Origin of the sequence: Nocardia sp. NPDC057663, from assembly GCF_042799895.1 — a bacterium.
Taxonomy (GTDB): Bacteria; Actinomycetota; Actinomycetes; order Mycobacteriales; family Mycobacteriaceae; genus Nocardia.
Genome location: NZ_JBHVHX010000024.1, coordinates 1 through 54263, shown reverse-complemented (window position 1 = coordinate 54263; position 54263 = coordinate 1). Strand labels below are relative to the sequence as shown.

The window sequence follows — 54263 nt, the reverse complement described above, 5'->3', positions numbered from 1 at the left end:
AGCGACGTCGTGAGCAGTCCGAGAGTCGCGGCGGTGAAGATCACCCCGGTCTCGACGGCGTTGTAGCCGCGCACGACCTGAAGATACGCCGCCACCACGAAGGAGGTGCCCATCAGCAGCAGCCATTGCGTGAGTTGGGTGACCAGGCCGAGATCGGCGACGCGATTGGTGAACATGCTCGTCGCGATCAGCGGCTCACGCCCGGCGCGTTCCTTGGCTCGGATGCTCAGCACGAAGCAGGCGAGCACCACCGCGCCCAGGGCCACCGAGGCGACCATCAGGCGAATATTGTTGTCGGCGGACTGGATTCCGAGCACGATCAGGGTCAGCCCGACCGCCGACAGTACCGCGCCGGTGATGTCGAAGGGCTTGCCCGGGTCCGGCGGGAGCGGGTCGTCGATGCGGCGGCCGAGCACCGCGATGAGCAGGACGACAGCGGCTTGGAACAGAAACGCCGCACGCCAGCTCAGTGCGGTGGTGATGAGTCCACCGATCAGCGGTCCCGCCGCCGCGCCGATGCCGCCCATCGCCATGATCACGCCGAATGCCTTTGCCCGCATAGCGGTTTCGGTGAACAACAGGGTGGTCAGGATATAGACGGGCGGTATCAGCAGCGCGGTGCCGACGCCTTCGAGAAGGGAGTTGCCCAGAATCAGCACACCGAGCCCCGGCGCCACCGCGCTGAGCAGTGCGCCGATGCCGTAAATCAGGAGTCCGGCCAGAAAGCAGCGTTTACGCCCGTATCGCTCGGTGAGTTTGCCACCGGGAATCATCAACGCGGCCATCACCAGCAGGAAGATCGTGATCGCCACCTGCACGCCCTGCACCGTGGTGTCCAGGTCGACGCTGATGTCGTTGATCATCACATTCATGTTCGAGCCCGCGAAGCTACAGATGAACTGCGCCAACGCCAGTGGTATCAGCACCCCGCGCGGGGCGCTCGGGACATCGGGGCCGCTCGTCCGCGACACCGGATCACTCAGCTTTCGGTCTGGTTTCGGCCACGGCGCGATCGAGTTCGCCGTCCAGGGCGATGGCGGCGGCTATCAGAGCCAAATGGGTGAACGCTTGTGGGAAGTTGCCCAATTGCTCACCGGAAGGGCCGATCTCCTCCGCGAACAGACCGACGTGGTTGGCGTAGGTGAGCATCTTGTCGAAGGCGTAGCGAGCCTGATGTAGGCGTCCGGAGCGGGCGAGGGCTTCGACGTACAGGAAACTGCACAGGTTGAAGGTGCCCTCCGCGCCGCGCAGGCCGTCCGGCGATGCCTCGGGGTCGTATCGGTAGACCAGGCTGTCGCTGACCAGTTCGGAGTCCATCGCGTCGAGGGTGCTCAGCCACATCGGATCCGTCGGGGACAGGAAGCCCATGCGCGGCATGAGCAGTAGCGAGGCGTCGAGTACGTCGGTGGCATAGTGCTGGACGAAGGACTGGCGCTTCTCGCTCCAGCCCCGGGCGATGATCTGTTCGAACACCGCGTCGCGTTCCTTCGTCCAGCGGGTCACGTCGGCGGGCCTGGAATGGTCGATCGCCATGCGAATACCGCGTTCGAACGCCACCCAGGTCATCAGCCGGCTGTAGGTGAATTCCTGGCGACCCCCGCGCGTTTCCCAGATCCCCTCGTCGGGCCTGTCCCAGTTGTCGGCGAGCCAGTCGAGCAGCGCGCAGAACGTCCGCCAGCCCGCGATCTCGGCGATCTGGCCGATCTCGGAAGCCTGGGAGAGGGCGTCGGCCGCCTCGCCATAGATATCGAGCTGGATCTGGTCGGCCGCTCCGTTACCGACCCGCACCGGTGCCGAACCTTCGTAACCTTCGAGATGGGTGAGGACCTCTTCGGTCAGATGCGGGTCGCCGTCGACGCGGTACATGATCTGGAGTGGCTCACCCGAGGCCGTCACTCCGGCCTCCAGCCGGGCACGGAGCCAGCGACGGAAGGCGTGGGCTTCCTCGGTGAAACCGAGGTCTGTCAGCGCGCGCACCGACAGGGAAGCGTCCCGGATCCAGGTGTAGCGATAGTCCCAATTACGTTCGCCGCCGACCTGTTCCGGCAGTCCCATGGTCGCCGCGGCGATCGGTGCCCCAGTCGGCGCGTAGGTGAGCAGTTTGAGTGTGATCGCGGAACGATTGACGATGTCCCGCCAGCGTCCGCGGTAGGTGGAGGTGTGCAGCCAGTTCTGCCAGAAGGACCGGCACTGTTCGAATTCGACGGTGGTGCTCTCCCAGGTCGGCGGCTCCGGAGCGGGTCCACCGTCGGCCGTCGTCGTCAGCACGATCATCGCTCGTTCGCCCGCTGCCAGCGTGAACCGCGCGGTGATGTCGTCGTCGGTGTTGCGCAGGATGACCGGGTCGGTGGCTTGGAGATGGAGGTCGGCCGTGGGGGATCGGAAGACCGCCGTACGCTCGCCCCTCTGCTCGAGGGTGTGGGTGGCGCGGCCGTAGTCGAAGCGGGGGCGGCAATCGAGGGTGAAGGTCAGACTGCCGCGCACGACCCGGATGACTCGTACCAACCGGTGTCGATCGGTGGCCTCGGTACCGGGGATCGGGGCCATGAAGTCGGCGACCTCGCCCACGCCGTCGGGCCCCGTGAACCGGGTGAGAAGAATCGCTGTATCCGGCAGATAGAGCTGGCGTACGACCAGGTTGTCAGCGGTCGGTTCGACGGCGACCCGGCAATAGCCGCCCCGTTCGCTGTCCAGCAGGGAAGCGAAGACACTCGGTGAATCGAATCGCGGCGCGCACCACCAGTCGATCGTTCCGTTCGAGGACACCAATGCCGCGGTCTGGAGATCGCCGACGATTCCGTGCTCAGCGATCGGTGGGTACGCGCTCACGAACACTCCTCATCTGTGTATGCCACGGAGATCAGAGGCCAAGCGAACCACCCGCAGACTGGTCGCGACATCACCCGGAACGGGTGAACCGTTCTCGGGCGGTCCGTCGGGGGTTGACGCTCCAGAAAGAGTGAGTGTACAGTCACTCACATGAGCAAGAGCGGAGTCACCCTCTCCCGATCGGATCTGCGGCGCGATGCCGTCGTCGATGCCGCGATCATCGAGTTCGCCCGGACCGGTTATCACGGCACGCCGATCAGCACGGTGGCGGCGACGGCTCAGATCTCGCCCGCGTACGTGTTCAAGCTGTTTCCCGGCAAGGTCGCGCTGTTCGTCGCGGCGCTCGAGCGGTGCTTCGACCGGATCGAGGCGGCGATGTCGGCGGGCGCGGCGCGGTCGAACGCCGAGAGTCCCGAGCAGATCCTGTACGACATGGGCGGGGCATATGCCGAACTCATCGGCGACAAGAGCCTGCTGATGCTGCAGGTCCACGCGCAATCCGTGGCGGACGTGCCGGAAATCGGCGCGGCGATGCGGGACGGGCTGGCCAGGGTGACCGACCTCGCCAAACAGCGCTCGGGCGCCGCGGACGAGTACGTCCAGCGGTTCATCGCCTTCGGGCAGCTCTGCCACCTGATCACCACCCTCGGCCTGGATGGCAACGACAGCCCCTGGGCGCAGATCGTCACCGCGGGCATCCGCCACCCCCACGCTCACTGACCCCTGACCGCCCCCTCGCGGGGCATTTTTTCGACCCATCGAGTGATTGACCAGTCACACACTAGGAGTTGTCATGCTCACCACCGCCACCGAAATCGTCCTGCCCGGCCGCGTCGAACCCGATGGCCTGCTGGTCACCCGGCGCGATCTGCCCGCGCCCGAGGCCGGGCAAGCCCTCGTCCGGGTCGAGGCGAGCGGTGTCTCCTTCGCCGAGCAGCAGATGCGGCGCGGCAAGTACTACGACCAGCCCGCCTTCCCCTTCGTGCCCGGCTACGACCTGGTCGGCACCGTCACCGCGGTCGGGGCCGACGTCGACCCGGCCCTGATCGGCACCCGGGTCGCCGCGCTGACCAAGATCGGCGGCTGGGCCAGCCATGCCGTGCTCGACGCGGCCGACCTGGTCACGGTGCCCGCGTCGCTCGATGCCGCCGAGGCGGAAACCTTCGTGGTCAACGGGATCACCGCCTGGCAGATGCTCTTCCGGACCGCGAAGGTGCGGGCGGGGCAGACCGTGCTGGTGCACGGCGCCAACGGCGGGGTCGGCTCGACGCTCGTCCAGCTGGCCCGCGCCAACGGAATTCACGTCATCGGGACCGCGTCGGCGCGCCATGCCGACGCCGTGCGCGCACTCGGCGCGACCTGGGTCGACTACCGCGGCGATGTGCCGCACCAGGTCCGGGCACTCGCCCCCGAGGGCGTGGACGCTGTCTTCGATCATATCGGCGGCCCCGGCATCGACGACTCGTTCGCGCTGCTCGCGCCGCACGGCACCCTGGTCTCCTACGGCACCGCGGCCACCAAGAACGACGTGGGCAACTCGCGACTGCCGGTGCTGAAGCTGCTCGCCCAGATTCTGCTGTGGAATGCGTTGCCCAACAAGCGCAGTGCGCACTTCTTCAATCTGTGGGCGGGCAAGCGCAACCGCAACCGCTTTCGTGCCCGCATCACCGAGGACCTGGGCAAGGTCTTCGATCTCGCCGCGCGCGGCGACCTGCGCGCTCAGGTCGCCGCCCGCGTCCCGCTGGCCGAAGCGGCCCGCGCCATGGAACTCGCCGAGTCGAGCACCGTCGTCGGCAAAGTCGTCATCGTCGCCTGATCCACTCCCCCACCGCACAGGAGAACCGTGATGTCCCAGCATGTTTCCACCACCGATGCCCGCCCGGCCGCGCTGCGCGTCCTGCTCGACAACCGTCCGTCCTACCTGAGTTTCGGGATGGCGTGGCTGCTCGGCCACGGTGCGTATGCCCTGTCCCACGGCGACGATCCCCTCGTACGGCTGCCGTCCGCGGTGCCGAGCGTGCTGCTGATCGCCGGGCTGCTGATCGCGATGATCATCACCAGCATCGTGACGATGCGGGCCCAGCGCGGGGTCACCGGTAAGGACGCGGTGGTCGGCAATCTGCTCGCCGTGTCCTGGCTGATCGGCTTCGGCGCGCTGTTCTTCGTCATCACCGCGCTGAGTTCGGCACTGGCACAGGACGATCTGAAGATGCTGCTGTGGCCGACCGGCTCCGGTCTCATCGTCGGACTGCTCTACCTCGCCGGCGGCGCCGCCTACCGTGACGTGCTGCAATACGCCCTCGGGGCCTGGCTGGCCCTCACCTCCTCGGCCGCCCTGTTCCTCGACGGCGCGAGCCCCTACTGGGTCCTCGCCATCGCGGGTGGCGGCAGCTACCTGGTCGCCGCGGCACTCGAACCCCGCCGCCGCGCCCTCGCCGCCTGAACAAGACCGACGCCCCGCCCGGTATCGCCGGGCGGGGCGTCGGTGTGGTCAGTCGGTGGTGGGCGGGTGGTGGCCGACCCGGCCTGCGGCGTGCAGGAGCTGGGCGTCGGCGACGTCGGGTGGAGTGTCCGCGGCGATCACCAGCAGGGTGAGGTGGACGCCGTTCACGCCGACGAGGTGCATGGTGTCAGGGAGTTGGTCGACGTCGGGGACCTGCGGGTCGACATCGTCGGGGTGGTTGAGGCGCTGGTTGCGGCTGGTCGCGTTCCAGTCGAAGCTGATTCGCGCGGTCCGGCCGAGGCGGGGCGTGAGGTCGCTGATCAGGTCGTGGAGTTCGGCGGTGAGATTCGCCGTCCGGGGCCACCAGGCGCCGTCGAACAGTTCGGCGTGACTTTCGTGGGCGCGCAACAGTAGTCGCGGGGGGCGGGTAGGAATGGCGAACGGCTGCCGGTCCTGGTCGGGCGCGCCCATGGCCTGATGGTTGGTGATATGACGCGGACTCTCCGGCGCTTCCGGGGCCGCTTCGGGTTCGGCGGAATCGGATTCGGCGGCGGCCATCAAGGATTCGTGGGCGAGGCTCTCGTCGGTGTCGGCGGGGATCACCTGCAGTACGAGCATGCCGGCGTCGCGGCCGAACACGTACATCGTGTTCCACAGTTCGAAGTGGTAGGAGTCGAGCCGGACCGTCTCCCCCGCGACCGCGATCCGTGCCGGCGCCTGCGCCCAGCACGTCGGGTCGTAGACGACGCGCCAGATCGGACCGAGCCGCACACTCAACACCGCGAGCAGATCGGGCAGTTCGGCGGCCAGGTCGTCCGATCGTGGCCACCACGCGCCGTCGATGTATCGGTCCGCCGAGGAGCGTGACCGCATCCGCAGCCGCGGCGTGTACAGCGGCGGGACCTGATGGCGGGCAGGCGCCGCGGCGGGGCCGGGTCGGTGGTCTTCGCGGATGCGCATGTCGATCGGTCCTTTCGTCCGGGATCCGAGGAATCGGTATCAGCTCCGGGGACCTGTACCACTCAAGTAGACGCCGGCATCCCACCCTTGTCAACGTTGTAGGTCTACACTGACGACCACAACCAACAGACGGAGGTGCCGCCATGGCCGAGGACTCGACAGATGGCACCCGCCGTCCCACCAGCGCGGTGACCAGGGAGTCCGTCCTGTCCGCCGCGCTGATGATCGTCGATCGCGACGGTATCGACGGGCTGTCGATGCGCAGGCTGGCCGAGGCCGTCGGGCGGGATCCGATGGTGATCTACCGGCATCTGCCGAACAAGGCCGCCGTACTCGACGGCGTGGCCGAGCTGGTGTTCGAACAGCTGGTGGTCGACGCGGAGGACCCCGACTGGGCGGCACAGCTGCGCGCGGTCGCCCGCTCGTTCCGCGCGGTGGCGCTCGCACACCCGAATGTCGTTCCCCTGCTGGTGACCCGGCCGTTGTCGACCCCGCTCGGCATGCGGCCGATCGCGGTGGTCCGCCCGCTCGAACACATCCTGCAGCTGCTCACCCGCGCCGGTTTCAGCGGCGCCGACGCACTGCACGTCTACCGCGCCCTGTTCGGTTTCCTCTACGGGCACGTGCTCAACGAACTCCAGGAAGTGGTGGAGCGGCCGGAGGAATCCGACGAGGTGCTGCGCCTCGGCCTGCACCGCTTGCCGATCACCGAGTTTCCGCTGGTACGCGAACTCGCCCCGACCCTGGCGGCCTACGACGGCGCCGCCGAGCTCGAACGCGGTCTCGACATCCTGCTCACCGGCCTGACCGCGACACTGCCCCACCTCGCGCGGTGATCAGGCGGCCACGCTCGCCTCTACACAGTCCGTCTACGTCGTAGACGGCCGCTGTAGAAGTCCGTAGAATCGGGGCTACGACCAGGCGAGGACCCCTATGGCCATTACCGAAGTCGCGGTCTACGCGCACCTGAGCAGAGCCGATGTCGAGGCGCTCGGCGAGGAACTCGATGCGATCCGTCGCGATATCGAGGATCGGCGCGGCACCCCCGACGCCGACTACATCCGGCGCACGATCGCGTTCCAGCGAATCCTCGATGCGAGCGCGCGACTGCTCCTGGCCTGCACCGGTTCGCGGCCGGGCTGGCTCGCAGGCACCTCGGCGCTGGCCACGGCCAAGAGCATCGAGAACATGGAGATCGGGCACAATGTGTCGCACGGCCAATGGGATTGGATGAACGATCCCGAAATCCATTCCCGCACTTGGGAATGGGATATGGCCGGGGTTTCCTCGCAATGGCGGTACTCGCACAACTACCGCCATCACATGTTCACGAACGTGGTCGGCATGGACGACGACGTCGGATTCGGCGTCCTGCGCGTCACCAGGGATCAGCAGTGGCGGCCGCGCCTGCTCCTGCAACCGCTGCAGAACCTGTTCCTGGCAGCCACTTTCGAGTGGGGCATCGCCCTGCACGGCCTGTACTCCGAGCGCGATCGTGCGGCGACGGACGCAGAGAAGGCCGCGCACACCAGGGCTCTGGTCCGCAAGATCGGCAGGCAGGCGGCCAAGGACTACCTGTTCTTCCCGATCCTCAGCAGACGGCACTGGCGACGCACCCTCGCCGCCGACATCATCGCCAACGCGCTGCGCAACCTCTGGGCCTACGTCGTGATCTTCTGCGGCCACTTCCCGGACGGCGCCGAGAAATTCAACCCCGCCGCGATCGAGCACGAGACCCACGGCGAGTGGTATCTGCGCCAGATGCTGGGCACGGCCAACTTCGACGCGGGGCCGGTGCTGGCCTTCCTCAGCGGCCATCTCTCGCATCAGATCGAGCATCACCTGTTCCCCGACCTGCCCAGCAACCGCTACGCCGAGATCGCGGTGCGGGTGCGCGCGCTGTGCGACAAATACGACCTGCCCTACACCACCGGCCCGCTGCCCCGGCAGTACCTGCTGAGCCTGCGCACCATCAACAAACTCGCCTTGCCCGACTCCTTTCTTCTCGCGACCAGCGACGACGCACCCGAAACCGCCTCCGAACGCAAATTCGCGCCCACGGCGCCCACCGAATCGGGGCCGATCCGGCGCGGACTTCGCACCGCGCTGCGTCGAGGCTGACAAGCGCGAGTGTCTGCTGTTCGCCGGTTGCTGGAATACGCCCGGGTGACGGAATACAATTCCGCTCTATGGCGACCAGCGCGTCAGGGAAGATCGCAGTGGTGACCGGAGGTGCTTCCGGCATCGGAGCCGCGCTTGCCACCGCGCTCGTAGACGCGGGCGCCGAAGTGTGGCTGGCCGATCGCCAAGGGGAGGTCGCCGAGGCGCTGGCGCACCGTCTGCGCAGCCGCGGCGGAAAGGCGCACGCGCTCGAGGTCGACGTGCGCAGCTACCCGTCGGTCCAACGAGCCGTCGACGACATCGTGCAACAGTCGGGTCGGATCGACTACCTGTTCAACAATGCGGGCATCGCGGTCGGCGGTGAGATCGACTCCTACTCACTCGATGATTGGAACGACGTCATCGACGTCAACCTGCGCGGCGTCGCCTACGGTATCCAGGCTGTCTACCCGGTCATGATCAGACAGCGCTCAGGACACATCGTGAATACCGCCTCGATCGCCGGGCTCGTCACAACCGCAGGCTCAGGCAGTTATGGCGCCACCAAGCATGCTGTCGTTGCCCTCTCGATGACGTTGCGTGCCGAAGCGCAACGGCACGGCGTGCAGGTCTCGGTGCTCTGCCCCGGTGTGATCCGGACTCCGATTCTGACCGGCGGCAAGTACGGCCGGCTCAACATGGGCGGCGTCAGCGAGGAGAAGGTCCTCAGCTATTGGGAGCGGTTTCGGCCGCTGGCACCGGAGAAATTCGCCGAACGCGCACTGCACAGGGTGTTTCGCGGAGATGCGATCATCGTGGTGCCCAAGTCGGCGAAGATGCCCTGGTACGTGGAGCGGATCTCACCGGCCCTCGCCAGGAAATTCGCGAAAGGCATGATTACGCGCATCAGGCGCGATTTAGGGCCCGACGCCTCCTGACCACTCGGTCGGCGATCAACGAACGCGACTCAGCGTCAACGCCGTGGGCGGCGACTGAAAAGGAGACCAACTCCAAATTGCGCGATCTCGCCGAGGCGCTGATGCCTGCGGTGACCGGACTCGGCGGCGCCGACGCGCCCACCCGCGCCCGCTTCGATCATCTGCTGCTCACCGTCCACGAGCAGGACGGAACAGCCGCGGGCCATCGGCCGTAGCGACCGATGGCCCGCTCGAGTCGGCTGGTCAGTCGCGGAAGGCGTCCTTGACCTTCTCCCCCGCGTCCTTCAGGTTCCCCTTCACCTGGTCGCCGCGTCCTTCGTTCTCCAGATCACGGTCGTCGGTGGCCTTGCCTGTGGCTTCCTTGGCCTTGCCGGCCAGCTCCTCGGCCTTGTTCTTCGCCTTGTCCGCGATACCCATGGCATTCCTTTCAGACAGATCTCTCAGCCACCTCCGGTGGCCGGTGGGCCGTCTTGGGGACCCAAAAGCCGCCTACCCGGGTCTGCGGGACGCAAACAGGTCAGCTCCCGGCGACGACCCGAATCGCTTGCAAGCGAGGATCGCTCGCGTCGGGCACATTCATGCCCGCGGCGACACCGGTGCGCAGGTAGTCCACGACTGCCGCGCCGATGCATTCGCCCGGCACGACGGCGGGAATACCGGGCGGATACGGGGTGAGTTGTTCGGCGGCGATCCGGCCTGCCGCCTCCGCGGCGGGCACCAGCTCCGTCGGGCGAAGAACGCGTCGCGGGGCAGCATCACCGTCTCCAGTTGCAGGTCTTCGGGTGCGGGCAGCGCGATCTCGTGCGGCGGTGGGTGCGCAGCGAGTCCGCGGCGTCGTACCCGGTCGCGCCGGTGCCGGAGATGTCGCCGAGGACCTGCAGCAGATCCAGATCGTGGGATGCTTCGACGCCGAGCAGGTCGTGGCCGAACTGGCGATGCCCGGGCGGGGTGAATCCGTACCGGCCCGAGCCGCGGTAGTCGGCGACCGCGGCGACGAGTGGAGCTGTGCTGTGGTCCATGTAGCGGTAGTAGCCGTTCGGTAGTGCTTCAATCGGGTGCCTGACCTGGCCCTGCCCGTTTCGGGACAACGCCTCGGGGCATGCCCTGAATAGGGCGAAAGGAACCGGCGATGAGCACGGCACGCGACGACGCGGAATGGGACAGGCGGGTTCGCGACGAGACCGAGATCCAGCGGTTGGATCGGAACTGGGCCGATCTGCTCCAGGAACTGCGCGTCGTGCAGACCGGCGTGCAGCTGCTCACGGGTTTCCTGCTGACCCTGCCGTTCCAGGCCCGGTTCCCCATCCTGGACACGTCGATGCAGGTGGTCTACCTGGTGACCGTCGTCGCGTCGGTAGCGGCGACGGTGCTGCTGGTCGCCCCGGTCGCCACGCACCGGCTGCTGTTCCGCAGGCATCAGCTGGCCGACCTCGTCGCGGCGGGCCACCGTTACGCGTTCGCCGGGATGATCCTGCTCGGCGTCGCGCTGACCGGGGTCACCGTGCTGATCTTCGACACCGTGGCGGGCCTGGGCGCCGCGATCGCCGCGGGGATCTGTTTCGCCGTGTTCTTCACCGGCGTCTGGCTGCTCGGCCCCCTGCTTCAACGGCGGCGCGATCCGGACAGCACGACTTGAGCCGGGTGGATACCGCCTCTGTCGGACGCCGGGCAACAGCGGTTGGAGATCGGCAGGTGGGGTATGCGCCGCCTATGGAAATTTTCGTGATCGCGGCACTGATCGCCGTCGTCGCGGTGGCCCTGGCCTACCGGAAGCGCCCCGGGAAGCCGCCGGACCAGCCCGAGTCGACCGGCAACGACCCGAAATGAGGCAACAGTAGGGGCCGGGAATCGGTCGGCGGACGCGCGAATCGCGCGGCGCGGCCCGCGTACCCTCCGACCAGTTGGTGGCGGTGGACCAGGGAGGTGGCGTGCGGGCAGACGATCGCGACACCGCGCCCCGGTCGAAGACCGTCGGGTTCCGGGTTCCGGCCGAACTGGACCAGCTGACCATGGTGCACTCGCTGGCCGAGACCGTCCTGCTGGTGCGTGGCTTCGCGCTCGACGAGGTCACCGACCTGATCCTGGCCCTGGACGAGGTGGCCACCGCGCTGATGCTGGTGGCGGCGGCGGACACCCAGCTCGAGTGTGTGTTCACCACCGGCGACGGCACCCTCGCCGCCCGCATCACGACGGTGATCCGCACGCCGTCCGCGCTCGACGAGGAGTCCTTCGGCTGGCATGTCGTCGCGACGCTGACCGACGCGTTGCAGATCGAATACGGCGACTTCGATCCGGTCGGCGACGGCTACCCGGCGACCGTCGAGTTCGGCTGGATTCGGCGGGTGCACGGACCCGCCGCGACCTGAGCCGCGAGAGACTTCGGGCCGGACGACACATAGCGGTGGCACCGATGGGTACCCCATGGACATCCGCAACCGTCCGGAAGCGAGGCATCGGCGATGACATCGGAAACAATGACAGCCGACAACACGACCACCCGGCGATCCCACTCGCGCGGCGACAGCTACGACAACATCGAGCCCTGGTTCGAGCAGCTGCGCGCCCTGCCACCAGGAGACGAGGACTACGACGCCGTCCGTGAGGAGGTGATCCGGCTCTGCCTGCCGCTGGCCGACCACATCGCGCGCAAGTTCGCGGGCCGCGGGGAGCAGTTCGACGATCTCGACCAGACAGCCAGGGTGGGGCTCGTCCTCGCCGTCGACCGCTATGACGTGAGCCGGGGATCCTCGTTCCTGTCCTTCGCGATCCCGACGATCATGGGTGAGGTGCGCAGGCACTTCCGTGACCACATGTGGGCCGTGCGCGTCCCGCGCCGGCTCAAGGAGATCCAGCTCCGGGTCGGGCCCGCCACCGAGGAACTGTCCCAGCAGCTCGGCAGGCTCCCCAATGCCCGCGAGCTCGCCGACGCGCTCGAGGTGGACCTGGTCGAGATCACCCGGGCCCTGGTCGCCGCCAACGGCTACCAGACCAACTCGATCGACGAATTCACCCACGACGACCGGGACAACGCCAGTCAGGCGATCACCGACACCCTCGGCGTGGAGGAACCCTGCTACCAGCTCACCGAGGACGCGATGACGGTGCGCCCCCTGATCGCCGCACTGCCCGGCGAGGAGCGGCGGGTGCTGATCATGCGGTTCTACGAGTCCAAGACCCAGAGCCAGATCGCCGAGCAGCTCGGCGTCTCCCAGATGCAGGTCTCGCGGATCCTGTCCCGGACCCTGGGCCTTCTACGGGAGCAAGCGCTCGCCGAGCAGCCGGTGCAGTGACACCGGCGGCGGCGCGTGCCAGAATTGTCCTAGGTTGAGACCTCCAGCCGGCCCCGTCGCACAGGAGGTTCTATGGCTGTCGTCCTGGATCGCCGGTTGTCGAGCCGGCTGCGCTGGTATCGCGGGCCATCGGCACCCGCCGCAGCTGAGCTGCGTCTGCGCGACCCCGGACGACCCGGCTGCTGGGTACTGCACGCCGGAACCGAGCTCGACGCGGCGCGGATGCCGCCGTTCTGCACACTGCTCGACCGCGCGGTGCATTCCAGCGCGGGCGTCATCGTGGTTGATCTGCGCGAGACCGAGTTCCTGAGCATCCGGATCGCCGCCATGCTCGGCGCCGTCAAGCGGGACGCCTGGGCAGCCGGTGTCGATATCCGCCTGCTCACCGACAGCCACGAAGTGGAGCGGGCGCTCGATCTGGTCGGCGTCCGGCCGCTGTTCCGGTACTACGAATCCCTCGACGAGGCATCGGGCCCCGAGCCCGGCGAGCACTGAGGCCGATCCGGTCCACGCGGTGTTTCGGTCCGGCAAATCCTGGGTAGGCGCAGGGTGAACCGCTCCGGTGCCAGCAGCTCGGGAGGAGGTCACCGTGGATTCGAGCGACCGGATCATCGCGCAGTCGAGACACGCGACGTCGATCCACATCACGATCGACGCCGATCTCGAGCAGCTCGTCATGCTGCGGGCAGTGGCCGAAACCGTCGCCCTGATCACCGGTTTCGGCATCGACGAGGTCGACGACATCCGGGTCGCGCTCGACGAAGCGGCGACCTGCCTGATCCTGGGTGCCGTTGCCTCGTCCCAGATCCACTGCGATGTCATCGCCGACGAGTTCCGGATCCGGGTCTCGGTGGACGCCGTCTGTGGCGACACCGACCCGATCGACGAGACGGGATTCGGCTGGCATGTGCTGCGTTCGATCACCGATCACCTGGTCGTCGACCACGATCCGTATGACGAGGCCAGGGACGGCTACCCGGTCGCCATCACCTTCTCCCGGGTCCGGCGGCTGTTCGCGGATCGGTGAGCGCGATCTCCTGCCGCAGCGAACTGCGGTCCGCGCGCCAGCATTCGAGGACGTGCTCGGTGAAACGGTCTTCGAGCAGGGTCGTCGCCTGGATGCCGAAGACGAGCCCCGCCGCCGTTTCCGGTTCGGCATGAAGCAGTTCGGCGATCACCTCGCGGCGCATGACCTGTTCGTGGACGGCGTCGGCGACGACATGTTCGGTATAGAAGTGCACACACGCGGGATGCGGCAGCAGGGTACGCGCGATGTCGGCGAGACGCCGTGCGGCCGGGGACGAGGTGATCTCGGTGGCGGCGAAATGCCCGACCAGAGCGGCGCGCAGGCCACGATGCAGACCGAACAGCGACATCATGTCCACCAGGGCGAGCATCGGCGCGGGCACCGCGTCGAGGTAGTGCAGGTAGTCCGGTCGCAGCCCGGCGCCCGACAGCAGGTCGGCGAACAACCGGGCGTGCACGCGATCGCCGCGGCCACCGCCGAACTCGTCGAATTCCACCGCGACCAGCGCGGCCTTGGCCTGCCCACGCAGGCGCGGGATCACCCAGGCGTACGGGTCGGCCTCGATGTGGTGGTAGATCGAGCGGTGCACGAAGTATTCGCGCAGCTGGTCAGCGGTGCCACGTTCGGCGAGGAAGCCGGCGATGCCGTCGGTGTCGGAGGTGGGTTCGAGGAGACGGTCGACTTCGGCGTCGACGTCGTCGCCGCCGGGGACGTCCGCAGACAGCGCGGCGAGCAGCTGCCGTTCCAGGTCGCGACGCAGGCGCAGCAGGTCGGGGTCCCATTCCCAGTTCTCGTCGACTTCGGCGAAGCCCTGGTAGTGCAGTTCGTAGCAGGTGTGCAGGGTCAGCAGGGGATCCTCACTGTAGGGATCGGCGCCGGAGACCGTCGGCACCGCGGAACCCGCTGGGCGCCTGAGCACTTCGACGACTGCGGCGGACAGCGCGCCGCGCGGGGCGGGCAGCGCGCGACGCGGGACGACGGTCGGATTCATCGGTCGGTGCCTTCCTGGTCGCGGCGTCGCCTGCGCCGGTGGCTGGTGTCGCACAGCGGGTAGGTGCTCGACCGGCGGCACAGGCACAGCGCCACCACGAAACGGTCGCAGTGCAGCACCGTGCCGTCGGCGGTGACGAGATCGACGGGGCCGTCGACGAGTGCGGGGCCGTCGTCGGTGAGCACGATCCGCCGGGGCTCAGGCGGGGTCGCCGACGACGCGCGACGATGTTCGGTCGACACGGATCACCACCAATTCCTCGTAGCGCTGGCCGGGCGTGATGAAGCCGTGCGCAGCCAGCCATCCGGCGCGGGCCCGCAGAACCGGCCCGAACGGCACGATCCCCGCCGTGACCACCCGCGCGTCCGCACCGCGGTCGCGCAACTGGCGCACGCTGCGTTCCGGGTCGCTGAGCGCCGAATGCACGATCAACCCGACGCCGCGTTCGGTGAGCAGATCCGGCAGTGCGTCGCACAGCCGGTCGAGCACGCTGCGGCCGTCGGGTCCCGCGTCCCACGCGAGTGCGCCGCCACGGCCGGTGCCGCGCTCGGCGGGCACGTAGGGCGGGTTGGCCAGCACCACATCGAACCGCGGCAACCGCAGCGCCGAGGCGAAATCACCGTGCAGCAGTTCCACCGCGACACCGTGCAGCCGGCAGTTCAGCCACGTCGACGCCAGCGCGGGCCAGGACACGTCGACCGCGGTGACGCTGCGCGCCCCCGCCTGCGCCGCGGCCAGCGCGAGCACGCCGGTCCCCGCGCACACGTCCAGTACCCGGCCGCCACACAGCACCGGCAGTCCACGCAGTGCGCGAGCCAACAGCCAGGTGTCGGCCTGCGGCCGGTAGACACGCGGCGCGCGGATCACCATCACGTCGAGGTACCCCTTCTCACGGTGTCGACAAGGCCTTGTCCTCGGCATGCCCGCAATCCGGCGAACCAATCCACTCAGAGCTGGACCGGGCGCGTGATCAGGGACTTTGTGCCTCGGCAGAGATGCGGAAAGTCCGTGGCGACCGGGCGGGCGGGCCACCAGACTGGTCTGTATGAACGATCAGCGAGTTCATGCGGTGCCCGACCATCCCACGGTTCGCGCGGCGATCCGGCTCGGTTGCCGGGCGCCGTCGCTGCACAACACCCAGCCGTGGCGGTGGGTGTTCGACGGCACCGCGCTCGAGCTGTCGCTGGATCCGGATCGGCAGCTGGCGGCCGCGGACCCGACCGGGCGGCAGGCGGTGATCAGCTGTGGCGCGGCGTTGCACCATGCGCGGACCGCCTTCGCCGCCGCCCGCTGGCACACCGCGGTCACCCGGCTGCCCGATCCGGACCGCCCGGATCTGCTGGCGCGGATCGAGTTCGAGCCGTGGCCCGAGCCGCCGGTCGGGGAACTGCGCCGCGCCGAGGCCATCGATCGCCGCTACACCGACCGGCTGCCGATGGACGCGCCGATCGGCTTGACCTCGGTCGTGTCCACGCTGGACAAGCTCGTCGCGCCGCACGATCTCGCCGTCGACGTCCTCGCCGACGAGGTGCGCCCCCGGCTGGCGCTGGTGTCCGAGCAGTCCGGCGCGCTGCGCCGCTACGACATGGAATACCAGGCCGAACTCCGCTGGTGGGCCGGACATTCCGAGCGGTCCGAGGGGGTGCCGCGGTCGGCGCTGATCTCGGAGTCCGAACGCGCCAGAGTCGGCGTCGCCCGGTCGTTCCCCACACCGGAACGCTCGGCCCGCCGCGGCGATCTCGACGATCACGCTCGCCTCGTGGTGCTGAGCACCGGCGACGAGTCACCCCTGGCCTGGCTGCGGACCGGTGAGGCGCTCTCGGCGGTCCTGCTCGATTGCACCGCGTCGGGACTGTCGACCTGCGCGCTGACCCACATCACCGAACTCACCGCGGGCAGGCGCCTGCTCGCCGGTCTGATCGGCCATCCCGGCGTGCCGCAGGTCGTGGTCAGGATCGGCACCGCCCCCGAAGACGAACAGCGGCCACCCACCCCACGTCGACCGCTCACCGAGGTGCTGACCGAGCGATGACCGATACGGTCAATGGCAGACGAGGGTCTGTTGTCTGGCGAGAGAGGGTCAGCGATGATCACGGTGTTCCTGGTCGACGACCACGAGATCGTCCGGCGCGGCGTCTCCGACCTGATCGCGCTCGAGCCGGATCTCGGGGTGGTCGGGGAAGCCGGTACCTGCGCGGAGGCGCTGGCGCGCATTCCCGCGCTGCGCCCCGATGTCGTCGTGCTCGACGTGCGGCTGCCCGACGGCAACGGCATCGAACTGTGCCGTGAACTGCTCTCGGCCGAACCCGCGCCGCGCTGCCTGATCCTCACCTCGTTCACCGACGAGCAGGCCATGCTCGACGCGATCCTGGCCGGCGCCAGCGGCTACGTCGTCAAGGACATCAGGGGCCTCGAGCTGATCAACGCCGTGCGCGAGGTCGGCAACGGCAAGTCGCTGCTGGACAACCGGGCCGCCGCGGCGCTGATGGCCAAGCTGCGCTCGGAGGCGGCGGAGCAGACCGGGCCGCTGGCCACGCTGACCGAGCAGGAACGCACTCTGCTGTCGCTGCTGGGCGAGGGCATGACCAACCGGCAGATCGCGGCGCACATGTTCCTGGCCGAGAAGACCGTCAAGAACTACGTGTCCCGGCTGCTGACCAAACTCGGGGTCCAACGCCGCACCCAGGCCGCCGTCATGGCCGCCGACCTGAACCGGCCAACGCGCCGATGACATCGCCCGATACCCGTGGCACCGTGCAAGAATGCCCGGCATGGACGACGATTCGGCAGCCGGCGGCCGGCCTCCGGTGACCGAGACCCTGTCTCAGCTGCGTCTGCGTGAACTGCTGACCGAGGTCCAGGACCGGATCACCCAGATCGTCGACGTCCGCGACCGGATGGACCGGCTGATGGAGGCCATGCTCGTCGTGACGGCGGGCCTGGACCTGGACAACACCCTGCGCACCATCGTGCACACCGCCATCGAACTCGTCGACGCCGGCTACGGCGCGCTCGGCGTGCGCGAGACCGACAAGACCAGCAATCAGCTCGCCGAATTCGTCTACGAAGGCATCGACGACCGCACCCGGGTGCTGATCGGCGATCTCCCGCGCGGGCACGGCGTGCTCGGCGTGCTCATCGCCGAGCCGAAACCCATTCGGCTGACGAATCTTTCGGATCACCCGTCCTCGGTCGGCTTCCCGCCCAACCACCCGCCGATGCGGACCTTCCTCGGCGTCCCGGTGCAGGTGCGCGGCGAGGTGTTCGGCAATCTCTATCTCACCGAGAAGGCAGGCGGACAGGAGTTCACCGAGGACGACGAGGTGGTCGTGCAGGCGCTCGCCGCCGCCGCGGGCATCGCGATCGAGAACGCGCGCCTCTACGCGCAGTCGCGGGTGCGCCAGCTCTGGCTGGAGGCGATCCGGGATGTGGCCACCGAACTGCTGGCGGGCAGCCCGTCCGAGGACGTGCTCGAGCTGATCGCCGAACGTGGCCGCTCCCTGACGAATTCGGTGTGCACGTTCCTGGCGCTGCCCGAGGACCCCGACGTGCCGCACGAGGAGATCACCGAGCTGGTGGTGGTCGCGGCGGCAGGCACCGACGCGGGCGTGCTGGTCGGCCGGGCCATCCCGCTGACGGATTCGCCGGTGGCCGAGGCGTTCCGGTCGGGCAGTCCGGTCACCTCCGACGCCCCCACCCACGATCCGATCTTCGCCTCGATCGCCGATTTCGGCCCGGTCCTCACCCTGCCGCTGCGGGCGAACGGACTGGTCACCGGCGTGCTGACCACCGTGCTCCCCGCCGGAGTCACCCCACCGAGCCCGGAGGATCAGGCGCTGATGGGCACCTACGCCGACCAGGCCGCGGTGGCGCTGCAACTGGCAGGCACCCAGCGCCGAATGCGCGAGCTCGACGTGTACGCCGATCGCGACCGGATCGCCCGCGGGCTGCACGATCACGTGATCCAGCGGTTGTTCGCGGTCGGCTTGTCGCTGCAGGGCACGATGCAGCGGGCCAGGACATCCGAGGTGCGCACCCGTCTCGACGAGACGATCGACGACATCCAGGCGATCGTGCAGGACATCCGCTACTCGATCTTCGACCTGCAGTCCAACACCACCACCGACTCCTCGCAGTACCGGAAACGCCTGCACCACATCATCACCGAGATGACCGCCGACACCGGATTGCGCACCACGGTCCGACTCGCGGGCCCGGTCACCGTGCTCGAGCCACCGCTGTCCGATCACGTCGAAGCGGTGTTGCGGGAGGCGGTGAGCAATGTCGTCCGGCATGCGAAGGCGAGCACCGTCGCGGTGGAACTGGTGGTGCGTGACGAGGTGAGCATCGAGGTCGCCGACGACGGTGCGGGGATAGCGCCCGAGATCACCCGGCGCAGCGGGCTCGCCAATCTCGCGGCCAGGGCCGAGGCAGCGGGCGGCAGTTTCGCCGTGACCGACCGTGAGTCGGGCGGCACGGTGCTGCGCTGGTCGGCGCCACTGTCCTGAGCGGGGGACCAAAGGCCCCGCGGAGCAGGTCCTGCGGCCCTGGCCTGCCGCACCGCTCTTCAGAACCTGACCGGCCGGTGCGTCACAACCACTTGATGCGGCGGAAGAGGACGACCAGGCACGAGCAGAGGACCACCATGGTGATCAGTACGGCCGGATAGCCCCAGCGCTGGTGCAGTTCCGGCATGTGGTCGAAGTTCATGCCGTAGATGCCGGCGATCATCGTCGGGACGGCCAGGATCGCGACCATGGCGGAGATCCGGCGCATGTCGGAGTTCTGCTGGATCGCGATCTTGGCCACGGCGGCGCCGACCAGCGCGGTCAGCGACTCGTCGAGATCGTTGATGCGGTCGGAGACGCCGGCGTGGTGGTCGGCCACATCGCGCAGATACCGCCGGATCTCCTTGGACAGTGGGGATTCCGGCCTGGTCAGCGCCTGCAGCGGCAGGGCCAGTGGGCTCACCGCGCGCCGCAGTTCGACGATTTCGCGCTTGAGCTGGTAGATCGACTCGATCGGCAGGGTGCTGCGCGGGGTGAACAGCTCCTCCTCGACCGATTCCACGTCGTACTCCACCGACTGGGCGACCACGATGTAGGAATCGACGATGCGGTCGGTGATGGCGTGCAGCACGGCGCCGGGTCCCAGCGCCATCCGCGCGGGATCCGCTTCGAGCCGGTGTCGCACATCGGCCAGCGCCGAGTGCGCGCCGTGGCGGACCGCGACCACGAAATCGGGTCCGGTGAACACCATGATGTCGCCGGTCTCGACGATCTCGCTGACCGAGTGCATGTCGTGCTCGACATAGGCGACGGTGCGCATCACGGTCACCAGGGTGTCGTCGTAGTGCTCGAGTTTGGGCCGCTGACGTCCATGGACTGCGTCCTCGACGGCCAGCGGATGCAGGCCGAACGTCTCGGCGATCTCCCCCATCTGGTGCGCGTCGGGCTCGAACACGCCGATCCAGACGAAACCTTCTCCCCTGCCGCGGACTTCGGCGAGCGCGGCGGCCGGGGTGAACCGGCCGGGCAATCGTCGCCCGTCCACATAGACACCGCAGTCGACGATCGCCCGCGCCGTGGGGACGGCAGGCCGGTGGACGGGTGGCTCGGCGACGAGGCGGACACGGCGGAAGCGGAACTGTGGAACGGACGACACCGGCCGATCCTATGTGCAGGCGCGACAGCCGAGCCCGGCATCGGGTCGGCGCCGGTGGCGTACCGCGGGGCGAGGACGGTGCCCCGGCGAATTCGCTTGCCCTGCAGGCTGCTCCGCGAGTCCGTAGCCTGGGAACGTGATTACGCTGAAGAAGGAAGACGGCGCGGCCGACCTCGCCGGCATCACCAAGATGAGCGTGGGGGTGAGCTGGGACCCGTCGGCCGGCTCCAGCGGGGGCCTGCTCGGGATGGCGCGGCGCAAGCGCGGTGTCGACCTGGACCTGATCGCCGTGCTCCTGCAGGGCGGCGAGCCCGTCCGTTTCGCCGGCCTGGATTCGCTGAACCCGCTCGGCAACGGCGCGGTGGTGCACACCGGTGACGAACAGACCGGCGCGGCTTCGGGCGACGACGAGACCGTGCACGTGGTCTTCGCCGACGTCCCGTCGAGCATCGACGCCATCGTGTTCGTCGCCGCCGCGTTCAAGAAGGGCTCCTCGTTCGAGAAGGCCAACAACGTCTCGTTCAAGATCTACGACGCGACCGGCGCCGACAGTCAGCCGGTCGCCGACATCTGGCCGTCACTGCTCGGCCAGGAGAACGCCAACGCGATCGCGCGGGCCTTCCGTAACGGCCCGGTCTGGCAGCTCGAGGTGCTCGACCGCAAGGGCAAGATCAAGCAGGGCGACCGGCAGGCGCTGCTGCGATTCGCCATCCAGTAGCCATCGACGCGGCGCCGATCAGAGAACCTGGACGCGGTCGGTGTCGTTGCCGGACAAGAACATCGCCATGCGCTGACCCTCGTCGGTGACCGCGCGGCGCTCCGTGCGGGTGAGGTCGCGCAGCGGGGCCACGGCGACGATGTCGTCCGCGACAGTCCAGGTCGCGGCGACGCGGCCGTCCACCAGGACCACGCGGGCGCCCGCGACGGACAGGCCGCGGTCCGCGTCGTCGATGATCCGGCTCCGGTCGTGATAGCCGAGGATGGCGTTGTCGAAGGCGGGCAGGAATCGGGGCGGGGCAGGGGTTTCCGGGTCGGGGCGCGGGGCGTCGGGCAGGTCGAGCAGTTCCCTGCCCCGTTCGTCGCGGAAGGTGATCAGTTCGTCGCGGACCGCGGCCACCGCGGCGGGCAGACCGGTCAGGCCGCACCATGCGCGCAGATCGGCCGAGGCGGCGGGTCCGAACGCGGCCAGGTAGCGCCGGACCAGATCCGCGCCGACGGGGTCGGAACCCGGCGGGGCGAGCGGGTCGACCTCGCGACCGAGCCACTGGCCGACCGGGGCATTGCGCACACCGGCTTTCACCTTCCACAGTCCGCGCGGTGGCAACTGCACCGTCGGCACGAGCGCCGCGATCACCAGCTCCCCCAGCGCCCGGGTGCCAGGTGTGGGCCAGCGGTCGGCGAGCGCCCGCGCGATCTCCCCCATCGAGCGCGGTTCGCCGTCGGCCAGCACGGCACGCGCGGCTGCGGCGAGCTCGTCGAGGTCGACACCGGCGAGCTCGTGCTTGTAAGTGGTGAGCACCCGCTGCCGCAGCATCGCGTCGTGTCTGCCCCGCCAGGCGAGCGCGTCGGCGGCGGTGACCAGGTGCACGGTCCGGCGCATGAGATGGGCGCGGACCACCTGGCGCCCGGTCAGCAGGTGGTCGAGGTCGGCCGGATCGAACCCGGCGACCCGCGACCAGAGCCCGAGGAACGGCTCCTGCGGTTCCTGCGCCTGCACCCCGCACAGGTGCGCGACGGCGTCGAGCACCGGGATGTCGGCGCGGTCGAGCAGGAATTGCCGGGCGAGGGTGGCGCGATTGAGCGCCCTGGCATCGAGAACTGTGCGCAGACTCATGATGCCGACCATTCTTCCGTGTCCGCGCGCGAAAGGCCCGTGTCAACGAGGGTTTCCAAGAGGGTCGATTCGGCGCGATTTCCGTGTTCCCTGAATGGTTGCTGCGATAGCGTTTCCCGCATGGACGACATCGAGTTGGATTTGCCGAGCGTCGCTTCTTCCCACACCGCCGGCCGGATTCTGGAAATCGGCGCGGTCGGTCTGCGCAACCCACTCCCGGTGAACGGTGAGCGGACGCAGGCCTATGTGTCCTGCGTGGACGGCACCACCTTGCGACTACCGGATTCCTTGCAGGGCTGGGCGATGCAGACCCTCGCGGCGAACTTCGATCTGCGAGCGACAGGACTACCCTCGCTGTTTCCCTGCCGGTTCGAATTCGGTATCCGCGACGGTGCCGCGTATGCCGTGCCGGTCAGCGACCACCGGGCGCTGCACACCAGGGCGGCAGCCGGGCAACCCGCTGCGTGAGTTTCCGGCAGGCGGCGCCGGACCCGTCGGCGCTCTATCGTCGTCGTCATGCAGGCCTTGACCTACGGACCGGCGGGCGCGACCAGTCCCGCCGACGAGATCTGGATCGCGCGCCCGCCCGGGTTCCGGCGGTTCGAGACATCGGTGGTGATCGGCCATGGCGAGCACGTCTGGGCGGCCGCCAAGGAGGCGGTGCTGCACTGGGGTGTCAAGCGCCGCAGCGGCTTTCGCGTCGCCCCTGATGCGCCCGCGACGACCGACGCCGACTACCGGGTCACCGCCGGATGCGGACCGGTCTCGGTGCGCGAGCCCGTGCGCGTGGTGGCGGTGGTCGACACCGCCGACCGGTGCGGCTTCGCCTACGGCACCCTGACCGGGCACCCCGTGTCCGGAGAGGAGGCGTTCGTCGTGCACCGGCGCGCGGACGGCACCGTCGAACTCACCCTGCGGTCACTCACGAAACCCGCACCGGCCGGACTCTGGCGTGCGGTCTTCCCGATACTGCTTGTCGCCCAGCGGTTCTACCGCCGTCGCTACCTGCGCGCCCTGCGGACCTGACTCAGGCGATCGGCGGCAGGTGGACTACCTGGCCCGCGTAGGCCAGGCCCGCGCCGAAGCCGAGGAGCAGGGCGGTGTCGCCCGGGCTCGCCGCACCAGAGCGCAGGAGCTGTTCCATGGCCATCGGGATGGAGGCGGCGCTGGTGTTGCCGGTTTCGATGATGTCGCGGGCCACGGCGACGGTGTCGGGCAGGCCGAGGGTGCGCACCAGGGCGTCGGTGATGCGGATGTTGGCCTGATGGGGGACGAAGGCGTCGAGATCCTGCGCGGCGATGCCCGCGCGGTCCAGCGCGTTGCGGCAGGCCTTCTCCAGGAACGTGACGGCCCAGCGGAACACCTCGGTTCCGTTCATCCGGATGTAGGGCCGCACCGACGTGCCGCCGCTCGCCTCGGCGGCGGCGACCTCGGCGAAGTATTCGAGAAAGTCCTTGTCCTGCTTGATCGCCGAGGTGCGGCTGCCGTCCGAACCCCAGGCGACCGGGCCGATCCCCTCCTGCTCCGCCGCGCCGACGATCACCGCGCCCGCGCCGTCGGCGAAGATGAACGCGCAGCTGCGGTCGGTGGTGTCGAGCAGGTCGGAGAGCCGCTCCACGCCGATCACCAGCACGTTGCGCGCCTGGCCGGAGCGCACCAGGTTCGCCGCGTCGGCCAGCGCGTAGCAGAAGCCGGCGCACCCGGCGGAGATGTCGTAGGCGGCGGTGTCGTCCATGCCGAGTTCGGTGGCGACGACGGCGCCTGCCGACGGGCCGAGGACCATCTGCGACGACGTCGCGAGGACGACCACATCCACCTGCTCGGCCGCCACTCCAGCCGCGGTCAGCGCGTCACGCGCGGCCGCGACACTCATCCCGACGATGGTCTCGTCGGGCTCGGCCCAGTGCCGGGCGGCGATCCCCGAACGGGTCTTGATCCACTCGTCGGAGGAGTCGATGGCCTCGACGATCTCGGCATTGGGCACGACCCGGCGCGGGCGATAGACGCCGAGGCCGAGAATTCCCGTATGGGTGACCGGAACGACGGTGGCGATGGGGGTGGGCATGGCATCCTCTCCGTATGAACCGATCGGTTCACGTTGGAATAGGTCTAACATGGACCGATCGGTTCAATCAAGGGTTTGGAGGAGATCGGATGGCAGCCGGACCGCGCACCCGACTGATCGAGCACACCATCAGCACCGTCCAGCAGCACGGCGTCCACGCGGCCGCGCTGAGTGAACTGCTCAAGCGCAGCAACACCTCACGCAACTCGCTGTATCAGCACTTCCCTTCGGGCAAGGGCGAATTGGTGCAGACGGCGGCCCGGATCGTGTCCCGCCTGGTGTACTCGCATGTGAGCGCGATGGCCGACGCCTTGCCGACCGCGCCGTCGGTGCAGCAGTGGCTCACCGATCTGCTCGCCTTCTGGCGCACCCCACTCGAACAGACCGACTACAGCGCGGGCTCGTTCATGATGGCCGCAGCCCTCGACGAGCTCGACCCTGCCGTCCAGTCGATCGCGGGACAGGCCTTCGCCGAATGGACCGCCCGCCTCGCCGACGGCATCGTCGCCACCGGCATCGAACGCTCCGCCGCCGTCTCCCTCGCCGGCTTCCTGCTCACCACCATCGAGGGCACCATCGTCCACAGCCGGGCCCTCAAGTCACCCCACCCGTTCGACCAGGCGGTCACCCAGCTGACCATCCTGCTCAACCACCACCTGGCCCAGCGCTAGCCGCCCGCCCGGCGCAGGTCGGTGCGCAGGGTCTCGACGATGTGCCGCCTGGCCGCCTGGCCTTCGCGGCTCGGGGTGAGCGGATAGACATGGACCAGGCCGTGTCCTTCGTGGAAATCGATGTCGACGCCCGCGGCACGGACCTTGCCGAGCAGGAGGTGTGCGTCGGGGTTGAGGATGTCCTCGGTTCCGGTGAAGACGGTGAGGGGGCCGAGGCCGGTGAAGTCGCCGAAGAGCGGGCTCACCATCGGGTCCTTCATCGGCAGGTCGCCGCTCCACATCTCGCCGAAGACGAGTCCGCCCTCGCGGCCGAGCCACGGGTCGCGCGGGAGCAGGTCCGTGATCAGCGGATTCTCCAGGGTGAGGTCGAGTGCGGGCGAGATCAGCACTGTCCGTGGCACTGTCGTGCCCGCGGTGTCGCGCAGATGCAGCGCGGTCGACAGCGCGATCTGGCCGCCCGCCGAATCACCGGCGAGGAAGGTCGGGCCGTACCGCGCGTGACTATCGGTGACAATCTCGGCGAAGCGCGGAATCACCTGTGCCGCAGTGCCGAACGGGATCAGCGGATAGATCGGCACCGTCACGGTGAGCCGCAACTGGGCGGCCAGCCGGGCCGCGAGATGCCAATGCTGCGGGGCGATTTCGCCGACCCAGCCGCCGCCGTGCGCGTACACGAGCCCGCCGCGCGACGGACCCGACGCCGGGGTGAGGGTGTAAACCGGCCAGCCGCGGTCCTCGCTCTTCGACACCACGACCCCGCGCAGCCGCTTCGGCGGCGCGTAGGGCAGGGGCGCGGCACCGAGCCGCCGCACGTGTTCGCGCGCGGCCTCGGCGCTGACGTAGTTCCGGTTCGCCCTGGTGATCCGCAGGTAGGCGGGTACGACGATCCGGCTCATCACGCTCGGCACGGCATCCTCCTGATCGACGACTCGACCCGACGGTACGGCACCCGGCCTGCGGCGGGGGCCGGATCGATCTCAGGCCTGCCCGAGCCGATGCTCGGTGATCTCCCCGCGCAGGCTCGTCCCGTTGAGGTCCAGGTAGAGCACACCCTCGGTAACCGAGAGGGTCGCGGTATTGCGGCGGTCGATCAGCGCGACGGCCGCATCGATGAAGGCACGGTCGACGCTGTAGAGCGGGATGTCCTCGGCCCGGTGAATCTTCTTGCCCGCGTACTGGGCCAGCACCTTCGCCGGGTCGCGGTGGGTGTAGACCGCGGCGCGGCCGGCGAGCTTGCTGCCCCGGTGCACCCGCTCGGCATCGGGCGCGCCGACCTCGATCCAGGCGGTGACCCGGCCGGTGAGATCGCGGATCTGCACGGCGGGCTCGTCGGTGGCCGAGATGCCGCCCTCGCTGAAGACGATGCCCTCCTCGTACTGCAGGCAGTACGCGAGGATGCGGGTCAGCATGTACTCGAGGGTTTCGGAGGGGTGGCGGGCGACCCGCAGCTCGAGGTCCTCGTAGACGCCGCGGTCGACGTCGGCGAGTTGGACGGCGAAATGATGCAGAGTTGCGCTGAGTGCCATAGGAGCTCCGAGCCTACCGGTCGGCGTCGTCGCGTCCCTGGGCCGCACCGGTTGCGCTCACCCGCCCGGACCGCCAGCATCTCTGCATGCGAATCACCCATGTTTCAGCTCTGGCGACCGCCTTCCTGGCGCTCGGCACGGCAACCGCTGTGGCAGCACCGAATCCGGCGGACACTGCGCGCGAGGCCATCGCCCGTGCCTATATCGATGCCCTGGTCTCCCACGACGCGAGCGCGGTGCCCTTCACCCCCGACGCCACCAGAGTCGAAGTCGGATTCCAGACCGGCTACTCCGGTCCGCAGCTGACCGCGGATCTGGAGAACGGGCTGCAGTACCGGGTGATCCAGGCGGTCCGCGACCTCACCATGTCCGAATCCGGTGACACCGTTACCACGCGCTACCTGCTCGACACCGGCATCGCGGGCGTGCGCCTGACCACCGTCGAGATCGTCGAGACCTTCGTCATCCCCGCCGACGCCATCCAGTCCATCGAGGCCACCATCACGCCGGTCGCCTGAGCCCCCGGCTACTGATCGGCGTCCTCGAGCAGGGCCCGCGGTGCGGCCAGCCGCCACGAGTCGGTGACGATCGCCTCCAATTCGGCGCGATCGTCCAGGGCGGCGAGCCGGACCCGGACCCAGGGGTTGCCCGCCTCGTGCGCGGCGATCCAGAACTTGTCCGGCTCGGCGACCACCAGCTCGTCGCGGTCGACGATCGGGCAGCGCACCGCCATCGAGGTCTCCTCCTCGGGCAGGGTCAGGAACAGCTTGCCCGCGACCTTGAAAATCGGCATGCCCCAGGCGAATTGCTCCACCGTCTCCGGTAGCGACAGGACAAACGCACGGACGTCCTCCCCAGTGACCTTCATGGGGAACATCCTGCCAGCCCGCCCCGACACGAATCCGGGTCAGGCCGCTCGCCTACCGCTCGGCCAGCAGGGCCTTCCAGCCGGCGCCGATCGGACCTGCGACGGGACGGGCCCACGCCGGAATCCGCGTGACGCGCTCGCGGAAGGCGAGGGGTTCCGGGGACTCGTCGACCTCGAACCAGGCCTTGGACGCCGGGCGGTCGAGCAGCACGATCACCGCCACCGACACCACGACCGCGGGCAGGGTGAGAACACCGAACGCACCGGCCAGGATCACCAGCGCGGCCGCGTACCAGCCGAGCGCGTGCGCGTAGCGGGAGCGCGCGGTGAACGCGAGCGTGAGCAGCGCGAGCACCAGCGCCGCGGCCGCGGTCACGTAGGCGAATCCCACGTACCGCAGCAGCACCGAATCCGACGGCAGCAGCGCCGCCGCCGGAATCATCGCGACCGCGACACCGGTGCAGTAGATGGCCTGCCACACCGCCAGCTGCTGTGCCCGCCGGACTTCCCGCGGCCGCCCGTCGGGCGAATCCAGCGAGAGTGCGGCGGTATCGAGCACCCCGAGACCGAACATCGAACGACGACCTTTCCCGCGACTGAAACACGTTCCAGGTGACATCGTGCGTCGCGGATCGTCGCATCGCGGCGGATTCGCCGAATTCAGCTTCCGACGGCGACCTTCGCGCTCGCCCTGGCACGGGCGGCGGTCACCCGGCGGCCGATGATGCCGTGCCGGGGCGCGAACAGGTAGACCAGCGCGAACGCGACGCCCTGGGTCACCACGACCATGCCGCCCGCGGCGGTGTCGAGGTGGTAGCTGAGGTAGAGGCCGGTCACCGCGCACACGACCGACACCGTCGGGGCGATGACGAGCATGCGGCTGAAGCGATCGGTGAGCAGGTAGGCCGTCGCGCCCGGGATGATCAGCATGGCGACGACCAGCACCACACCGACGGCCTGCAGCGCCACCACCGAGGTGAGGGCGAGCAAGCCGAGCAGCGCCGTGCCGAGGATCCGCGGGTTCAGGCCGATGGCGTGGGCATGGGTGGCGTCGAAGGCGTAGAGGGTGAAGTCGCGGCGCTTGAGCACGAGGGCCGTCAGCACGATCGCGGCCAGGATCATGATCTGAATCATCTCGCCGCGGCTCACGCCGAGCAGATTGCCGAACACGATGTGGTTGAGGTCGGTTTGGCTCGGCGTCACCGACACCAGGACCAGACCGAACGCGAACAGGGTCGTGAACACGATGCCGATGGCGGCGTCCTCTTTCACCCGGCTGGTGTCGCGGACGACGCCGATCAGCGCGACCGCGAGGAAACCGAAGATCACCGCGCCGACCGCGAACGGCCAGCCGACGATGTAGGCCAGCACCACGCCGGGCAGCACCGCGTGCGAGACCGCGTCGCCCATCAGCGACCAGCCGATCAGCACCAGCCAGCACGACAGCACCGCGCACACCACGGCCGCGGTGACGGTCGTCGCGAGCGCGCGCACCATGAACTCGTAGCGCAGCGGGTCGAGGAAGAATTCTTCGAGGCTCATCAGTATTTCCTCACTCGTCCACATCGAGCCCGAAGGCCTTGGCCAGGTTTTCCGGCCGCAATACCACTTCGGGGTCGCCGTGCTCGAGCACACGGCGGTTCAGCAGCACCGCCTCGTCGGCCAGTTGCGGGAGCGCGTGCAGATCGTGCGTGGAGACCAGGATGGTCGCGCCGTCGGCGGCGAGTTCGCGCAGCAGCGCGGTGATGGTCGCCTCCGAGCGCTTGTCGACGCCGGCGAACGGCTCGTCGAGCAGCAGGATCGTCGCCTCCTGGGCGATGCCGCGCGCCACGAAGGTCCGCTTCTTCTGGCCGCCGGAGAGCTGGCCGATCTGGCGATCGGCGAGGTCGGTGAGATCGACGCGGGCCAGCGCGTCGGCGACGGCGGTGCGATCGGCCTTGCTCGCGCGCCGGGTGAAACCCATCTTCCCGTAGCGGCCCGTCATCACGACATCGCGCACCGACAGCGGGAAGCTCCAGTCCACGTCCTCCGATTGCGGCACGTAGCCGAGGCTGCCCGCCTTGCGCGCCGCGGCGGGTGGACTGCCGTTGATGAGCACCCGGCCGCGGTCCGGGGTGACCAGGCCCATGATGGTCTTGAACAGCGTCGACTTGCCCGAGCCGTTCATCCCGATCAGGCCGCAGACCCGGCCGGACTTCAGGGTCAGTTCGACATTGTCGAGCGCGAGCACGTCACCGTAGCGGACGGTGACGTCCTGGATCTCGACGACGGGCGCGGTGGTCATTTCGGGGCTCCGGCGAGGGCTGTCGCGATGATGTTCGCGTCATGGCGGATCAGCTGCAGATAGGTCGGCACCGGGCCGTCCGCCTCCGAGAGGGAGTCGACATAGAGGGTGCCGCCGTAGCGTGCGCCGGTGGCCTCGACCACGCGCTGCATCGGCGCGTCGGAGACGGTCGACTCGCAGAACACCGCGGGCACCCCGCGCTGGCGCACGAAGTCGATGACCGAGCCGATCTGCTGCGGCGTCGCCTGCTGTTCGGCGTTGACCGGCCAGACGTACTTCTCGGTGAGACCCGTGTCGCGGGCGAGGTAGGAGAACGCGCCCTCGCAGGTCACCAGGGCCCGCTGACCGGCGGGCAACGTGTTCACCGCGGCGACCAGGTCGTCGCGGACGGCACCGAGCTGGGTCTTGTAGGCGGCGCCGTTGGCGCGGTAGGCCTCGGCGTGCTCGGGATCGAGGTCGGTGAACGCGCGGACCATGTTGTCGACATAGATCTGCGCGTTCACCGGCGACATCCAGGCATGCGGATTCGGCTTGCCCCGGTAGGCGTCCTCACCGATGTCCATCGGGGTGACGCCCTCGCTGACCACCGCGTGCGGCACATCGAGGTCGGCGACGAACTGGGCGAACCAGGCTTCCAGGTTGAGCCCGTTGTCCAGGATCAGATCGGCCTCGGCCGCCTTCTTGATGTCGCCGGGCGTCGGTTCGTATCCGTGGATCTCGGCGCCGACCTTGGTGATCGACTCGACCCGCAGATGCTCCCCCGCGACATTGCGCGCCATATCGGCGAGCACGGTGAAGGTGGTGAGCACCACCTTCTTGCCGTCGTCCTCGGTCGCGGCACCACCGCAGGCGGTGAGCGCGAACGCCATGACACTCAGAACACACGCCGCGACAACCCGGCGCCGCGACGCCCCCGGCGACCGGTGGAACCCAACCTTCATTCCAGAATTGTATTGTTCGGGCGACCAAACTTTCAAGTTCGATGATAAGAACAGGCGTCAAGACGGTTCAGGACGCCCAGGGCGGAACAAAAGTAGAGCCGTCGGGCAGTTCGGCGGAGAAGCCGACCCGGACCGTGACGAGCAGTACCGCGGGCGCCGCCGTCGCATTGGCGATCGCGATCGTCGAACCGGCGGGCGCGACGGCCGCGTCACCCGGTTTCATCGGCGCCGACTCGCCATCGATCGTCATCGTCACCTCGCCGGACAGCAGGACGAAGGCCTCCTCCCCCAGGATTCGGTGCGACACGCCCACCGAATCGGCCGCGACCTCGGTCTGCCAGACACAGAGCTCGGCGCTGCCGGTGCCGGGGCGGATGAGCGAGGTGAACCTGGCGTTGTGGATCTCGTGGACCTGAGCGTCTCCGGAGTGGATGACCGGCATGTGCGCCTCCTACAGAAAGTCAATTTGCTTGTCTATATAGTCAAGTAGATTGACTACTACGTCAAGTGCCAGAATGACTGTCGTGCCCGAGAACCCCCCGCCCGCAGGCGATCTACCCCTGTTGCTGCTGGCAGCGGCCGCCGAGGTGAGCCAAGCGATCCAGGACGGGGTCACCGCGGCGGGCTTCATCGATGTGCGCCCGGCCCACGGCTTCGCCTTCGTCCGGATGGCGCCCGACGGCGCGACCGTCGGCGAGATCGCCGAACATCTCGGCGTCACCAAGCAGGCGGCCAGCCAGCTGGTCGACGAACTGGTCACCAAGGGCTACGCCGACCGCAATCCGCATCCGCGCGATGCGCGCGCCCGGCTGATCACCCTCACCGAACGCGGCTGGGCCTGCACCAGGGCCGCCGACGCGGCGGCCGCCGAATTTGCCGCACGCTGGAACGACGCCCTCGGCACCACGACGTTCAACCAGGTCAGAAATGCCATCGCCCGGGTCGTCACGCCGGGCCGGGTGCGCCCGTCTTGGTGATCTTTACCGTCCGATGACGAGTAACCGTTAATCCGAAGTACAGGATTTTCAAAAGAGTACGCGTAGTGTCGCTGCGCGCGGCATACTCGGCATCGAGCGGTGACGCGCCACCGCGGCATCCGGGCCATCGACCCGGGAGCGCCTCGTCACGTCAGCCACCATTTTCTCGATCCCGGAGGATCGCCATGTCTCCCCTCGCCACCGTCGCCTCGGTCGACACCGTCACCCGGCATAAGTACGAGCGCCTGCAGTACACCGGTTCGGCCGGCGTCATCGCCTCGCTGGAGGACCCGCGCCTGGTCGGTCGCTGGCACACCGACTTCCCCGACTGGCACGGCGAGCACTGGGCATTCGAGGCGGGCACCGCCAGCCCAGGCAGGCTGCGCCCGATCAATGTCGCGGTGCGCCAGAGCTGATCAGGCCGCGCCCTCGGCGGCCGTGCGGTCGACGATGCGCGGGAACGGGCTCGACGCTTCCAGCTGAAAGGCCAGGTCGAGCAGGGTCCGTTCGTCACCACGGCGCCCGGCGAGCTGGATCGAGCCGGGCAGGCCGTGCGGCAGCAGACCGTGCGGCAGCGACACCGCCGGTCCGCCGCCCACATTGTTGAGCGGCGTGAAGCCCACGTAGTCGACCAGTTTCGTGAACAACGCGTCGAACGGCTGGCCGGGCGCCAGCTCGCCGATCCGCGGCGCCGGATGCGAGAGCACCGGGGTGAGCAGCACGTCGACCTCGGCGAAATGCTTGTCGTAGGTGGCCGGTCCCGACCGCAACCGCCACGTCGCCGCGGCCGCACCGAGCGGATTGCGCGTGGCCAGCCCGATCAGGCCCTTGGTGAAGGGGTCGAGCTTGCTCGGGTCGAAATGGTCGCGGTGGCCCAGCCGGAACGACAGCGTCATCGCCGCGGCCATCACCGCCCAGTACCGCTTGAAATCGTCGATGAACCGCGGTTCCACGTCCAGTCGCATCTCGACGATCTCATGACCGAGGCCACCGAGAATCTGTGCGGCCGAGGCCAGCACGGCGGCATTGTCGGCGTGGACCGGGCGGCCGAGGACGTCCTCGGTGATCAGCCCGATCCGCAACCGCCGCGCGCTCGGCCCCTCGACCAGGCCGATCGGCGCCAGCTTCGGATTCGCGCGGAACTGCTCGACCGCGGCCAGATAGTGCGCGGTATCGCGCACCGACCGGGTCAGCACTCCCTCGGTGACCAGGTGCACCGGCAGCCGGCGGGTGCCCGGCTGGTCGAGCAGCCGGTTGCGGGTGGGTTTCAACCCGACCAGGCCGTTGGCCGCGGCCGGAATCCGGATCGAGCCGCCGCCGTCGTTGGCGTGCGCGATCGGCACCACCCCGGCCGCGACCAGCGCCGCCGAGCCACCCGACGACGCGCCCGCCGAATACTCCGGATTCCACGGATTGCGGGTCGGCGCGCGATCGGTGAACTCGGTGCTGGCGGTGAGCCCGAACTCCGGCAGCGTCGACTTGCCGATCACGACCACGCCCGAATGCAGGAACTGCGCGCCGGGACCGCCGGTCGCGGTGGCGGGCCGCGGCGTGAACGCCGCCGAACCGTGGCAGCTGGGCAGGCCGGCGATATCGGTGTTGTCCTTGACGAACGCCGGCACACCGGCGAACACGCCCGCGGTCTCCGGCGTAGCCGCGGCCCGCTCGAAGCAGCTCAGCTGCACCGCGTCCAGGCTCGGGTCGACCCGGCGGGTCCGCGCGACAGCGGCCTCGATCACCTCGGCCCTGCTCACCTCCCCCGCGCGCAGCGCCGCGGCGACCCCCACGGCGTCCAGCGCGCCGAGCGCGTCGTCGGTGAATCCATGGACCGCAGTGCTCATAACCGCAGCGTAATGCGATCGGGCGGCCCTGTGCGGCGGTCACGGGTTTCCTCGAGAAACCCTTAGAGTCCACCCGGCCGGGCCGGGGCGGACCTGGCCTTGATGTGGATTCGCTCGCCCTGCCCGCCGAACAGACTGAGCACTTCGACGCTCCCACGTCCGGTGGACCCGAACCAGTGCGGGTGCTCGGTGTCGAACTCGGCGACCTCACCCGGCCCGAGGACGACGTCGTACTCGCCGAGGATGAGCCGGAGTCGCCCGCTGAGGACGTAGAGCCATTCGTAGCCGGCGTGCGTGCGCGGGAACGGCTCGGACTCGGTCTCGGGGATGATCAGCTTGTAGGCCTTCGGTTCGCCCTGCGTCTTCGACAGCGGAACGATGACGCGGCCGCCGGTGTGCCGCGGTTTCTGTGGCAGCCGCGGGTCGACGATGCGGGGCGCGGCCACGATCTCGTCGATCGGCACCGCCAGGGCGGCCGCGATCGGCAGCAGCAACTCCAAACTCGGCTTGCGCTGGCCGGATTCGAGCCGGGACAGGGTGCTCTTGGAGATGTCGGTGAGCCGGCTCAGGTCCGCGAGCGAGAGGTCCTTGCGCTCCCGGAGTCTCCGGATGCGAAGACCGATCTGGCTCAGGGTCGCGTCGATGGCGGGATGGTTCGGCACCGATCCAGTACACGGGAGTGTTCCTGTTTCGGCAACGATTCGTTGCCGTTCCATGCCGCGAAAAGCACGCTGCGAACTATGAGTTCAACGTCGACATTGCCGCCACGCAGCCGGGAGCGCTTCCTGCCTGCCGGGGTATATCTGCTGGCCTTCAGCCTGTTCGCCATGGGGAGCGCGGAGTTCCTCCTCGCCGGGGTACTGCCCGCGGTGGCCACCGATATCGAGGTCGGCCTGGCCACCGTCGGTGGGCTGATCACCGCGTTCGCGATCGGTGTCGTCCTCGGCGGGCCGCCGTTCGCGGTGGTCAGCCTGCGTTGGCCGCGGCGGACCGCACTCGTCGTGACCCAGGTGGTCTTCGCCGCCGCCATCGCCGTCGGCCTGATCATCGGCAGCTACGGCGCGCTGCTGATCACCCGCTTCGTGGCCGGCCTCGCCTACGCGGGGTTCTTCGCGGTCGCGGCGGTGACGGCCGTCGGCCTGGTGCCGGGCGACCGTGCGGCCCGCGCCTCGGGCGTGGTGATCAGCGGCCTCAGCCTGGCGATGATCCTCGGCGGACCCGCCGGAACGTTCATCGGTTATCGCACGGGGTGGCAGGGCGGTTTCTGGCTGGTGGTCGTCCTCACAGTCCTGGCTGCCGCCGCTGTCGCCGTGCTGATGCCGCCGACCACCGCGGGCGCGGAACCCCGTCTCGACCGTGAGCTCGCCGCGCTGCGGCAGCCGCGGCTGTGGCTCGTCCTCGCCGCCACGCTGCTGAGCACGGCGGCCTACATGATCACGTTCAACTATCTCGCCGAACTGCTGACCACCGTCACCGGGATTGCCGATGCCTGGCTCGCGCCGATCCTGGTGCTGTTCGGTGTCGGCGCGTACCTCGGCTTGGCGATCGGTGGCCGGATCTCCGACCAGCGGCCCTATCTGGCGCTGATCGCGGGGTCGGCGGGGATCGCTCTGTGTTCGGCTCTGATCGCGATCACCGCCGGACATGCCGTGGCTGTCGTTCCGCTGGTCTTGCTGCTCGGCATCGCCGGGTTCGTGGTCAACCCCGCGATCTACGGTCGCGTGTTCACCATCGCCGCGGGTGCGCCCACCCTGGCAGGCGCGACCACGGTGTCGGCCTTCCAGCTGGGCATCGGTCTCGTTCCCGTCATCGCCGGTGTCGTCCTGAACTCCGGTGCGCAGATCACCGCGGTTCCGTGGATCGGTGCCGGCTTGGCACTGGTCACCATCCCGTTCGTGCTGATCGAGCGCGCGACCGCCGATGCGGGCCCGTTCCCGGACAGGAGCGCCACGGCGGGCTGACAGGGGCGGTTGGCGCGGCGGCGGCGCACACGGCACTATCGAGGCCGTGGAACGATTGCGAATCGGACAAACCACCCAGACCACGGGGGTGGTCGCGTGACCGCGCTGGCCCCCGGCGAGAACCGGCCCGCGCCCGGTGACGAGCTGACGGTCACCGTGGCGAGCTCGGCCTCGGTCGACGTCTCGGCGCTGTTGCTGAACAGCGCCGGAGTCGTGCGCTCCGACGACGACTTCGTGTTCTTCAACCAGCCGACCGGCCCGGGTGTGGTGTACCGCCACGGCAACGGCGGGCCGGACGTGGTGCAGGTGCGGACCTCCGCGTTGCCCGCCGACGTGGACAAGGTGGTCGTCACCGCCAGCCTCGACGGCCGCGGGCCCGCCACCTTCGCCTCCGTCGGCCAGCTCACCGCCACCATCGGATCCGGTGCCACCGCACTGACTTTCCCGATCCCGGGGCTCACCACCGAGAGCGGTGTGGTGTGTGTGGAGATCTACCGCCGCAACGCTGCGTGGAAGGTTCGTGCGATCGGTCAGGGCTACGACGACGGGCTGGCGGGCATCGCGTCGGCCTACGGGGTGAACCTCGACGACGAACCCGAAACACCCGCCGCACAGAGCAGTCCGGGCGGAGCCCCGGCGGCCACTGCCGGATACCCGCAGCAGGGTGTGGGCGCGCCGACCGTGCCCGCCGGTCAGCCCGGCCAGTTCGCCCCACCGCCGGGGCAGCCGCCGGCTCATCCCTACCCACCCGCAGGCGCCCCTGCCTTCCCGCCGCCCACGGGTCAGCCCGGTTACGGACAGCAGCCCGGCGGACCCGCTCAGCAGCCCTACCCTTCGTTCGCATCCCAGCAAGGAGCCCAGTCCGTGCACAGCGACCTGTTCGATCCCTCGCACGCCGAGGTCACCGGCCTCGGTATCCAGAAACAGGGCGGCAAGATGGTCAAAGTGGGCCTCAACGGTGAGGTGATGGCCCGTTCCGGCTCGATGGTGGCCTACCAGGGTGACCTGCAGTTCCAGGCCCTCGGCTCCGGTGGCATCGGCCGGGCGATCCGCCAGCACCTCACCGGTGAGGGCGTGCCGCTGATGAAGGTGACCGGGCGCGGCGACCTGTTCCTGGCCAACAGCGCTGCCGACGTGCACATCATCGATCTCGACGGCACCGACGGCCTCACCATCAACGGCGCCAACGTCCTCGCGTTCGACTCCACCCTGCGCTACGACATCGGCCGCGTGCAGGGCGCCGCCGGCTACGCCTCCAACGCCGGCCTGTTCAACTGCGTGTTCACCGGCCGCGGCCGCATCGCCATCACCACCCACGGCACCCCGGTGGTGCTCACCGTCGACCAGGCCACCTTCGCCGACCCGAACGCCGCCGTCGCCTGGTCGTCGAGCCTGCAGACCGGCATCAAGCGCAACGACTCGTTCGGCCTCGGCAGGCTGATGGGCCGCAGCACCGGCGAGGCGAGCACGCTCTCGTTCACCGGCCGCGGCTTCGTCATCGTGCAACCGTCGGAGCTGCCCCCGGGCGGTCTCATCGGCGGCACCGGCGGCGGCCACCAGGCGGGCACCGGCGGCAGCCTGTTCGGCTGACCCGCCGGGCTGGGCCGGGCCGACGGATGTGCGCCGCCGCGACGGCACCGCACCTCCGCGGATCACCACGGTGGCCGCGGCACGACCGAACGCCCGTTCGCAGCACGACAGCCGCCGACCCATGCTCGACGAGCACGAATCAGCGGCTTGGTTAGCCGAGGTCAGGACCCCGCGCGCTCCTTGCGGGCCTGGCGACGGGCCTCCCGCATGGCGTTGAGCTCCTGTTCCAGGCTCTCGGCGATGCGGAACTGCCCGGTGTCGTACACATTGACCGGTTCGATCGCCTCGTAGCCGAAGTTGGCCTCGGCGAAGGCCTTCTCGACGCGAGCCTCGATGTCGGAGATGGTGCTCTTGCGCGCCGAGGGGACCGAATCGGTGGACTTCGTCGACGGCTCGGGCTTGGCGGCCTCGGCGGCAGGCTCGGGCACGACGGGCGGCTGCGGCGCGGCCTTCTTGGCCGAGGCCTTCTCCGACGACGACGGCTTGCCGATGCCGAAGCGCTTGCGCTTCTCGGTGGGCTTGCCGTTGCCGATCGGCTCGGTGGGCGTCCACGCGGGTTCGCGGCTGACCGGCGCGGTGACGGCGGCCTGCTCGGCGGCGAACGACTCGGCGCGGGCCTGGCCCGTCATCGGCGGCTGGTAGGTCAGGCGGACACCATCGGTGGCCTGGCGGCTCAGCAGGTTGTCGGCCGGGTCGGGCAGGTCCCTGACCTGGCTGGTCGCGCGGGTGATGGCGAGACCGTAGCGGGCGCTGGCGGCGTCGTGGATGAGCAGCGCGACACCGATCATCACGGGCGCGACCGCGTGCACCGCGGCGTCGTACCAGCGGCCGTCGCGCAAGTAGGGATAGGTGTTGAGGGTGACGGTGAGCCCGAGCAGGGCCATCTCGGCCAGCGCAACCTGGCGCCGGTTGTCGATGACGCCCCACTCGGCGACCTTGTTCGTGCCGACCATGATGATGATCAGGCAGACGCTGATCATCGCCTCGAGCAGGTAGCTGAACCAGAACAGCGGGTCGCTCGGACCGCCGGGCGCGATGTTCTGCTGCACGTTCACCGCAGACCACAGCATGCCGGCGCCGACGACGCCGGCCAGTGCCTTGAGTGACCACGACCGGTGCCGGTACAGCGAAGCCAGCTTCGCGTGCGGACTCGATTCGCGGCGCTGGGAGGCCATCGCCTTTCTGGCGAGCAGCATATCTCGCATATCGGCCTTCTCGATTGCTTCGGTGGTGCTCCTGGCCCGGTCGGAGGCCTGCGCCATCGCTTGGGTGTGCTTCCAGCGCTGTTCGCGATCCTGTTCACGGATGCGTTCGGCGAGTTCCCGCTCCGCGCGCAGCTCGTCTTCCGACAGCGCGTCGGTCAGGGCGGGGTCGAATTGGTAGGCGAGGCGCCCACGCGCCCGTTCGACTCGCTGAGCGAGCTGGCTGACGTCGTCTTCGAGGGGAGACTCGACGGTCATGCTCGACCACCGCCCCGGCATCTCGAAGGCAGACGGGTGACCACACGTGTGAACGGCACACGCCATTAATAGTCCATACACCCGTCCGTGTGAAACCGATGCTCTGACACGGCTCCCCATTACCGGCGCGCCGCGAGCGACACGCGCAGGCGATACCGGCAGGTAGCCCGACTCCGAAAGATAATCCCAGACCGCTGTCCGAGCCAAGGTTTTCGCACCATCGGTGCCCAAGCGTTGTCGAACACTGCTCGCGGACAACACAAATCGGACACCAACTCCGCGCCCCCGTCAAGACCCGTGGCCTCGACCGCCGGGACCCGGTCCCGCGGCCCGCCGGGACGCCCCGAGACCCACTATTGCCACCCCGCCAATAGTGGTCCACACTGTGTCTGTAACCACTGGTCACCCCTGGACCAGTGCTGTGCCGAGCCGTAAGGAGACTCGATGGCCGCCAACCGGTCCAGCTGGATGAACGAGGACCTGGACGCCCTGCGCGACCTCGCCCGCGCCTTCATGGCCAAGGAACTCGCGCCGAACATCGACAAGTACCGCGAGCAGCACCACGTGGACCGCGATCTGTGGAACAAGGCCGGTGAAGTGGGCCTGCTGTGTCTGTCGATCCCGGAGGAGTACGGCGGCGGTGGCGGCACCTTCGCTCACGAGGCCGTGCTCATGGAGGAGCAGGCCCGCGTCGTGGACACCTCGTGGGGCGTCAGCCTGCACAACGGCATCGTCGCGCACTACCTGCTCGCCTACGGCACCGAGGAGCAGAAGCAGCAGTGGCTGCCCAAGATGGCCAGCGGTGAGGTCGTCGGCGCCATCGCGATGACCGAGCCAGGCACCGGCTCGGACCTGCAGGCCGTCAAGGCCAAGGCGATCCGCGACGGCGACGAGTACGTCATCAACGGTTCCAAGACCTTCATCACCAACGGCGCCCAGGCCGACCTGATCATCCTGGTCGCCAAGACCGACCCCACCCAGGGCGCCGCCGGCGTCTCGCTGGTGCTGGTCGAGGCCGATCGCGCCGGTTTCCGCCGCGGCCGCGTGCTCGACAAGATCGGCCAGAAGGGCCAGGACACCTCCGAGCTGTTCTTCGAGGACGTGCGCGTCCCGGTGACCAACCTGCTCGGCACCCAGGAGGGCCAGGGCTTCGTCCAGCTGATGCAGCAGCTCCCGCAGGAGCGCCTGATCGTCTCGCTCGGCGCGGTCGCGGGCATGGAGGTCGCCCTCGACCACACCCTGCGCTACACCAAGGAGCGCGAGGCGTTCGGCCGCCCGGTGTTCGGTTTCCAGAACACCAAGTTCAAGCTGGCCGAGGTCGCCACCGAGGCCCGCATCGCGCGCGTGTTCATCGACGACTGCGTCGAGAAGCACATCCGCGGTGAACTCGACATCCCCACCGTCGCCATGGCGAAGTGGTGGACCACCGACCGCGCGATGCAGATCGCCGACACCTGCCTGCAGTTGTTCGGCGGCTACGGCTACATGAACGAGTACCCGATCGCGCGCATGTGGGTCGACAACCGCGTCCAGCTGATCTACGCGGGCACCAACGAGATCATGAAGGAGATCATCGCCCGCAGCCTGTAATACTTCTGCGCACAGGTGATCTCGACCGGCCGCGAACAGCATCCGCACTGCTGTTCGCGGCCGGTTTTCGCTGTTGAGGTGCTATTTCGTGACCTATCCGGAGCTCCGGCCGAGACGAATGTCCTTCGGAAGCGGTACATACGCGGGCGACAAGGACGGTGCGGCACAGTGGACGCGGACGGCGGTTCATCGGGTGAACCCGGACAGGAACCGGTACTGCCGGACCGTGCACAGATGATGCAGGCGGTCTGCGGTTTCACCGGCGACGGCGATCCCGTCCTGCGGGCCGCGCACGAACTGGCCGCCCTGCACGAACGCCGTGAACAGCTCGTGCCGGGCGACACGAGCGAGATCGATTGGGAGCGGGCGCGTCTGGTCTGCGAGATCGACCGCTGGGTGGTCATCCGCTCCCCCCGGCCGGCGACGACGGCACCGATGCACACCGAGAGCATCGGCGCCGTCGTCGATCGCATGGCCCATTTCGCCGCACTCACCTACCGCGCGCTGGCCTGCGGCGCCGAGCCCGAACTCCGCGCCGCGCAACTCCGCCTGCACGAACTGGGCTGCGGCTACGACGATCTCATCGTCGAGGTGGCCAGCGGCGCACGCCGGCTACCCGACGGCCCCGAGAGCGACGCGCCGGAAAGCGGTGGCGCACAACCAAGCCGGAATCGCCCACGCACCGAATAGCAGATGGTGCGCTGCCCGAAACCGGCCACGGAATCGGCGCACCACGGCACCACTGCCGCGCCAGGGTTCAACCCATCCTCCCCCAGGTCGGCGCGGCACACGGACCCCGTTCCTCGGGCGGCGGGGCCCGTTCCACCCACCCCGATCTCGCCACGACCACGGCGGCTGACGGCCACATCGCCGTCCACGCACGTTCAACCGGCACCCGTACCGTCCCCGGTAGACGGCGAACGGAGCTAGGCCATGCTCGATCCTCGACTGCACACCGCATGGCTGGTCAATGCGGCGTCCGGCGCCGCGGCGGCCACCGTCCGCGCACCGATGGCGCGGCCGCGCAGCTCCGTGATCCCCCGCGGTCAGCTGGTCGTCACCGATCTCGAGGTCGTGACGGTCACCCATGACACCGCGATCCTCACCTGGACCACCCGGCGGCGCGATCGATCCGGGATCCTGCGCCCCGCCGCCTCCGATACCGAGGTCCGGCTCGCCCCCGCCGACGGCCTGGCAGTGCCGGTGACACAGTTCTTCGATCCGCGCCGCACGGCATATCACTACGCCGAGATCCGTGGTCTCGAACCCGGTCGCCGCTACCGGTTCACCGCCTGGTCCGAGGGTGTCCGTGCGGTCGCGGGCCGCACCTGGGTGACGCGTCGTCCCGGCACACCGGAGGTGACCGGCGTCTTCCGCACCGCGCCACCGCCACCGGGCCGTCTGCTGCGGACCATCGCCCTCACCAACGACCTGCACTGGGGTGAGGATCGCAGCGGCCTGATCGTCGCCGGGTTGCCGCCCGGCCTGCGCCACGAGGACGGCCATTACCCACAGGTGATGACCGACGCACTGCTGCACGAGATCCGGCGGCCCGAACGCGCGGCCGACCATCTCGTCGTCGCCGGTGATCTCACCGACAGCGGCACCGCCGACCAGGTCGCCGGAATCCGCGCGCGCCTCGACCACTGGGGCACGCACGGCCGCGACTACCTCGCCTGCCGCGGCAACCACGACGTCGCGCGCGGGCGAGAGGACCACTGGGGCTGGGCTTTCCACGCCCGCCAGCGGCTCATCTGCCACGAGTTCGGCGGGCTGCGGCTCATCGGCCTCGACACCACGCGCCATCGGGGTGCGGGCGGCACGATCTCCGCCGCCCAGCTCGCACACCTGCGCGAGGTACTGGCCGCCGCGCCCGACCAGCCGACGCTGATCTTCGGCCACCATCCGGTGACCCGCTATGCGGCACTGAGTAATCCGGGCGGACCCGGATTCGTCCTCGACCGGGCGAGCGCGCACGCGTTGCAGGCGAGCTACCGGACCAGCCCCGGCGTATTCCTGCATCACAGCGGGCACACCCATCGAAACCGGATGAGCCGCCCGGATTCCGGGCGCGTCGAGTTCCTCGAGGTCGCCGCAATCAAGGAGTATCCGGGCGGCTACGCGCTGCTGCGGATCTACGAGCGCGGTTACACCGTGCACTTCCACCGCATCGCCGCCGCGGCGGCACTGGCCTGGACCGACCGGACCCGCAGGCAGTACTTCGGCCTGCACCCCGATCACGCGTTCGGTACTCTCGCCGATCGCAATCACCAGGTCTCGCACGATTTCTCCGGGGTCACCGCCCGGCGCCGACGTGCGTCAGAACAGCCGTAGCGCCACCAAACGCCAACGATCCTTGGCCAATTCGATGCGGCCCGCGATCGCGAAGGTTCGCGGGCCGCGCTGATAGGAGGCGAAGATCTCGGCGCCGCCCTGCTCGGTCGAGGTCACCCGCACGTGCTTGACCGTGGCCGCGCCGAGGCTGCGGCCCGGGGCGAGGTCCTGGGTGAGCATGGTGCGCACCGATGCCAGGACCCGTGCGTCGGTGACCGGGCGCAACTGGTCGGGCTGCCTGCGCCGGTCGACGACCTCGAGCACCAACCGCACGGACTGCTCGGCGAATCGCTGTGCCTCGACAACGGATTCGGCCTGCTTGCCCTGTGCGCACGCCGCGCTGACCGCCCGGCGCACACCGAACGGCGCACCACCGGCGGCTCGACGGCGCACCGACCCCGGAACGCGCTGCGGCACAGCGATATCCACTGCCTCGCCGACAGCCCGCTGAGATCGCGACGGCGTTCTTGCTGTTTCAAGGCCCGGCTCGCAATGCGGCGCACGCGACAACGACATTCGCTCCGTAGACATCACTCGTCCCCTTCGAGTCCGCCCACCCACTCCCCAGTGCTGGCGCACAGCATGCCACGGGGGTCCGACACGCGTCCGGGGAATTCAGAACAGGGTCATCGGTTCGTCGGGCTCGGGGGTGGGCTGCGGCGGGAGCTCCGGCACCACGGCGCCGACCGCGTCGTGGAAGCGGCGGGCCAGCCCGCGGGCGGCGGCATTGTCGGGGGTGTGCACGAACACCGTCGGTGAGCGGCCCTCGCGCAGCCACTCCGCGACGGTCTCGACCCACGGCTGCCAGCCCCCGATGGTGCGGTCCTCGTCGGCGCGGCCGTGGTAGCGCACGATCGGGTATTCGGTCAGTGCCCGCATCCGGCGCGGCACCCGTGGCTTCTTCGCGCGCGCCTCGTACTCCGACGGGTCACCGGGTGGTCCGTCGAACAGGACGGTCGTGTCGAAGGGCACCCACTCGGCACCGATCCGGCCCAGCACCCGTTCCAGCTGCACCGCGGCGCGCTCGTCGGTGAAGAAGGCCGGATGACGCACTTCGACCGCACAGCGCAGCCCGGCGGGCAGATCGCGCTGGAACCGGGCCAGCGCGCCCAGATCGGTGGGCCCGAAGGAGGCGGGCAGCTGAATCCACAGGGCATGCACCCGCGACCCGAGCGGCGCCATCACGTCGAGGAAGGCTTTCAGCTCGGCATGCGCGTCGACGAGCCTGCGCTCGTGGGTGACCGCGCGCGGCGGCTTCAGCACGAACCGGAAGTCCGGCGCGGTCTGCCGGGCCCACGACTCCACGGTCGAGGCCGACGGCGTCGCGTAGAAGGTGGTGTTGCCCTCGACGGCGCCGCAGTGCCCTGCGTAGGCGCGCAGCCGCTCCCCCGGCGCCGGCAGCCGCTGCTGCCACTGCGGATGCGTCCACATCGCACACCCGACCCGCAGCTCACGCACAGGCCGACGGTAGTACAGCGATCGGCCGCGCCTAAAATGAGACCGGTTGCCACCACTCGCCCCGTGAGCGTGCCCCGGTGCGCGCACGACGGAAAGGGCCTGTGATGGCGATTCTCACCAGTGAACGGCCCCGTGCTGTCTCCAGCACCCGCGCCCGCGCCTGGCTCGGTGTTTCCGCGGCGATGGTCGCGATCGCGTGGGGCGGCAACGAGTTCACGCCGCTGCTGGTGATGTACAAGAGTCACGGCCTGCCGCTGACGGCGGTCGATCTGCTGCTGTTCTACTACGTCCTCGGCATCGTGCCCGCGCTGCTCATCGGCGGCCCGCTCTCGGACCGGTTCGGGCGCCGCCCGCTGATGCTGCCCGCCCCGCTGATCGCGGCCGCCGGTTCGCTGCTGCTCGCGGCGGGCGCGGCCTCGGTCCCGATGCTCGCGGCCGGGCGGATGCTGTGCGGCGTCGCGCTCGGACTGGCGATGGCGGTCGGCGGCAGCTGGCTCAAGGAGCTCTCGCAACCGCCCTATGCCGCGGCCGCCGCCGGTGTCGGTGCCCGCCGGTCGGCCATGAGCCTCACCGCCGGGTTCGCGCTCGGCGCTGGCGTGGCCGGTGTGCTGGCGCAGTGGGGGCCGCTGCCCGATTCCACCGCCTATCTCGTCAACGCGGCGCTGTGTGTCGCGACCTCGGTGTGGCTGGCCAGGTCGCCGGAAACGGTGACGAGGCAGCCGAATCCGGGCAGGCTGCGCGACGACCTGAAGATCCCCGCCGCCGGGCATCGCCGCTTCCTGCGGGTCGCCGTCCCGATCGCCCTGTGGCTGTTCACCGCCAACGCGACCGCCTACGCGGTCCTGCCGACACTCATGCTGCCCCGCGTGCAGGGCGCCCCGATCGCCTTCTCCGCCCTGGTCACCATGGTGACGCTCGGCTGCGGCTTCACCATCCAATCGGTGGCCCGCCGGATCGACCGGCCCGGCACCGCCCGCGCCGCCGTCGTCGCCCTGGTGCTGCTCACCACGGGCATGGTGCTGGCGGCCTGGACCGCGGCCACCCTGAGCATCTGGGTGACACTGCTGACCGCCGTCGTGCTCGGCAGCGGGTACGGCATCGGCCTGGTCGCCGGACTACAGCAGATCGAGCGGATCGCGGGCCCCGGTGATCTGGCCGGGCTCAATGCCGTCTTCTATTCGGTGAGCTACCTCGGTTTCGGTGTGCCCGCCGTCCTGTCCGCCCTGCACGGCGGCTTCGGCTTCGGCTATCCGGCCATGTATCTGGTCGTCGCGCTGGTCGCCGCGGCCTGCCTCGCGCTGGTCGCCGCGAACTACCGTGAGCGGGCATGAGTATCGACCCGGTCGAGGCCCTGCGCCGCTGGCAGGATTCCGGCGCGATCTGGCGGGTGCTCGTCCGCCGCGCCGGCTCGGTGACCATCGGCCTGTTCGAATGCACCGGCGGTCAGGAAGTCGACCGGTTCACCTCCGCCGATCCGGCGCTGCTGCGATTCCTCGGTGAACGCACCAGCAGCGAGGACTGACCGCGGGCGGTCGCGGGGCTAGGCTGGTTGCCGTCATCGCTTCACGGCACGTGGTGGGCAAGGTGCGCGGACTACAGAGCTGACGGGCAGCCGGCACAGGAGGGCGCATGGCAGGACGTCGTTTCCGGGCGGGGCTCGCAGCCGGGCTCACGCCGTTCGTCGCGGCCTGTAGCCGTTCGACAGGTAGTGCACTGCGGTGAACCGAGACGACGCAGTGCCGCTACCACGCCGGGAAACACCCCGGCCCGGACCGCAGCGCGTCGGCAGCCAGGTCCCCCGCACCACCCGTCCGACCCGCCACGGCCGCGTGCGCCGGGCAGGCCTGATCATGGTCAGGATCATCGGCGCGACCACCGCGCTGGCCATCCTCACCGGCACCGGCCTGGCCTGGTCGGCGAAGAACGACGTCGATTCCGGCGTCACCCATTCCACCGCGCTCGGCGAAGACCCGCCCCGCTCGCGCGGTGGCGACGTCAACATCCTGCTGATCGGCCTGGACACCCGCAAGGACCTCAACGGCAACGACCTGCCGAAGGAGATCCTGGACCAGCTGCACGCCGGCGACGGCACCGAGGGCGGCTACAACGCGAATTCGCTGATCCTGCTCCACATTCCCGCCGACCTGCGCAAGATCGTCGCGTTCTCCATCCCCCGCGACGACTACGTTGCGGTGACCGGCATCCCGGGCTATCGGCAGATCAAGATCAAAGAGGCGTACGGACTGAAGAAGGCCGCGGTGCAGGCGAAGCTGATCGAGCAGGGCGAGACAGACCCGGTGGTGCTGGAGCGCCGCGGCCGCGAGGCCGGCCGCGCGTCGATCGTGTCCACCGTGCGCAATCTGGTCGGCGTACCGATCGACCGGTTCGCCGAGATCTCGCTGGCCGGTTTCTACGATCTGGCGACCGCGGTCGGGGGCGTCGATGTCTGCCTGAACAACGCGGTCGACGACAGCGAGTTCTCCGGTGCGGTGTTCCCGGCGGGCCGCCAGCACCTCGACGGTGCCCAAGCCCTCGCCTTCGTGCGGCAACGCCACGGCCTCCGCAACGGCGACCTCGATCGCACGCACCGCCAGCAGGCGTTCCTCACGTCGGTGGCCAACTCGCTCGAGGATTCCGGCACACTCACCAATCTGAGCAGGCTCTCGGCGCTGATGGATGTGGCGCACAAGGACCTGGTGCTCTCCGACGGCTGGAATCTGTTCGACTTCGCCCGCGAGCTCGGCGCGGCGGGCTCGCTGCCGGTGGAATTCCGCACACTGCCGGTGGTGCGCTACGACGTGATCGACGGCCAGGACGTCAATATCGTCGACCCGGCCGCGATCAAACGGGAGGTGCAGGCCGCCTTCGGACAGCAAGTATCGAAAACCACCACCACCGCGCCGATTCCGACCAGTGTCGTCGGTGTGCCCGACGACACTGGTCGGACGACAACCACACCGGGCACCTCGGCAGCTCCGCTGCCCGACACCGGAAAACCGGTGACCACCACGATCGGCAGCACCATCCCCTGCGTCAACTGAGAACGCCCGCAAGACAGTTCGGCCACCGGACATCCGGTGGCCGAACGGGTCTCACTCCTCGGGCGCGTCCGGATAGGCGTCCTGCCGGTGCCCGCCGCGCAGCGTGCCGTCCAGATATGCCGCCTTGCAGGCCCGCCGGGCGATCTTGCCGCTCGACGTGCGCGGGATCGACCCCGCGGGCACCAGCAGCAGGTCACGCACGGTGACACCGTGCCTGCGCGCGATCGCCGCGCGCACCGTGTCCACGATCGGCTCCGGGTCCAGTTTCGCTGCGCCCGTGCCGCGTTCGGCGACGATCACCAGCTGCTCGGCCGCCTCGTCGGTCGGTCCGCCCGCCTCGAGCACCGGCGCGGGCAGCTGCCCCGCCTGTACCGAGAACGCCGCGACGAACCCCGGCCGCAGCGCCGTGCTCGCCTCCTGGGCGGAGTACTCGAGATCCTGCGGGTAGTGGTTGCGGCCGTCGACGATCACCAGGTCCTTCACCCGGCCGGTGATGAACAGCTCGCCGTCGTGGTAGGCGCCGAAGTCGCCGGTGCGCATCCACCGCGCGTCGTCCGGTGCGCCCTCGGCCCGGCTGCCGACGGGATTGCGGGCGATCACCCGGTTGTGGAAGGTCTCCGCGGTCTCCCCCGGCCTGCCCCAGTACCCGACGCCCATATTGTCGCCGTGCAGCCAGATCTCGCCGACCTCGCCCTCCCGGCGCTCGATCCCGGTCTCCGGGTCGACGATCACCGCCCACTGCGACCGCGCGACGTACCCGCACGACACCTGCGCGACCGCGCCGCCGGAGTGCTCGTCGACCGCCACCATCCGGCCCGCGTTCAGCTGCCCGCGATCGACGTAGACCACCCTGGCCTCGTCGTCGCGTTTGGTCGCCGAGACGAACAGCGTCGCCTCGGCCATCCCGTAGCAGGGCTTGATCGCGTTCTTGGACAACCCGTACGGCGCGAAGGCCTCGTTGAACTTGCGCATGGAGGCCACCGACACCGGCTCGCTGCCGTTGATCAGGCCGATCACGTTCGACAGGTCCAGCGATTCGTCACCCTTGGGCAGCCCGCGCACCGCCGCGTGTTCGAAGGCGAAGTTCGGTGCCGCCGAATAGATCTCGGCACCGTCGGCCTGGGCCGCCAATTCCTTGATCCAGCGCGACGGCCTGCGCACGAACGCGCTCGGCGACATGATGGTGATGAACTTGCCGCCGATGGTCGGCAGGATCACCGACAGCAGCCCCATGTCGTGGAACAGCGGCAGCCAGGTGACCCCGCGCGCGTTCTCGGTGATGCCGATCGCGTCGATCATCTGCAGCAGATTGGTGCCGACCGCGCGATGGGTGATCTCCACGCCCGCCGGCGCCCGGGTGGACCCCGAGGTGTACTGCAGGTAGGCGACGCTGTCGATGTTGATGTCGGGCCTGCGCCAGCCCGCGCCGACGGTGTCCGGAATCGCCTCGACCGCGATGATCCTCGGCCGTTGCGCGGCGGGCTGTTCACGGAAGAACTTGCGGACCCCGGCCGCCGCGGTGCCGACGGTGAGCACCGCGACGGGTTCGCAGTCGCCCAGGACCGCGTGCAGCCGGTCGCTGTGGCCCTGCTCCTCCGGATCGAACAGCGGCACGGCCACATTCCCCGCGTACACCGCCGCGAACAGCGCGACGACGTAGTCCAGGCCCTGAGGTGCGAGCACCGCGACCCGGTCACCGGGCGTGGTCACCTGTTGCAGCCGCGCGGCCACCGCGCGCAGCCTGACCCCGAATTCCCGCCAGGTCAGCTCCTGGTACTCACCCTCACGTTCCCGTGAATAGTCGATGAAGCGATAGGCCAGATCGTCCCCGTTGGCCTCGCTGTGTTTGTCGACGAAGTCGATCAGGGTCTGGTCACCGGGAATCCGGATATTGCCCAGTTCGTCCACATAGTCGTCGAAAGTCTCGCCGATCATTCCCTATCCTTTTCAACGCACAATGCCTCGCCGGGAGGCTGAACTCGTGCAATCTGTAGGAGGCGCCGCCGTGGCGAAGGGTCAATACCGCCCGAAGGCGACGGCGACGTTGTGCCCGCCGAATCCGAAGGAGTTGTTCACCGCGTAATCGATCCGCCCGCGCCGAGCCTCACCGGAGACCACGTCCAGATCGATCTCGGGGTCCTGGTTGTCCAGGTTGAGGGTGGGCGGAATGATGCTGTCGCGCACGCTCAGCACGGTCAGCACCGCTTCGAGCGCACCGACCGCGCCGATCGAATGCCCGAGCGCCGACTTGGGCGCGTACACCGACGCGTGCGAGCCGATCGCCTTGCCGATCGCGTTGGCCTCGGCGGTGTCACCGATGGGCGTCGCGGTCGCGTGGGCGTTGATGTGGGTGACATCGGTGCGGCTGATCCCACCGGTCTGCATCGCCCGCGTCATCGCCCGCGCCGCGCCGGTGCCCTCGGGATCCGGTGCGACGAGGTGGAATCCGTCGGAGGTGACGCCCGCCCCGAGCAGCCGCGCGTGGATCGTCGCGCCGCGGGCCTTGGCGTGCTCCTCGGTCTCGATCACCATCATCGCGCCCGCCTCGCCGAAGACGAAGCCGTCCCGGTCCTTGTCGAACGGTCGCGAGGCCGCCTTGGGATCACCGTTGCGGGTGCTCATGGCGCGCATCTGGGTGAACGCCGCGATCGGCACCGCTTGGATAGACCCCTCGACACCGCCGGTCACCACCATGTCGGCATCGCCCATCACGATCATCCGCCAGGCGTTGGCGATCGCCTCCGACCCCGACGAGCAGGCCGAGACCGGGGTGGAAACACCGGCGCGCGCCCCCAATTCGAGGCCGACGCAGGCGGCGGGGCCGTTGGGCATGATCGCCTGCACAGTCAGCGGCGAGACCTTCCGGTACCCGCCGTTACCGAGCTTGTCGCGGGCGAAGATCAGGGATTCCGCGCCGCCGAGTCCGGTGCCGACCGAGACCCCGAGCCGGTCGCGATCCACCTCGGGATTGCCCGCGTTGCGCCACACTTCGCGACCGAGGACCACGGCCATCTGCTCGACATAGGACAGCCTGCGCACCTCCTCGCGGGTGAGCGAGGCGGCCGGGGCGACCTTCAGATGACCGCCGATCCGCACCGGCAGGTCGAAGTCGTCGACGAAGGAGTCCTCCAGGACGTCGATTCCGCTTTCGCCGTTGAGCAGACCCTTCCAGGTCGAGTCGACGTCGCCCGCGATCGACGTGGTCGCCGCCAGGCTCGTGACCACGATGTCCGTCATATTTTTCGCTCACTCTCTCTAGCTATGCCACGACTGGATCGGGAACCGCTGATGGAGCTGAACTGGTGGAGCGTATATGCACTCGGCGCGACGCGCCCAAATTCAGAAACAGTGCCCTCCGCACCGTGTCGTTCGGAGGCGCCGTGCGCCGGGTCTATCCTCGGCGACGACGGGCAACAATACCGGACCAGCGCAACTCTTGCTTTTCACTTCACGGAAAGGGCACGAGCTTGGCCAGGAACCTCACCCAATTGGAACTGCTCATCGAACTCGAACCGGTCGCCGCGAGCAATGTCGACCGCCATCTGTCGATGGCCAAAGACTGGCATCCGCACGACTACGTCCCCTGGGACCAGGGCCACAACTTCGCCGCCATGGGCGGAATCGATTGGGACCCTGAGCAATCCAAGCTCAGCGAGCTCGCCAAGGCGGCCATGATCACCAACCTGCTCACCGAGGACAATCTGCCGTCCTACCACCGCGAGCTCGCGGAGAACTTCTCCAAGGACGGCGCGTGGGGCACCTGGGTCGGCCGCTGGACCGCCGAGGAGAACCGCCACGGCATCGTGATACGTGACTACCTCGTGGTCACTCGCGGCGTCGACCCGGTGGCCCTCGAGCAAGCGCGGATGATCCATATGACCAACGGATATTCGGTGATGGCCGTCGTCGACGCCAAAGCGGGCGGCATCGACATCAGGGCCAACGCCGTGGCCGGCATGCTGTACTCCGTCGCCTACGTGACCTTCCAGGAACTGGCCACCCGGGTCAGCCACCGCAACACCGGTCGCGTCTGCGACGACCCGATCGCCGACCGCATGCTCGCCCGCATCGCCGCCGACGAGAACCTGCACATGATCTTCTACCGCAACCTCTGCGCCGCCGCGCTGGACCTGGTGCCCGACCAGGCCATCGAGGCGATCAACACCATCGTGCAGGGCTTCCAGATGCCCGGCGCGGGCATGCCGGGCTGGCGGCGCAACGGTGTACTGATGGCCAAGCACGGCATCTACGACCTGCGCCAGCACCTGGACGAGGTCCTGCTGCCGGTGCTGCGCAAGTGGAACATCTTCGAACGCACCGACTTCAGCGCACGGGGCGAGCGGGCACGCGAGGACCTCGCGGCCTACCTCGACCGGCTCCGCGTCGACGTCGGGCGATTCGAGGAGCAGCGCGACCGCTCGCTCGCGCGCGCGGCGAACCGCGACCGCCAGCCCGTCTAGGGCGGTGGCACCGATCCGGCCCGGCCGCTACCGGGCCGGATAGCGGCGCGCGTCGTGCTTGTTCCGGTACATCGCCGAATCGGCCTCGTGCACCAATTCGTCGACCGTGCCGGGTAGTTCGTCGAAGTAGGCGGCGCCGATGCTCACGCCCACCGCGAGCATGTGCCCGTCCACCTCGAGCGGTGCGGTCAGCGCCGACACCAGATCGTCGGCCAGCTCCGCCAGTTGCGCTTCCCCCGAACACTCCTCCACCAGCACCAGGAACTCGTCACCGCCGATCCTGGCGGCCATCGCGTCCAGCGGGCGGACACCGTCACGCATCCGATCGGCGACGACCCGCAGCACCCGGTCACCGACCGTGTGGCCCCACAGGTCGTTGATCTCCTTGAAGCCGTCCAGATCCAGGTAGCAGACCCCGATCGGTGGTTCGGCGTCGGCAAGCCGGCTGAACAGGTGCGGGCGGTTGGGCAGGCCGGTGAGCGCGTCGTGGTTCGCGTCGTGCCACAGCCGGTCGGCGAGCTGTTTGCGTTCGGTGACGTCGACCGCGACGCCGATCAGGAACCGCATATTGCCGTCGGCGTCGCGCACCGCCGACATCGACAGGTCGATGACGGTGACCTCGCCGTCGTCGTGCAGATGCTCGGTCTCGGTGCGGAAGCTCTCGGATTCGCCGGTGACCATGCGCTGCAGTTCGACGAACGCGTGGTTGAGATTCTGTGGGCCGAGGATGTCGGCGACGGTCCGCCCGGGCATCGTCTCCGGGGTGTGGCCGAGCATCTCGGCCATGGTGGCATTGCAGTTCACCACCCGGCCGGACAGGTCGACGGTGCCGATGCCGACCAGGGCGCCGTCGAACACCGCCTCGAAGCGGGCTTCCGACAGCGCCCGGCGGCTCTCGGCTTCCTGTGCGGACGCGAGCACCGCGGCCAAGGTCGCCTCCTGCTCGGCCAGGGCCGCAGCCCGCAGTGCCCCGGTGAAACCGGCAGAAAAGTCGGCGGCCAGGCCGATCACGCGGTCCATGACCTCGGGCAGCGTCGGATCGTCGGGCCCGTCGGCGGCGATGGTGACCAGGTCCTCGCAGATCACCCGCACCGATCGGCTCACCGCCGCCGGATCACGGTAGTTGGCCGCGACCAGCATCCTGGCGGCACGGCGGGCGACATCGGAATCCTCACCACCGCGCGCCGCGTCGATCAGACCGGTGCACAGGGCGGCGAGCATCTCCTCGATCTGGGAGCGGTTGAGCGTGGGAGCGACGACGCCGTCGAGGGCATCGGCCCACCGCTGCGCCAGCTCCCACGACCCCACTACTCGTCCACCCTCATCTCATAGCACCGCCGAATCTGCGGCTCATTCTTTCCGCGCAACCCCGGCCAGGCCGAGCGATCGGCCCGGCTTCTCGTGCTGATCCCGCTCCGACTCCGGCCGCCACACCGGCAGTTCGACGACTCCGGGCGACACCATGCCCCAACCCTGAAACATCGCCACGATCGCGTCCTTGGACCGGAATCGGATGCCGACCCTGGTCTCGTTGGCGGAGTGCTCTCCCAGCTTACCGGCATCCTCCGGCCGCATCTCCGAGGTGAGATGTGAAATGGCTATGAAACTGCCCGGTGCGACCACCTCCCGCAGCGCGGCGACCTTGCCCGCCGGATCGTCGGCGTCCTGCACCAGGTGCAGCACCGCGATCAGCAGCAGCCCGACTGGCTCGTCGAAGTCGATCAGACCGGTCTCGCGCACCGCGGCGATCAGTTCGCCGGACTTGCGCAGATCGGCCTCGATCGCGCCCGCCTGTTCCCGGCCCCGCAGGATGGTCCGGGAGTGCACGACCGCGACCGGGTCGATGTCGACATAGAGCACCCGCGCCTCGGGATCGATCTCGTGGACGATCTCGTGCACGTTGCCCGCGGTGGGGATGCCGGAGCCGATGTCGAGGAACTGCCGGATTCCGGCGTCGAGCATGAAGCGCACCGCCCGGCGCAGAAAGGCACGGTTGCTCAGCGCCAGACGCGGCAGATCGGGGACGAGCTTGGTCCCCATCTCCGCCGCCATCCGGTCGACGGCGAAATTGTGCGAGCCGCCGAGCAAGGCGTCATACATCCGAGCCGGGCTCGGATGCTGCATATCGACGCCCTCCGGTGCCCACGCAGGCCTGTCCATCGCGTACCCCTGTCCCGTTGCCGCACCACCGCACCCCGCGACGACGCCAGACGCATCGTAGTGCGCGACACCGACTTCGGCGCGCCCGAACGCTAACCCTCGGCGCCGAACGGCTGCGCCCACAGCGGAGCCACATCCGGCGTCATCGTCGCGACCACCGGGATGCCCGCCGCCAGGAAGTTGTCCAGCGCCCGGCGCATGTGATCGGCGGAGGTGATGAGCACGGCCTTGTGCACGCCGAGCGCCTCCATCAACTTCGCGGAGAACTCCGCGTTCTGCACAGTGGAACCGGCCTGGGTCTCGGTGTAGATCCGCTGCCTGGCCACCCCGCGGATATTGAGCCAGTCCGCCATCACCTGCGCCTCGGTGACCCCGTTGCGCGGATTGCCGCCGGTGACGATCACCGGGGAGGCGGGTGACATGAACGCCTGGATCAACGCGGCGTGCAGCCGGTTGCTCAGCTCCGCGCGCATGGTGCCGTCCGGCAGCAGACCGTAGCCGAGCACCACGATCGCGGTCTCCGGGCCGTAGGTGTCGGGGAGCTCGATACCGGCAACGCCCGCAATGGAATTCGCCGCGCCCGCAATGCCGTCGGCGACGCCGGCGAGCGGGTCGGGCGACGGTGCGGCGAGCGCGGGCGCCGCGGTGGCTATCACGCCGATCAAGGCGGCGGGCAGCACGAGGGCGGCCGTGCCGCGCCGCAGCGACTTGTGAGTGAACAACCAATCCATGGTGACCTCCCGAAGCAACGTCGCACCATGGTCGCTGACCGCGCAGAGCCATACACAGATTTCTGAAATATTGATGGTTCGGACTGCAATCCCCCGATTCTAGGGGCACGTCGACGGCCGGCCTGCTACGCGAGAGACCTTGTCCGGGAATGCAAAAAGGCCCTCCAGCAATGCTGGAGGGCCTTTCGCAATGATGTTCCGGCGGTGTCCTACTCTCCCACACCCTGTC

General features: G+C 69.1%; 59 protein-coding genes and 1 pseudogene (1 of these 60 running past the window's edge). 31 read left to right on the top strand and 29 right to left on the bottom strand.

The window, feature by feature from the left end:
- Positions 1 to 971, bottom strand: the 5' portion of a protein-coding gene (locus ACFVAV_RS31405) for an MFS transporter (RefSeq protein ID WP_379039209.1). Its footprint begins 439 nt before the window's first position; only the first 971 of its 1410 coding nucleotides appear in the window; it begins with the start codon at positions 969 to 971; the stop codon falls past the left edge of the window.
- A gap of 4 nt (positions 972 to 975) precedes the next feature.
- Positions 976 to 2829 carry a glycoside hydrolase family 15 protein gene (locus ACFVAV_RS31400; protein ID WP_379039208.1) on the bottom strand — a complete coding sequence of 618 codons (1854 nt, stop codon included), beginning with the start codon at positions 2827 to 2829 and terminating at the stop codon, positions 976 to 978.
- A gap of 150 nt (positions 2830 to 2979) precedes the next feature.
- Here ACFVAV_RS31400 and ACFVAV_RS31395 point away from each other — a divergent pair, with 150 nt between their 5' ends.
- From ACFVAV_RS31395 to ACFVAV_RS31385, 3 genes are all read left to right on the top strand, one after another.
- A complete protein-coding gene (locus ACFVAV_RS31395; protein WP_379039207.1) occupies positions 2980 to 3549 on the top strand; it encodes a TetR/AcrR family transcriptional regulator in 570 nt (189 codons plus the stop codon).
- 73 nt (positions 3550 to 3622) lie between these two features.
- On the top strand, positions 3623 to 4645 hold the full coding sequence (locus tag ACFVAV_RS31390) for a medium chain dehydrogenase/reductase family protein (RefSeq protein ID WP_379039206.1): 1023 nt from the start codon (positions 3623 to 3625) through the stop codon (positions 4643 to 4645).
- 30 nt (positions 4646 to 4675) lie between these two features.
- Positions 4676 to 5272, top strand: coding sequence for an ABC transporter permease (locus tag ACFVAV_RS31385; RefSeq protein WP_379039205.1), 597 nt, complete (start codon positions 4676 to 4678; stop codon positions 5270 to 5272).
- A 48-nt stretch (positions 5273 to 5320) separates the two neighbouring features.
- On the opposite strand, the gene ACFVAV_RS31380 is transcribed toward ACFVAV_RS31385, so the two are convergent.
- Positions 5321 to 6232, bottom strand: coding sequence for a DUF5994 family protein (locus ACFVAV_RS31380; protein ID WP_379039204.1), 912 nt, complete (start codon positions 6230 to 6232; stop codon positions 5321 to 5323).
- Positions 6233 to 6375: 143 nt separating this feature from the next.
- Between ACFVAV_RS31380 and ACFVAV_RS31375 the strand changes: the two genes are divergently transcribed.
- The 4 genes from ACFVAV_RS31375 (at position 6376) to ACFVAV_RS31360 (ending at position 9485) form a co-directional block, all read left to right on the top strand.
- Positions 6376 to 7068 (top strand): TetR/AcrR family transcriptional regulator C-terminal domain-containing protein, encoded by a 693-nt coding sequence (locus ACFVAV_RS31375; RefSeq protein WP_379039203.1) that lies wholly within the window; start codon positions 6376 to 6378, stop codon positions 7066 to 7068.
- 97 nt (positions 7069 to 7165) lie between these two features.
- Positions 7166 to 8353, top strand: coding sequence for a fatty acid desaturase family protein (locus ACFVAV_RS31370; protein ID WP_379039202.1), 1188 nt, complete (start codon positions 7166 to 7168; stop codon positions 8351 to 8353).
- Between the two features lie 68 nt (positions 8354 to 8421).
- Entirely contained in the window at positions 8422 to 9270 is an 849-nt protein-coding gene (locus tag ACFVAV_RS31365; protein WP_379039201.1) for an SDR family oxidoreductase, read from the top strand.
- A 77-nt stretch (positions 9271 to 9347) separates the two neighbouring features.
- Positions 9348 to 9485, top strand: coding sequence for a hypothetical protein (locus ACFVAV_RS31360; protein WP_379039200.1), 138 nt, complete (start codon positions 9348 to 9350; stop codon positions 9483 to 9485).
- Positions 9486 to 9513: 28 nt separating this feature from the next.
- On the opposite strand, the gene ACFVAV_RS31355 is transcribed toward ACFVAV_RS31360, so the two are convergent.
- Positions 9514 to 9687 (bottom strand): CsbD family protein, encoded by a 174-nt coding sequence (locus ACFVAV_RS31355; protein WP_379039199.1) that lies wholly within the window; start codon positions 9685 to 9687, stop codon positions 9514 to 9516.
- Positions 9688 to 9787: 100 nt separating this feature from the next.
- Positions 9788 to 10190 (bottom strand): annotated as a pseudogene (locus tag ACFVAV_RS31350) (ornithine decarboxylase); the annotation flags it as partial.
- 209 nt (positions 10191 to 10399) lie between these two features.
- Between ACFVAV_RS31350 and ACFVAV_RS31345 the strand changes: the two are divergent.
- The 5 genes from ACFVAV_RS31345 to ACFVAV_RS31325 all read left to right on the top strand — a co-directional run bounded on the left by ACFVAV_RS31345 (position 10400) and on the right by ACFVAV_RS31325 (position 13587).
- The gene (locus ACFVAV_RS31345; protein WP_379039198.1) at positions 10400 to 10906 is read left to right on the top strand and encodes a DUF6328 family protein; all 507 of its coding nucleotides are present in this window, start codon (positions 10400 to 10402) and stop codon (positions 10904 to 10906) included.
- Positions 10907 to 11198: 292 nt separating this feature from the next.
- Positions 11199 to 11636 carry an anti-sigma factor gene (locus tag ACFVAV_RS31340; RefSeq protein ID WP_379039197.1) on the top strand — a complete coding sequence of 146 codons (438 nt, stop codon included), beginning with the start codon at positions 11199 to 11201 and terminating at the stop codon, positions 11634 to 11636.
- 108 nt (positions 11637 to 11744) lie between these two features.
- A complete protein-coding gene (locus ACFVAV_RS31335) occupies positions 11745 to 12560 on the top strand; it encodes an RNA polymerase sigma factor SigF (RefSeq protein ID WP_379039196.1) in 816 nt (271 codons plus the stop codon).
- 72 nt (positions 12561 to 12632) lie between these two features.
- A complete protein-coding gene (locus ACFVAV_RS31330) occupies positions 12633 to 13055 on the top strand; it encodes an STAS domain-containing protein (protein WP_379039195.1) in 423 nt (140 codons plus the stop codon).
- A gap of 94 nt (positions 13056 to 13149) precedes the next feature.
- Positions 13150 to 13587, top strand: a complete 438-nt coding sequence (locus ACFVAV_RS31325; protein WP_379039194.1) for an ATP-binding protein — start codon at positions 13150 to 13152, stop codon at positions 13585 to 13587.
- On the opposite strand, the gene ACFVAV_RS31320 is transcribed toward ACFVAV_RS31325, so the two are convergent.
- The 3 genes from ACFVAV_RS31320 to ACFVAV_RS31310 are packed head-to-tail and all read right to left on the bottom strand — an operon-like array spanning position 13547 to position 15448.
- On the bottom strand, positions 13547 to 14578 hold the full coding sequence (locus tag ACFVAV_RS31320) for an iron-containing redox enzyme family protein (RefSeq protein WP_379039193.1): 1032 nt from the start codon (positions 14576 to 14578) through the stop codon (positions 13547 to 13549). The two genes, ACFVAV_RS31325 and ACFVAV_RS31320, sit on opposite strands and share 41 nt — an antisense overlap.
- The gene (locus ACFVAV_RS31315; RefSeq protein WP_379039192.1) at positions 14575 to 14820 is read right to left on the bottom strand and encodes a CDGSH iron-sulfur domain-containing protein; all 246 of its coding nucleotides are present in this window, start codon (positions 14818 to 14820) and stop codon (positions 14575 to 14577) included. Before ACFVAV_RS31315 ends, ACFVAV_RS31320 begins: the two co-directional genes overlap by 4 nt.
- Entirely contained in the window at positions 14777 to 15448 is a 672-nt protein-coding gene (locus tag ACFVAV_RS31310; protein ID WP_379039247.1) for a HemK2/MTQ2 family protein methyltransferase, read from the bottom strand. The genes ACFVAV_RS31315 and ACFVAV_RS31310 overlap by 44 nt, the downstream gene beginning before the upstream one ends.
- A 175-nt stretch (positions 15449 to 15623) precedes the next feature.
- Here ACFVAV_RS31310 and ACFVAV_RS31305 point away from each other — a divergent pair, with 175 nt between their 5' ends.
- Genes ACFVAV_RS31305 through ACFVAV_RS31295 form a run of 3 tightly spaced genes read left to right on the top strand, consistent with a single transcriptional unit; the run spans position 15624 to position 19086 of the window.
- Positions 15624 to 16610 (top strand): Acg family FMN-binding oxidoreductase, encoded by a 987-nt coding sequence (locus tag ACFVAV_RS31305; RefSeq protein WP_379039191.1) that lies wholly within the window; start codon positions 15624 to 15626, stop codon positions 16608 to 16610.
- 54 nt (positions 16611 to 16664) lie between these two features.
- Positions 16665 to 17309, top strand: a complete 645-nt coding sequence (locus ACFVAV_RS31300) for a response regulator (RefSeq protein WP_379039190.1) — start codon at positions 16665 to 16667, stop codon at positions 17307 to 17309.
- Positions 17310 to 17349: 40 nt separating this feature from the next.
- Positions 17350 to 19086, top strand: a complete 1737-nt coding sequence (locus ACFVAV_RS31295) for a GAF domain-containing sensor histidine kinase (RefSeq protein ID WP_379039189.1) — start codon at positions 17350 to 17352, stop codon at positions 19084 to 19086.
- An 82-nt stretch (positions 19087 to 19168) separates the two neighbouring features.
- Here ACFVAV_RS31295 and ACFVAV_RS31290 read toward each other — a convergent pair whose 3' ends face one another.
- A complete protein-coding gene (locus ACFVAV_RS31290) occupies positions 19169 to 20242 on the bottom strand; it encodes a magnesium and cobalt transport protein CorA (protein WP_379039188.1) in 1074 nt (357 codons plus the stop codon).
- Between the two features lie 136 nt (positions 20243 to 20378).
- Between ACFVAV_RS31290 and ACFVAV_RS31285 the strand changes: the two genes are divergently transcribed.
- Positions 20379 to 20960, top strand: coding sequence for a TerD family protein (locus ACFVAV_RS31285; protein ID WP_379039187.1), 582 nt, complete (start codon positions 20379 to 20381; stop codon positions 20958 to 20960).
- 18 nt (positions 20961 to 20978) lie between these two features.
- Here ACFVAV_RS31285 and ACFVAV_RS31280 read toward each other — a convergent pair whose 3' ends face one another.
- Positions 20979 to 22076 carry a winged helix DNA-binding domain-containing protein gene (locus ACFVAV_RS31280; protein WP_379039186.1) on the bottom strand — a complete coding sequence of 366 codons (1098 nt, stop codon included), beginning with the start codon at positions 22074 to 22076 and terminating at the stop codon, positions 20979 to 20981.
- A gap of 120 nt (positions 22077 to 22196) precedes the next feature.
- On the opposite strand from ACFVAV_RS31280, the gene ACFVAV_RS31275 reads away from it, so the two are divergent.
- Positions 22197 to 22544, top strand: a complete 348-nt coding sequence (locus tag ACFVAV_RS31275) for a hypothetical protein (protein WP_379039185.1) — start codon at positions 22197 to 22199, stop codon at positions 22542 to 22544.
- Between the two features lie 48 nt (positions 22545 to 22592).
- Positions 22593 to 23102, top strand: coding sequence for a DUF1990 family protein (locus tag ACFVAV_RS31270; protein WP_379039184.1), 510 nt, complete (start codon positions 22593 to 22595; stop codon positions 23100 to 23102).
- Between the two features lies 1 nt (position 23103).
- Here ACFVAV_RS31270 and ACFVAV_RS31265 read toward each other — a convergent pair whose 3' ends face one another.
- The gene (locus ACFVAV_RS31265; protein WP_379039183.1) at positions 23104 to 24141 is read right to left on the bottom strand and encodes a beta-ketoacyl-ACP synthase III; all 1038 of its coding nucleotides are present in this window, start codon (positions 24139 to 24141) and stop codon (positions 23104 to 23106) included.
- Positions 24142 to 24230: 89 nt separating this feature from the next.
- Between ACFVAV_RS31265 and ACFVAV_RS31260 the strand changes: the two genes are divergently transcribed.
- Positions 24231 to 24812, top strand: a complete 582-nt coding sequence (locus ACFVAV_RS31260) for a TetR/AcrR family transcriptional regulator (protein WP_379039182.1) — start codon at positions 24231 to 24233, stop codon at positions 24810 to 24812.
- On the opposite strand, the gene ACFVAV_RS31255 is transcribed toward ACFVAV_RS31260, so the two are convergent.
- A complete protein-coding gene (locus ACFVAV_RS31255) occupies positions 24809 to 25720 on the bottom strand; it encodes an alpha/beta hydrolase fold domain-containing protein (RefSeq protein ID WP_379039181.1) in 912 nt (303 codons plus the stop codon). The genes ACFVAV_RS31260 and ACFVAV_RS31255 overlap by 4 nt on opposite strands.
- 69 nt (positions 25721 to 25789) lie before the next feature.
- Positions 25790 to 26338 (bottom strand): YaeQ family protein, encoded by a 549-nt coding sequence (locus tag ACFVAV_RS31250; RefSeq protein ID WP_379039180.1) that lies wholly within the window; start codon positions 26336 to 26338, stop codon positions 25790 to 25792.
- Positions 26339 to 26424: 86 nt separating this feature from the next.
- Between ACFVAV_RS31250 and ACFVAV_RS31245 the strand changes: the two genes are divergently transcribed.
- Positions 26425 to 26856 carry a hypothetical protein gene (locus ACFVAV_RS31245; RefSeq protein WP_379039179.1) on the top strand — a complete coding sequence of 144 codons (432 nt, stop codon included), beginning with the start codon at positions 26425 to 26427 and terminating at the stop codon, positions 26854 to 26856.
- Between the two features lie 8 nt (positions 26857 to 26864).
- Here ACFVAV_RS31245 and ACFVAV_RS31240 read toward each other — a convergent pair whose 3' ends face one another.
- The 6 genes from ACFVAV_RS31240 to ACFVAV_RS31215 form a co-directional block, all read right to left on the bottom strand.
- Positions 26865 to 27206, bottom strand: coding sequence for an MmcQ/YjbR family DNA-binding protein (locus ACFVAV_RS31240; RefSeq protein WP_189032660.1), 342 nt, complete (start codon positions 27204 to 27206; stop codon positions 26865 to 26867).
- A 52-nt stretch (positions 27207 to 27258) separates the two neighbouring features.
- The gene (locus tag ACFVAV_RS31235; protein ID WP_379039178.1) at positions 27259 to 27780 is read right to left on the bottom strand and encodes a hypothetical protein; all 522 of its coding nucleotides are present in this window, start codon (positions 27778 to 27780) and stop codon (positions 27259 to 27261) included.
- An 86-nt stretch (positions 27781 to 27866) separates the two neighbouring features.
- The gene (locus ACFVAV_RS31230; protein WP_379039177.1) at positions 27867 to 28748 is read right to left on the bottom strand and encodes a metal ABC transporter permease; all 882 of its coding nucleotides are present in this window, start codon (positions 28746 to 28748) and stop codon (positions 27867 to 27869) included.
- 10 nt (positions 28749 to 28758) lie between these two features.
- Entirely contained in the window at positions 28759 to 29490 is a 732-nt protein-coding gene (locus ACFVAV_RS31225) for a metal ABC transporter ATP-binding protein (RefSeq protein WP_379039176.1), read from the bottom strand.
- On the bottom strand, positions 29487 to 30431 hold the full coding sequence (locus ACFVAV_RS31220; protein ID WP_379039175.1) for a metal ABC transporter substrate-binding protein: 945 nt from the start codon (positions 30429 to 30431) through the stop codon (positions 29487 to 29489). Before ACFVAV_RS31220 ends, ACFVAV_RS31225 begins: the two co-directional genes overlap by 4 nt.
- Positions 30432 to 30498: 67 nt before the next feature.
- Positions 30499 to 30873, bottom strand: a complete 375-nt coding sequence (locus ACFVAV_RS31215) for a cupin domain-containing protein (RefSeq protein WP_379039174.1) — start codon at positions 30871 to 30873, stop codon at positions 30499 to 30501.
- A 73-nt stretch (positions 30874 to 30946) separates the two neighbouring features.
- On the opposite strand from ACFVAV_RS31215, the gene ACFVAV_RS31210 reads away from it, so the two are divergent.
- A complete protein-coding gene (locus ACFVAV_RS31210; RefSeq protein WP_379039173.1) occupies positions 30947 to 31408 on the top strand; it encodes a MarR family winged helix-turn-helix transcriptional regulator in 462 nt (153 codons plus the stop codon).
- A gap of 185 nt (positions 31409 to 31593) precedes the next feature.
- The gene (locus ACFVAV_RS31205) at positions 31594 to 31824 is read left to right on the top strand and encodes a hypothetical protein (protein ID WP_379039172.1); all 231 of its coding nucleotides are present in this window, start codon (positions 31594 to 31596) and stop codon (positions 31822 to 31824) included.
- Here ACFVAV_RS31205 and ACFVAV_RS31200 read toward each other — a convergent pair whose 3' ends face one another.
- Together ACFVAV_RS31200 and ACFVAV_RS31195 are read right to left on the bottom strand one after the other, a co-directional pair.
- A complete protein-coding gene (locus ACFVAV_RS31200) occupies positions 31825 to 33249 on the bottom strand; it encodes an amidase (protein ID WP_379039171.1) in 1425 nt (474 codons plus the stop codon).
- Positions 33250 to 33311: 62 nt separating this feature from the next.
- Positions 33312 to 33911, bottom strand: coding sequence for a helix-turn-helix domain-containing protein (locus tag ACFVAV_RS31195; protein ID WP_379039170.1), 600 nt, complete (start codon positions 33909 to 33911; stop codon positions 33312 to 33314).
- A gap of 78 nt (positions 33912 to 33989) precedes the next feature.
- Between ACFVAV_RS31195 and ACFVAV_RS31190 the strand changes: the two genes are divergently transcribed.
- Complete coding sequence (locus ACFVAV_RS31190) at positions 33990 to 35210, top strand: MFS transporter (protein ID WP_379039169.1); 1221 nt, start codon at positions 33990 to 33992, stop codon at positions 35208 to 35210.
- Positions 35211 to 35306: 96 nt separating this feature from the next.
- Entirely contained in the window at positions 35307 to 36800 is a 1494-nt protein-coding gene (locus ACFVAV_RS31185) for an AIM24 family protein (protein WP_379039168.1), read from the top strand.
- Between the two features lie 161 nt (positions 36801 to 36961).
- Here the strand turns inward: ACFVAV_RS31185 and ACFVAV_RS31180 are convergent, their stop codons facing one another.
- Entirely contained in the window at positions 36962 to 38260 is a 1299-nt protein-coding gene (locus ACFVAV_RS31180; RefSeq protein WP_379039167.1) for a hypothetical protein, read from the bottom strand.
- Between the two features lie 444 nt (positions 38261 to 38704).
- Between ACFVAV_RS31180 and ACFVAV_RS31175 the strand changes: the two genes are divergently transcribed.
- The 3 genes from ACFVAV_RS31175 (at position 38705) to ACFVAV_RS31165 (ending at position 42184) form a co-directional block, all read left to right on the top strand.
- Positions 38705 to 39850 (top strand): acyl-CoA dehydrogenase family protein, encoded by a 1146-nt coding sequence (locus ACFVAV_RS31175; protein WP_379039166.1) that lies wholly within the window; start codon positions 38705 to 38707, stop codon positions 39848 to 39850.
- A 234-nt stretch (positions 39851 to 40084) separates the two neighbouring features.
- The gene (locus ACFVAV_RS31170) at positions 40085 to 40540 is read left to right on the top strand and encodes a DUF4254 domain-containing protein (RefSeq protein WP_379039165.1); all 456 of its coding nucleotides are present in this window, start codon (positions 40085 to 40087) and stop codon (positions 40538 to 40540) included.
- 243 nt (positions 40541 to 40783) lie between these two features.
- A complete protein-coding gene (locus ACFVAV_RS31165; RefSeq protein ID WP_379039164.1) occupies positions 40784 to 42184 on the top strand; it encodes a metallophosphoesterase in 1401 nt (466 codons plus the stop codon).
- On the opposite strand, the gene ACFVAV_RS31160 is transcribed toward ACFVAV_RS31165, so the two are convergent.
- Together ACFVAV_RS31160 and ACFVAV_RS31155 are read right to left on the bottom strand one after the other, a co-directional pair.
- Complete coding sequence (locus ACFVAV_RS31160) at positions 42170 to 42601, bottom strand: Rv3235 family protein (protein ID WP_379039163.1); 432 nt, start codon at positions 42599 to 42601, stop codon at positions 42170 to 42172. The genes ACFVAV_RS31165 and ACFVAV_RS31160 overlap by 15 nt on opposite strands.
- Before the next feature lie 198 nt (positions 42602 to 42799).
- Positions 42800 to 43642, bottom strand: a complete 843-nt coding sequence (locus tag ACFVAV_RS31155) for a DUF72 domain-containing protein (protein WP_379039162.1) — start codon at positions 43640 to 43642, stop codon at positions 42800 to 42802.
- Between the two features lie 104 nt (positions 43643 to 43746).
- Between ACFVAV_RS31155 and ACFVAV_RS31150 the strand changes: the two genes are divergently transcribed.
- From ACFVAV_RS31150 to ACFVAV_RS31140, 3 genes are all read left to right on the top strand, one after another.
- Positions 43747 to 44973 carry an MFS transporter gene (locus tag ACFVAV_RS31150; protein WP_379039161.1) on the top strand — a complete coding sequence of 409 codons (1227 nt, stop codon included), beginning with the start codon at positions 43747 to 43749 and terminating at the stop codon, positions 44971 to 44973.
- The gene (locus tag ACFVAV_RS31145; RefSeq protein ID WP_379039160.1) at positions 44970 to 45164 is read left to right on the top strand and encodes a hypothetical protein; all 195 of its coding nucleotides are present in this window, start codon (positions 44970 to 44972) and stop codon (positions 45162 to 45164) included. The genes ACFVAV_RS31150 and ACFVAV_RS31145 overlap by 4 nt, the downstream gene beginning before the upstream one ends.
- A 196-nt stretch (positions 45165 to 45360) precedes the next feature.
- Positions 45361 to 46683: an LCP family protein gene (locus ACFVAV_RS31140; protein ID WP_379039159.1), complete on the top strand. Its 1323-nt coding sequence runs from the start codon at positions 45361 to 45363 to the stop codon at positions 46681 to 46683.
- Between the two features lie 51 nt (positions 46684 to 46734).
- Here ACFVAV_RS31140 and fadD32 read toward each other — a convergent pair whose 3' ends face one another.
- Both fadD32 and ACFVAV_RS31130 read right to left on the bottom strand, forming a co-directional pair.
- A complete protein-coding gene (gene fadD32 / locus ACFVAV_RS31135; protein ID WP_379039246.1) occupies positions 46735 to 48615 on the bottom strand; it encodes a long-chain-fatty-acid--AMP ligase FadD32 in 1881 nt (626 codons plus the stop codon).
- An 84-nt stretch (positions 48616 to 48699) separates the two neighbouring features.
- The gene (locus ACFVAV_RS31130; protein WP_379039158.1) at positions 48700 to 49920 is read right to left on the bottom strand and encodes a KasA/KasB family beta-ketoacyl-ACP synthase; all 1221 of its coding nucleotides are present in this window, start codon (positions 49918 to 49920) and stop codon (positions 48700 to 48702) included.
- Between the two features lie 230 nt (positions 49921 to 50150).
- Here ACFVAV_RS31130 and ACFVAV_RS31125 point away from each other — a divergent pair, with 230 nt between their 5' ends.
- Entirely contained in the window at positions 50151 to 51143 is a 993-nt protein-coding gene (locus ACFVAV_RS31125) for an acyl-ACP desaturase (protein WP_379039157.1), read from the top strand.
- Between the two features lie 27 nt (positions 51144 to 51170).
- Here the strand turns inward: ACFVAV_RS31125 and ACFVAV_RS31120 are convergent, their stop codons facing one another.
- The 3 genes from ACFVAV_RS31120 to ACFVAV_RS31110 form a co-directional block, all read right to left on the bottom strand.
- Positions 51171 to 52451, bottom strand: a complete 1281-nt coding sequence (locus ACFVAV_RS31120) for a diguanylate cyclase domain-containing protein (RefSeq protein WP_379039156.1) — start codon at positions 52449 to 52451, stop codon at positions 51171 to 51173.
- Positions 52452 to 52493: 42 nt separating this feature from the next.
- Positions 52494 to 53303: an SAM-dependent methyltransferase gene (locus ACFVAV_RS31115; protein ID WP_379039155.1), complete on the bottom strand. Its 810-nt coding sequence runs from the start codon at positions 53301 to 53303 to the stop codon at positions 52494 to 52496.
- A 92-nt stretch (positions 53304 to 53395) separates the two neighbouring features.
- Entirely contained in the window at positions 53396 to 54034 is a 639-nt protein-coding gene (locus ACFVAV_RS31110; protein ID WP_379039154.1) for a YdcF family protein, read from the bottom strand.
- Between the last annotated feature and the right edge of the window lie 229 nt (positions 54035 to 54263).

Excerpts from the sequence above, each read along its gene's own strand:
- ACFVAV_RS31380 (WP_379039204.1), bottom strand. The coding sequence starts at position 6,232 with ATGCGCATCCGCGAAGACCACCGACCCGGCCCCGCCGCGGCGCCTGCC.
- ACFVAV_RS31165 (WP_379039164.1), top strand. The coding sequence starts at position 40,784 with ATGCTCGATCCTCGACTGCACACCGCATGGCTGGTCAATGCGGCGTCC.
- ACFVAV_RS31215 (WP_379039174.1), bottom strand. The coding sequence starts at position 30,873 with ATGCCGGTCATCCACTCCGGAGACGCTCAGGTCCACGAGATCCACAAC.
- ACFVAV_RS31370 (WP_379039202.1), top strand. The coding sequence starts at position 7,166 with ATGGCCATTACCGAAGTCGCGGTCTACGCGCACCTGAGCAGAGCCGAT.
- ACFVAV_RS31300 (WP_379039190.1), top strand. The coding sequence starts at position 16,665 with ATGATCACGGTGTTCCTGGTCGACGACCACGAGATCGTCCGGCGCGGC.
- ACFVAV_RS31225 (WP_379039176.1), bottom strand. The coding sequence starts at position 29,490 with ATGACCACCGCGCCCGTCGTCGAGATCCAGGACGTCACCGTCCGCTAC.
- ACFVAV_RS31270 (WP_379039184.1), top strand. The coding sequence starts at position 22,593 with ATGCAGGCCTTGACCTACGGACCGGCGGGCGCGACCAGTCCCGCCGAC.
- ACFVAV_RS31295 (WP_379039189.1), top strand. The coding sequence starts at position 17,350 with ATGGACGACGATTCGGCAGCCGGCGGCCGGCCTCCGGTGACCGAGACC.
- ACFVAV_RS31310 (WP_379039247.1), bottom strand. The coding sequence starts at position 15,448 with ATGGTGATCCGCGCGCCGCGTGTCTACCGGCCGCAGGCCGACACCTGG.
- ACFVAV_RS31190 (WP_379039169.1), top strand. The coding sequence starts at position 33,990 with ATGAGTTCAACGTCGACATTGCCGCCACGCAGCCGGGAGCGCTTCCTG.
- ACFVAV_RS31150 (WP_379039161.1), top strand. The coding sequence starts at position 43,747 with ATGGCGATTCTCACCAGTGAACGGCCCCGTGCTGTCTCCAGCACCCGC.
- ACFVAV_RS31345 (WP_379039198.1), top strand. The coding sequence starts at position 10,400 with ATGAGCACGGCACGCGACGACGCGGAATGGGACAGGCGGGTTCGCGAC.
- ACFVAV_RS31235 (WP_379039178.1), bottom strand. The coding sequence starts at position 27,780 with ATGTTCGGTCTCGGGGTGCTCGATACCGCCGCACTCTCGCTGGATTCG.
- ACFVAV_RS31355 (WP_379039199.1), bottom strand. The coding sequence starts at position 9,687 with ATGGGTATCGCGGACAAGGCGAAGAACAAGGCCGAGGAGCTGGCCGGC.
- ACFVAV_RS31170 (WP_379039165.1), top strand. The coding sequence starts at position 40,085 with ATGATGCAGGCGGTCTGCGGTTTCACCGGCGACGGCGATCCCGTCCTG.
- ACFVAV_RS31180 (WP_379039167.1), bottom strand. The coding sequence starts at position 38,260 with ATGACCGTCGAGTCTCCCCTCGAAGACGACGTCAGCCAGCTCGCTCAG.
- ACFVAV_RS31365 (WP_379039201.1), top strand. The coding sequence starts at position 8,422 with ATGGCGACCAGCGCGTCAGGGAAGATCGCAGTGGTGACCGGAGGTGCT.
- ACFVAV_RS31200 (WP_379039171.1), bottom strand. The coding sequence starts at position 33,249 with ATGAGCACTGCGGTCCATGGATTCACCGACGACGCGCTCGGCGCGCTG.
- ACFVAV_RS31375 (WP_379039203.1), top strand. The coding sequence starts at position 6,376 with ATGGCCGAGGACTCGACAGATGGCACCCGCCGTCCCACCAGCGCGGTG.
- ACFVAV_RS31385 (WP_379039205.1), top strand. The coding sequence starts at position 4,676 with ATGTCCCAGCATGTTTCCACCACCGATGCCCGCCCGGCCGCGCTGCGC.
- ACFVAV_RS31280 (WP_379039186.1), bottom strand. The coding sequence starts at position 22,076 with ATGAGTCTGCGCACAGTTCTCGATGCCAGGGCGCTCAATCGCGCCACC.
- ACFVAV_RS31115 (WP_379039155.1), bottom strand. The coding sequence starts at position 53,303 with ATGGACAGGCCTGCGTGGGCACCGGAGGGCGTCGATATGCAGCATCCG.
- ACFVAV_RS31210 (WP_379039173.1), top strand. The coding sequence starts at position 30,947 with ATGACTGTCGTGCCCGAGAACCCCCCGCCCGCAGGCGATCTACCCCTG.
- ACFVAV_RS31130 (WP_379039158.1), bottom strand. The coding sequence starts at position 49,920 with ATGACGGACATCGTGGTCACGAGCCTGGCGGCGACCACGTCGATCGCG.
- ACFVAV_RS31110 (WP_379039154.1), bottom strand. The coding sequence starts at position 54,034 with ATGGATTGGTTGTTCACTCACAAGTCGCTGCGGCGCGGCACGGCCGCC.
- ACFVAV_RS31320 (WP_379039193.1), bottom strand. The coding sequence starts at position 14,578 with ATGAATCCGACCGTCGTCCCGCGTCGCGCGCTGCCCGCCCCGCGCGGC.
- ACFVAV_RS31305 (WP_379039191.1), top strand. The coding sequence starts at position 15,624 with ATGAACGATCAGCGAGTTCATGCGGTGCCCGACCATCCCACGGTTCGC.
- ACFVAV_RS31175 (WP_379039166.1), top strand. The coding sequence starts at position 38,705 with ATGGCCGCCAACCGGTCCAGCTGGATGAACGAGGACCTGGACGCCCTG.
- ACFVAV_RS31330 (WP_379039195.1), top strand. The coding sequence starts at position 12,633 with ATGGCTGTCGTCCTGGATCGCCGGTTGTCGAGCCGGCTGCGCTGGTAT.
- ACFVAV_RS31230 (WP_379039177.1), bottom strand. The coding sequence starts at position 28,748 with ATGAGCCTCGAAGAATTCTTCCTCGACCCGCTGCGCTACGAGTTCATG.
- ACFVAV_RS31245 (WP_379039179.1), top strand. The coding sequence starts at position 26,425 with ATGCGAATCACCCATGTTTCAGCTCTGGCGACCGCCTTCCTGGCGCTC.
- ACFVAV_RS31145 (WP_379039160.1), top strand. The coding sequence starts at position 44,970 with ATGAGTATCGACCCGGTCGAGGCCCTGCGCCGCTGGCAGGATTCCGGC.
- ACFVAV_RS31275 (WP_379039185.1), top strand. The coding sequence starts at position 22,197 with ATGGACGACATCGAGTTGGATTTGCCGAGCGTCGCTTCTTCCCACACC.
- ACFVAV_RS31205 (WP_379039172.1), top strand. The coding sequence starts at position 31,594 with ATGTCTCCCCTCGCCACCGTCGCCTCGGTCGACACCGTCACCCGGCAT.
- ACFVAV_RS31395 (WP_379039207.1), top strand. The coding sequence starts at position 2,980 with ATGAGCAAGAGCGGAGTCACCCTCTCCCGATCGGATCTGCGGCGCGAT.
- ACFVAV_RS31260 (WP_379039182.1), top strand. The coding sequence starts at position 24,231 with ATGGCAGCCGGACCGCGCACCCGACTGATCGAGCACACCATCAGCACC.
- ACFVAV_RS31265 (WP_379039183.1), bottom strand. The coding sequence starts at position 24,141 with ATGCCCACCCCCATCGCCACCGTCGTTCCGGTCACCCATACGGGAATT.
- ACFVAV_RS31220 (WP_379039175.1), bottom strand. The coding sequence starts at position 30,431 with ATGAAGGTTGGGTTCCACCGGTCGCCGGGGGCGTCGCGGCGCCGGGTT.
- ACFVAV_RS31390 (WP_379039206.1), top strand. The coding sequence starts at position 3,623 with ATGCTCACCACCGCCACCGAAATCGTCCTGCCCGGCCGCGTCGAACCC.
- ACFVAV_RS31335 (WP_379039196.1), top strand. The coding sequence starts at position 11,745 with ATGACAGCCGACAACACGACCACCCGGCGATCCCACTCGCGCGGCGAC.
- ACFVAV_RS31240 (WP_189032660.1), bottom strand. The coding sequence starts at position 27,206 with ATGAAGGTCACTGGGGAGGACGTCCGTGCGTTTGTCCTGTCGCTACCG.
- ACFVAV_RS31250 (WP_379039180.1), bottom strand. The coding sequence starts at position 26,338 with ATGGCACTCAGCGCAACTCTGCATCATTTCGCCGTCCAACTCGCCGAC.